The following is a 57671-nucleotide window of genomic DNA, read 5'->3' on the forward strand; positions in this document are numbered from 1 at the left end:
CCCAAGACCGGCGAGCGGGCGTGGAAAGACCTGTGCCGCGGCCCCCACGTGCCGTCCACCCGCTCGATCCCCGCGTTCAAGCTCATGCGCTCCGGCGGCGCCTACTGGCGGGGCAGCGAGAAGAACCCGCAGCTCCAGCGCATCTACGGCACCGCGTGGGAGTCGCGCGACAAGCAGGACGACTACCTCAAGCTGCTGGAGGAGGCCGAGAAGCGCGACCACCGCAAGCTCGGCGCCGAGCTCGACCTGTTCAGCTTCCCGCCCGAGCTGGGCAGCGGCCTGCCGGTCTTCCATCCCAAGGGCGGGATCATCCGCAAGGAGATGGAAGACTACATGCGCCGGCGGCAGGGCGAGGCGGGCTACGAGTTCGTCAACACCCCGCACATCACCAAGTCGACGCTGTTCGAGACCTCCGGTCACCTGCCGTGGTATGCCGAGGACATGTTCCCGCCCTTCGAGCTGGAGGGCATCGAATACCGCGTCAAGCCGATGAACTGCCCGATGCACAACCTGATCTTCCGGGCGCGCGGGCGCTCCTACCGCGAGCTGCCGCTGCGGCTGTGCGAGTTCGGCTCGGTCTACCGCTACGAGAAGTCGGGCGTGGTCCACGGCCTGACCCGGGTGCGCGGCATGACGCAGGACGACTCCCACATCTACTGCACCCGCGAGCAGATGGTCGGCGAGATCAAGAGCCTGCTCACCTTCGTGCTCAGCGTGCTGCGCGACTTCGGCCTGTCGGAGTTCTACCTGGAGCTGTCCACCCGCGACGATTCCGACAAGTTCATCGGCGACCCCGCCGACTGGGACGAAGCTACCGAGGCGCTGCGCCAGACGGCCGTGGAGTCGGGCCTCGAGCTGGTCGACGACCCGGGCGGCGCGGCCTTCTACGGCCCGAAGATCTCGGTCCAGGCCAAGGACGCGATCGGCCGCACCTGGCAGCTGTCCACCATCCAGCTCGACCTCAACCAGCCCAAGCGCTTCGAGCTCGAATACCAGGCCGCCGACGGCAGCCGCCAGACGCCCGTCATGATCCACCGGGCGCTGTTCGGCTCGATCGAGCGTTTCCTCGGCGTCCTCACCGAGCACTACGCCGGCGCGTTCCCGCCCTGGCTGGCCCCGGTCCAGGTGGCCGGCATCCCGATCGCCGACGCCCACGTGCCCTACCTCCAGGACGTCGCCAAGCGGCTGAAGGAGCGCGGCATCAGGGTCGAGGTCGACGCGTCCGACGACCGCATGCAGAAGAAGATCCGCAACGCGCAGAAGGCCAAGGTGCCCTTCATGCTGCTGGCCGGCGACGACGACATCTCGGGCGGCGCGGTGTCGTTCCGCTACCGCAGCGGCGAGCAGAAGAACGGCGTCCCCATCGACGAGGCGATCGCCGAGATCGTCAACGCCGTGGAGCGCCGGGTCCAGGTCTGACCCCGCACGCGCGGTGAGGCGACCCCCGACACCCGGGCGCCGCCTCACCGCCCTTCCCGGCCGCGCCCTGCCGGCACGTGCTCGGCCGGCCGCGCCCTGCCGGCCATGTCACGGACCGGCGCGGTCACCTGGTCGGCGCAGCCAGGAGGCCGGCTCGGCGACAGAGCGCCGGTGCGCCCACCGAGCCAGTGGCGAGGACCAAGGGCACGGAGCCGGCGTGGCCGCCGCGGTGACAGGGGCACGGAGGCGGCGGGGCTGAGCGGGGTCAGCGGGGGAAGAGGCGGAAGGAGACGGCGGGGCGGCCGCCGAAGCGTTCGGCCGTCTCCGTGGCGAAGCCCTCGATGAGGTTGCGGGCGTAGGTCTGCGGGTCTTCGGTGGTGAGGGCCTCGATGTAGGCGCGGTGCTCGACGAGCGAGCGCACGCCGCGTTCCAGGCCGGACGTGACGTCCACGGCGTGGGTGGGGGAATTGGATCCGGCCACGGCGACCCAGCGGACGCCGTCCCACGGCTCCGCCTCCGTATCAGGAAAAATCCACCGATTTCCGGCGTCTCCGGCCGCGTCGAGCACGGCCCGGCCCACCGCACGATGGTCGGGCGTGTTCCAGTATGTGCCGTTCCAGGTGTCGTCCGGATTCAGCGTGACCACGAGCTCCGGACGGTGCCTGCGGATGGCGGCGGCCAGATCCTTCCTGAGCGCGGTGCCGTATTCGATCACCCCGTCGGCGTGGCCGAGGAACTCCACGTTCGTCACGCCGACGACGGCCGCGCCGGCCCGCTGCTCACGCTCGCGCACGGCGGCGGACTTGACGGGTTCGAGCGTGTCGATACCCGCCTCTCCCTTCGTGGCGAGCACGTAGGAGACTTCGCGGCCCGCGTCGGTCCAGGTCGCCACGGCCGACGCGCAGCCGTACTCCAGGTCGTCGGGATGGGCCACGATCGCCAGGGCCCGCTGCCAGTCTTCGGGCATGGGTTCGAGCTGAGAGGTCATGGGTGACATCCTGGCAAACCTGCCGGCGGGTCGCGCGGGCTTCGGCCCCCGCCCGGGGGGCGGCGCTCGGGCTCGTACCGGGGGAGCACCCTGATTGGTCCTGGTCCTATGCTGCTAGGTATGCACGCTCAGGCAGGGGCAGGGGGGCCGGACAACTTCGAACGTCTGTGGACCCCGCATCGCATGGCCTACATCAAGGGCGAGAACAAACCGACGGGCACCGGCCCCGGCGACGGGTGCCCGTTCGACGCGATCCCCAAGATGAGCGACGAGGAAGGCCTGATCGTCGCCAGGGGAGACACCGTCTACGCGGTGCTCAACCTCTATCCGTACAACTCGGGGCACCTGATGGTGGTGCCCTACCGCCACGTGGCCGACTACGCGGAGCTGCAGCCCGCCGAGCTGGTGGAGCTGGGGCAGTTCACCCAGAAGTCGCTGGGGGCGCTGCGCAAGGCCAGCGGCGCCCAGGGCTTCAACGTCGGCATGAACCTCGGCCAGGTCGCCGGCGCCGGCATCGCCGCGCACCTGCACCAGCACGTGGTGCCCAGGTGGGGCGGCGACACGAACTTCATGCCGGTCGTCGGCCAGACCAAGGTCCTCCCGCAGTTGTTGCGCGACACGCGGCAGTTGCTCGCCGACGCCTGGGACTGACCCGGTCAGGGCCCACGGCTCACCTTCGTGCGCTCGCCAGCTCTCCCAGAGCGCCTCCGGCGGACGCGGACGCGCGTAGCACGCCGATGCCGGTGGCCAGCAGCAGCGGCACGGCCAGCGCCAGCGCCATGGACAACACGGCCGCACCGGAGTCGTTGACGAGCATGCCGAGCACGCCGCTGACGAGCGTGCCGATCAGCCCGGCGCGCAGGGCGGGGGAGTGCTCGAACGCGGCCGGCACCACGCCGGCCGAGGCCTGCTCGGGCCGCAGGATCGCGTAGACGAGGAAGGCGACGGCCGCGAGCACGATCGGCATGAGGTTGGGGCTGAGCAGGGTGCCCAGCATCGCCTGCAGCTTGCGGAAGATGACGTCGAACGCCTCCCCGGTCAGCACCTGGCCCACGAACCTGCCCAGATGGGTCTGCTGATCCGGCGGCCGCAGGTAGTTGAGCCAGGCGAACGTCATCACGATCACCCCGCCCGCCACGCAGAACACGCCCAGCTTCACCAGCGAGACGCGCTTGCCCGCCAGGACGAGGGTGGTCACCGCGATGCCGGGCACGAACGCGATCACGCCGCCGAAGTCGCTGCCCATGCCCGACCCGCCGAGCACCATCGCGAACGTGCCGAGCAGCACGATCGCGACCACGCCCGCCCTGCCCGGCCAGCGGTGCGCGATGACCGTGGCGGTCAGCAGCGTGCCCGTCGCCAGCAGCGCGAACGGGATGTTGCCGAGCCCGTAGTAGCGGGCGCCGACGTCGGCGCTGTAGCCCATGACGCTGTTGACCTGCAGGGTCGTGCCGGTCAGCAGGTCGCCGACGAGCGTCAGGGCCGTGGCGCCGGCCACGACGGCGAGCGGGCCGAGCGGCGCGCGCCGCCACGGCCCCGCGAACGTCAGAGCGGTGATGGCCGCCGTCCATGCGAGCACCCCGGCGACCATCTGCGGCACACTCGACCACGGCAGCAGGTTGACCAGGAAGCTGGCGGCGGGCACGGCGGCCAGGGCGGCGCCTGCGACGCGTACGGGCACGAGGCCCTTGCGGCGGCGCAGCAGAAGGAACGCGATCAGGTAGAACAGCACCTGCAGCACCGCCATGACGGTGAAGTAGACGCCCTTCACCGAGCGCACGGCCTGCGCGTCGGCGTCGGCGTCACGCAGCCGGTCGACCGTCGCACCCTGACCGCCGACCTGCAGCGGACCGCCCACGACCGTGGCCGGCACCGGCACGCCCAGCTTGGTCAGCACGGTGGCGGTCAGGTCAGGCGTGATCGAGAGATCCTCGCGGCGCGTTGAGGTCGCGCCGAGCAGGTGGCCCGCCGCTCCGGGCTCGCGCAGCGCGGTCACCCGCAGGTGCGGCACGGAGCCGTGGTCGGACAGCCCCGCGAGCACCACCGTGGTGTCCGCGGGCAGGACCGACAGCAGCGCGCCCGCCTTGGCGTCGGCCAGGCGCAGCGCGTCGCGGCGCTCGGAGGCGCTGAGCTGGTCGGGCACCCTGGGCAGCCGGCCGCTCGTGAGGTAGGGGAGGACGAGGTCGTCCACGTCCATGGCGATCATCCGGCACTTCTCCAGGTCGGCGGTCTTCACCTGGAGCGGTGAGGAGTGGTAGTGGCGCACCGCGCCCTGCCGGTCGGCCAGCCCCAGGGCGGCGCCGGGGCCGATGGCGATCGAGCACTGGCCGGCGGCCTTCAGCGACTCGCCAAGGACGCCCGCGTTGCGCTGCCCGGCCACGTCGATGAGGTAGCGGTAGTGGGGGATGACGGCGCCCGCGCCCTGCGGCTCGGGCGTGGGAGGCGCGCCGCAGCGGTAGCCGACGGCCGATCTGGTGCCCGCCGACACGGTCAGCCACGCGTCGTAGGGGCAGGTCACGGTGCCGACCGTGCGGATCGACATGGAGCCGATCGCGCTCGCCCTGGCCAGCTCCCACAGGTTGGGGGTGTCGGCCTGGGTGAGGTCGTTCCAGTGCAGGCCTGACACGCCGATGAGGGCCACCCGGCCGGCGCCGTCGTCGGCCCGCGCCGCCCCGGTGAACAGCCCCAGCCCCGCCAGCACCTGAGCGGCCAGCACGGCCAGCACCACTAGCGCGCGCCTCACCCGAGAACCTCCCGCGGTCGATGTTCCGTGGCACGGCGAGATCAGCTCACGTTCCGGCGCCACCGGACCCGACTACCCTCTCACGCGGCGGGTGTGCTCGGTGCGATCCCGGCCCGCCCGGCGCGGGCGGCGCGGCCCCTGTCTCATCCCGCGCCCGGCCCTCCCTCCACCGGGCGTGATGCTCCCCCTCTCCTTCCCCCGTTCGGGCGCGAACTCCCACGTCACGCATGAGGACCCGCCGCGATGCCGTGCGGCGGGTCCTCCTGTGAGGCGTACCGGAACGGGCGTCAGCCGGCCTTCACCTTGACGGCCTCGCTCTCGTGGTAGAGCCGGTCGAGAGAGGTGACCAGGTAGGTGCCCTCCTTCGCCGCGTACGACGGTTGCGAGACGACGGCGACGAGGTCGCGGGCGTCGGCGGTGTGGCAGTCCTTGCCCGACTTCGGCACCCGGTAGACGGCGTACGCGCGGGCGCCCTCGGAGGGCGTCCACGTCAGCGTGCCGTCGGAGGCCTGGGCGCCGGCGGGCGGCGCGGGAGCCTCGCCGCCGCGCTCCTTCATCAGAGGCGGCAGCGCCGGGCGGGCGTAGCGGGACTTGGCCAGGCGGTCGACCGAGCCCAGCGGGTCGCTGAGCAACTGCTTGGCGCTGAAGTAGACCGACCCGTCGACCTGCTTGAGCTTGCGGTTGACGCCGACCTGCGCGGCCAGCTCACCCGGCTTCCTCCAGGCCTTGTCGTCGTTGGCGCCGACGCGGTAGAGGCCGTGACCGATGTAGAGCTGCACGTCGGTGCCCTTGACCTCGCGGGCCCACCAGCGCGCGAGCGTGTTGTAGTCGGCCAGCCGGTGCCCGCGGGGCCAGTAGAGCTGCGGAAGCACGTAGTCGACCGTGCCGGACTTGATCCAGGCGCTCGCGTCGGCGTAGATCGAGTCGTACGCCGACATGCCCGACGTCTTGGAGCCGCTCGGGTCGTTGGAGGTGTTGCGCCAGATGCCGAACGGGCTGATGCCGAACTTCACGTGGTTCTTCGCGTCGTGGACGGCCTTGTCGACCTCGGCGACCAGGGTGTTGACGTTGTCGCGCCGCCATTCGGCGAGCTTCTTGCCCTTGCCGTGCTTCTTGAAGGCCGCGCTGTCGTCGAACGTCGCGCCCGCCACGGGGTAGGGGTAGAAGTAGTCGTCGAAGTGCACGCCGTCCAGGTCGTAGCGGTTGACCACGTCGGTGATGACCTTGGTCACGTGGTGGCGCACGGCGGGCAGGCCGGGGTTGTAGTAGAGGCGGCCGCCGTATTTCACGGTCCAGCCCGGGTGCTTGCGCGCGGGGTGGCCGGCGGGCAGCTTGGCGGTGTTGTCGCCGTAGGAGGCGCGGTAGGGGTTGAACCAGGCGTGGAACTCCATGCCGCGTTTGTGCGCCTCGTCGATGAGGAACGGCAGCGGGTCCCAGCCGGGGTCCTTGCCCGCCGTGCCCGTGAGATATTGCGACCACGGCTCGAGCGACGACTTGTAGAGCGCGTCGGAGGCGGGCCTGACCTGGACGAAGACGGCGTTGAGGTGGCGCTGGGCGGCGCTGTCCAGAATCCTCACGTATTCGGCCCGCTGTTTGGCGGGGCTCAGCCCGGTCTTGGACGGCCAGTCGATGTTCTGGGTCGTGGCGATCCACACCCCGCGCAGCTCGCGCTTGGGAAAGCGGGCGTCGGCCTTGCATGCCGCGGCGGGGGCGGCCATGGCCGTCTTCTTCTGGCTCGCCGCGGGGCTCTCTCCGGTTCCGGGGCCGAAGACGTAGGCGGCGGCCGTGGTGGCGACGGCGAGCGTGGCAGCGGCTAGGAGTGGGCGTCCAGTTCGCATAGTGCCACCCAGTGTGGCAGTTGCCCTGACATGCTCGGGACCAAAAAAAGAAATGTACTCGTGATGCTTCTGTGATTAAAGGGTAGGGCCGGACGGAAGGGACGAATCCCTCCCGGCCGGCCCGCCGGTTCCTCAGCCGGTCGCCGCCACCTTGCTCGCGAGGTTGGACGGCAGCGGCTCGTAGCGCAGGAACGTACGCTGGAAGCTGCCGGTGCCGTGTGACATGGATCTCAGGTCGATGGCGTACCGCGTTATCTCGAGCTCCGGCACCTCCGCCTTCACCAGAGTGCGGCCCGTGCCCACGGGCTCGGTGCCGAGCACCCGCCCGCGCCGCGACGACAGGTCGGACATCACCGAGCCCACATAGTCGTCGGCCACCAGCACCGAGATCTCGTCCACCGGCTCCAGCAGCAGGGTCGGCACCTTGGACGCGGCCTCCTTCAGCGCGAGCTGGCCCGCGATCTGGAAGGCCATGTCGGAGGAGTCGACGGAGTGGGCCTTGCCGTCGTACAGGGTGACCCGGACGTCCACCATCGGGTAGCCGGCGACGACGCCCCGCTCCATCTGGGCCCGCACGCCCTTCTCCACCGATGGGATGAACTGGCGCGGCACCACGCCGCCCACGATCTTGTCGACGAACTCGAAGCCGCCTCCTGACGGCAGCGGCTCGACCTCCAGGTGGCAGATGGCGTACTGGCCGTGCCCACCGGTCTGCTTGACGTTGCGGCCCATCGCCTGGCACCTGCCGCCGAACGTCTCGCGCAGCGGTACCCGCAGGTCCATCCGCTCGACCTCGACGCCGTGCCGTTTGGACAGGCGGTCGAGCAGCACGTCGGTGTGCGCCTCGCCCATGCACCACAGGACGAGCTGCCTGGTCTCGGCGTTGTTCTCCAGGCGCAGCGTCGGGTCCTCGGCCACCAGCCTGCCGAGGGCCTGTGACAGTTTGTCCTCGTCGGCCTTCGACTTGGCCCTGATGGCCACGGGGAGCAGCGGGTCGGGCATCTGCCAGGCCGTCATCAGCAGCGGCCGCTCGACGTCCGAGAGCGTGTCGCCGGTCTCGGCGCGCGACAGCTTGGCCACGGCCACGATGTCGCCGGCCAGGCCCTTGGCCGCGCCGCGCTGCTGCTTGCCCAGCGGGCAGGTCAGGGTGCCGATGCGCTCGTCGACGTCGTGGTCCTCGTGGCCGCGCTCGGCCAGGCCGTGCCCGGACACGTGCACGGTCATGTCGGGGCGCAGCGTGCCGGAGAAGACGCGTACGAGGCTGATGCGGCCCACGTACGGGTCGCTGGTGGTCTTGACGACCTCGGCCACGAGCGGGCCGTCCGGGTCGCAGGTGATGTCCTTGACCGGTTTGCCGGACAGATCGGTGATCTCCGGCATGGGATGTTCGAGGGGGGACGGGAAGCCCTGCGTGATGAGCTCGAGCACCTCCGTCGCACCTACGCCGAGCCCGCTGCAGAGCACCGGGTAGAAACTGCCGCGCGCGACCGCCTTCTCCAGGTCGTCGATGAGGACCTTGGTGTCGATGGGCTCACCTTCGAGGTAGCGCTCCATGAGCGACTCGTCCTCGCTCTCCTGGATGATCCCCTCGATCAGGACGCCGCGGTGGTCCTCGATCTGGGACGCGTACTCGGCTCCAGGGTCATTCTCCGTGCGCGTGCCGGTGGCGTAGTTGAAGAACTTCTGCGACAGCAGCCCGATGAGGCCGTTGACGTGGCCGTTGGTGATCACCGGGAGGTAGAGAGGCGCGACGCCGTCGCCGAACACGTCCTGGCAGGTGGTGAGCACCTCGTCGAAATCGGCCCGCTGGTGGTCGATCTTGGTGATCGCGACCGCGCGCGGCATGCCGACCTGGGAGCACTCCTCCCAGAGGATCCGGGTGAGGCCGTCGATCCCCTCGGAGGCCGACACCACGAACAGCGCGGCGTCGGCCGCGCGCAGCCCCGCGCGCAGATCCCCCACGAAGTCGGCGTAACCGGGCGTGTCGAGAAGGTTGATCTTGATGCCGTTGAACATGAGCGGTGCCGACGCGAGGTTGACGGAGCGCTGCTGCCGGACCTCGACCTCGTCGAAGTCGCTGACCGTGTTGCCGTCCTCCACGCGGCCCGGGCGCTGGATGGTGCCCGTGGCGGCCAGCAACTGCTCGACGAGGGTCGTCTTGCCCGCTCCCGAGTGGCCGACCAGCACGACATTGCGTATCGCGTCCGCCCGGTCGGCCGCGGGTGCCCTGCCCGCGGCTCCCGCGGCGCCGCCTGAGTGTCTTTCCGCCACATCGCCTCCCGCGTCGTCGGATGTTTCCCAACGCCGCGCCCGCGCGGAAGGTGACAGAAACCGCATGGACGCGGTGTGTTCACCAAATACCCCTGTGGCGGATATCACAAGGGGGGCAGGGCAAAGAAAGTTGTCAGGTCCGTGATGGCCTACGATCGGACGGCGATGCTCAAACTCCTGCGCCCGGCCATGACCCGGATACTCACCCCGCTGGGCAGGGCTCTCGTCGGCCGCGGGATCGGCCCCGACGCCGTCACGGCGATCGGCACCCTCGGCACCGTCGTGTCCGCCCTGCTCTTCTTTCCCCTGGGGCTGCTGACCGTGGGCGCCCTCGTCATCACCGTCTTCGTGCTGTTCGACCTCCTCGACGGCGTGGTGGCCAGGCTCGGCGGCAAGGGCGGCAGCACCTGGGGGGCGTTCCTCGACTCGACGCTCGACCGGGTCGCCGACGCCGCCATCTTCGCCGGCCTGATCTTGTATTTCGTCGCCGGAGGCGACACGCTGATGGCCGCGGTGACGTTGGTGTGCCTGGTCGCGGGCGCCGTGGTCTCCTACGCCAAGGCGAGGGCGGAAGGGCTCGGGCTCACGGCCGACGTGGGGCTGGCCGAGCGTCCTGAGCGGCTGGTCGTGGCGCTGGTCGCGGCCTTCTTCTCGGGCCTCGGCGTGCCGTACGTCCTGCCGGCGGGCATGTGGCTGCTCGCGGTGGCCAGCCTGATCACCGTGGGGCAGCGGGTGGTGGCGGTCTACCATCAGACGAGGGAGACATGAGCGAGAAGGCGTCCGTCAGCGATCGCATCGTGGCCGCGGGCTTCGCGGCCGGTTGGAAGCTCGTTCCGCTGCTGCCCCAGGGCCCGACGGCGGCGGTCTTCCGCTTCATGGCCGACCGCGTCTGGCGCAGGGGCGGCAAGTCCGTCCGCCGGCTGGAGTCCAACCTGGCCAGGGTGACCGGCCTCGAGGCGGGCAGCCGCGAGCTGAGCGAGCTCACCAGGGCCGGCATGCGCTCCTACTTCCGCTACTTCCACGAGATCTTCCGGCTGCCGTCGATGCGCACCGAGGAGATCGTGCGCCGCACCCACGTCATCGGCGCCGAGCACGTGCACGACACCGTGGCGGCCGGGCGGGGCGTGGTGCTGGCCCTGCCCCACATGGGCAACTGGGACCAGGCGGGCGCGTGGCTGGTGGGCGTGGGGCATCCGTTCACCACCGTGGCCGAGCGGCTCAGGCCGGAGTCGCTGTTCCGCCGCTACGTCGCCTTCCGCGAAGGGCTCGGCATGGAGGTGCTGCCGCTCACCGGAGGCGACGGGCACAACTTCGGCACCCTGGCCACGAGGGTGCGCAAGGGCGGGGTCGTGTGCCTGCCCGCCGAGCGCGACCTGACCAAGAGCGGCGTCGAGGTGCGCTTCTTCGGCGCGACCACCAAGGTGCCCGCGGGGCCGCCGCTGCTGGCCGTGCAGACCGGGGCCGCGCTGCTGCCCGCGACCGTCTACTTCGTGGGCGACGACTGGGGCATCCACATCCATGAGGAGGTCCCGGTCCCGGAGGACGGCACCCGGCAGGAGAAGGTCGCCGCTGTGGCGCAGCGCATGGCCGAGGTGTTCGAGAAAGGGATCACCGAGCACCCGGAGGACTGGCACATGCTGCAGCAGCTCTGGCTGGAGGATCTGCGGTCATGAAGGTCGGCATCGTCTGCCCCTACTCGTGGGACATGCCGGGCGGGGTCAAGCAGCACATCGACGACCTGGCCCAGGCCCTCATGGCGCAGGGCCACGAGGTGTCGGTGATCGCGCCGGCGGCCGACGACGAGGAGTTGCCCCCCTACGTGACGGGCGCGGGCCGGGCCGTCCCCGTGCCGTACAACGGGTCGGTGGCGAGGATGTCGTTCGGCTTCCTGTCGGCCGCGCGGGTGCGGCGATGGGTGCGCACGGGCGAGTTCGACGTGCTGCACATCCACGAGCCGCTGATCCCGAGCCTGGGCATCCTGGCCTGCTGGGCCGCCAAGGGCCCGATCGTGGCGACGTTCCACGCCTCGTGGGTGCGCTCGCGGGCGATCGCGGTGGCCGAGCCGGTGCTGCAGAGCGCGCTGGAGAAGCTCAGCGGGCGCATCGCGGTCTCCGACGCGGCCCGTAAGAGCCTGGTGGAGCAGTTCGGCGGCGACACCGTGCTGATCCCCAACGGCGTGACCGTCTCCCGCTACACCGAGGCCGAGCCGCTCGACGGCTGGGGGCCCGACGGCGCCACGCTCGGCTTCCTCGGCCGGATGGACGAAGAGCGCAAGGGCCTGCCCATCCTGCTCGACGCGTTCTCGGAGCTGGCGGCCGAGCGGGCGGACGTGAAGCTGCTCATCGCGGGCCCAGGCGACGAGAAGGACGTCTACGAGCGGGTGCCCAAGCGCTTCCACGACCGGGTGACCGTGCTCGGCATGGTGAGCGAGGCCGACAAGATCCGCGCCTACCACTCGGTCGACGTGTTCTGCGCGCCCAACACGCGCGGCGAGAGCTTCGGCATCGTGCTGGCCGAGGCCATGGCGTCCGGGGCCACGGTGCTGGCCAGCGACATCCCCGCCTTCCGCCGGGTGCTCGGCGACGGGCAGGCGGGCGCGCTGTTCTCCAACGGCGACCCCGGCGCGCTGGCACGCGAGGCGGGCGCGCTGCTCGACGCTCCGGAACGCCGGGCCAAGCTGGCCGCCGAGGCGCTGGTCGCGGTCAGGAAATACGACTGGTCCACGGTCGCGCGCGACGTCGTGCGCGTCTACGAGACGGTCACCACGAGCGGCGCGGGGCGTGTGGAGGAAGACCTGTGACATCCACCATGATCGTGTTGATCGTGGGCATCGTCGTGGTGCTCGTGGCCGTCTACATCTCCTGGCGTGCGGGCCGGCTCGACCGCCTGCACATCCGGCTGGAACTGGCTCAGGAGTCGCTGGACGCCGCGCTGATGCGGCGCAGGGCCGTGGTGCTGGAGCTGGCCGGGTCACGCCTGCTCGACCCCGCCACGTCCCTGGTGCTGGCCGCCGCCGCCCATGAGGCGAGGACCGCGGGCCCCGACGAGCGCGAGCACGCCGAGAGCGACCTGTCGCGGGCGCTGCGGGCGGTCGTGGACCAGGAGCGGTTCAGGGAGAAACTCTCGGAGGCGCCCGGGGGTCGTGCCCTGCTCGAAGAGCTCGACGCCGCCGTGGCCAAGGTGGTCTACTCCCGGCGCTTCTACAACAACGCGGTCGCGGTCACGCGTACGGCGCAGCGCCGCTGGCTCGCCAGGACCCTCCGCCTGGCCGGCCACACCGAATACCCCCGGTTCTTCGAGATTGATGACAATCCGCCAGCGGCTATGGCAACTGAATGACCTGATTTGGCGAAGCCAGTAAGCTTCATCCCGTTTTCAGGGCTGAAGCGAGGAGTGTTACTGGTGCGGCTATCCCGGACGATCACGATCTGGCTGGCCGGAGCGGCCGTGCTCCTGCCCGCCTCGGCCTGTTCCTCCGAGGAGCCGGCGCCGGGCAAGGTGCCGCAGGCAGCCGCCTCCGTCGCGCCGAGCGAGGAGCCCGTCGAGGTCAAGACCCACCCCTTCACCGGCAGGCCGTACGACAGCCTCAAGCCCGTGCTGGCCGTGAAGATCGAGAACACCGCGGCGGGCAAGCCGCAGCAGGGCCTGAAGAGCGCCGACATCGTCTACGTCGAGCAGGTCGAGGCCGGTCTGACCCGGATCATGGCGATCTTCTCGTCGAAGCTGCCGTCCAAGGTGGGGCCGGTGCGCAGCGCCCGCATCTCCGACCTGCACATCGCGCCGCAGTTCGGCAAGCCCGCCTTCTCCTACTCGGGGGCGCAGAGCAAGATGTTGCCGTTCATCGCCGAGGCGTCCCTGTTCGACGTCGGCGACACGCGCAACCCCGGCGCGTACTTCCGCCAGCCGGGCCGCTTCGCCCCCTACAACCTGTTCGCCAACACCAAGCGGCTGCTGGCCGCGGCGCCGAAGGCGAGCAAGGCCAAGGACATCGGCTTCACCTTCGGCGACGCTCCGGCCGAGGGCGGCGTGGAGCGCAAGTCGTACACGGTCAAGTGGCCCGCCGCCCGCTTCACCTTCGCCTGGTCCGAGGCGCGGAAGAAGTGGATGATCTGGCAGGACGGCAAGAAGGACGTGGCCGCGGAGGGCGGGCAGCTCGGCGCGCCGACGGTCGTCATCCAGTACACCAAGACCGAGCGCTCGCAGTTCCACGACAAGAACGACAGCTACACGCCGCTCGTGCACACCACGGGCAAGGGCAAGGCGATCGTGCTGCGCGACGGCAAGGCGTACAAGGCGAACTGGGAGCGGGAATCGGAGAAGGACGGCACGACGTTCACCACGGAGAGCGGCGAGCCGATGAACTTCGCACCCGGCCAGGTCTGGGTCGCCCTCGCCAGCCGCAAGCCCGTCATCCCCTAGTCCTTCTGTATAAGCAAGGCCATAAAACCTGACATATTGGCATGTCGGGGGAGGGGTCCGTCAGGACCTACGATGGGCTTGAGAACATACCGATTCGCCGTGAGAGCCCGTGAGGAAGACCGTGTCCAGCAGCACGCCAGAAAGCAGCCCCGTCACCGGAACGGCCCGCGTCAAGCGCGGCATGGCCGAGATGCTCAAGGGCGGTGTCATCATGGACGTCGTCACGCCCGAGCAGGCCAAGATCGCTGAGGACGCCGGGGCGGTCGCCGTCATGGCCCTCGAGCGTGTCCCCGCCGACATCCGCGCCCAGGGCGGCGTGTCGAGGATGAGCGACCCCGACATGATCGACGGCATCATCGAGGCCGTGTCGATCCCCGTCATGGCCAAGGCCCGCATCGGCCACTTCGTCGAGGCGAAGGTGCTGCAGGCGCTCGGCGTCGACTACGTCGACGAGTCGGAGGTGCTCACCCCGGCCGACTACGCCAACCACATCGACAAGTGGCAGTTCACCGTGCCGTTCGTGTGCGGGGCGACCAACCTGGGCGAGGCCCTGCGCCGCATCACCGAGGGCGCGGCGATGATCCGCTCCAAGGGCGAGGCGGGCACCGGTGACGTCTCCAACGCCGTCACCCACATGCGCACGATCCGCGCCGAGATCAAGCGGCTCACGTCGCTGCCCGAGGACGAGCTGTACGTCGCCGCCAAGGAGCTGCAGGCGCCGTACGAACTGGTCGCCGAGGTCGCGAAGCTCGGCAAGCTGCCGGTCGTGCTGTTCACCGCGGGCGGTATCGCCACCCCGGCCGACGCCGCGATGATGATGCAGCTGGGCGCCGAGGGCGTCTTCGTGGGCTCCGGCATCTTCAAGTCGGGCGATCCGGCCAAGCGCGCCGCGGCCATCGTCAAGGCCACCACCTTCTACGACGACCCCGACGTCATCGCCAAGGTCTCGCGCGGCCTGGGGGAGGCCATGGTCGGCATCAACGTCGACGACATCCCGCAGCCGCACCGGCTGGCCGAGCGCGGCTGGTAATCCCTCCGTACGGCGAAAATCGCCAGAAAAGGCGGCATCCGCGAAGGATGTCGCCTTTTTCTGTTCTGCTGTTCACCCACTGGTCATGATCCTGAGTCAGGCTACGGACGTCCCTCACCCTTGATCGTCCGGGAGCCTCACGTGTCCAAGCTGAACCGCCGGCACTTCCTCGTCACCGGTTTAGCGGCGGGCGCCGCCGCCGCGATCCCCGCGACCGGCGCGCACGCCGACCCAGACCCCGCCGCGGACCCCAGTAAGGAAACCGCCCAGAGCCTCGCCTCGCGCGGGCTGCGCACCGACCCCTTCACCCTCGGCGTCGCGTCGGGCGACCCCGACCACGAGGGCTTCGTCATCTGGACCAGGCTCGCCCAGCAGCCGATGGCCGAGGACGGCCTCGGAGGCATGCCGCAGCGGCCGTTCCCCGTGTCGTGGCAGGTGTACTCCGACGAGCGCGCCCGCCGCGTCGTGCGCAGCGGCGTGACGGTGGCCGCGCCGGAATGGGGGCACAGCGTCCACGTGGAGCTCGCGAACCTGGGCTCCGACCGCGACTACTGGTACCGCTTCCGCGTCGGCCCGTACGTCTCGCCGCTCGGCCGCGCCCGCACCGCCCCGCACCCCCTGTCGTACGGCGGCGCCCTGGCCATGGCGTTCGTCTCCTGCTCACAGTACGAGCACGGCTATTTCACGGCGTACCGCCGGCTGGCCGAGGAGCGCCCCGACGTGATCCTGCACCTGGGCGACTACCAGTACGAGTACACCAAGGACACCTACACCATCCCCGGCGGCAACGTCCGTGACCACGAGGGCCCCGAGACCGAGACCCTCGCCGGCTACCGCCAGCGCCATGCCCAGTACAAGACCGACCCCGACCTGCAGGCCGCGCACGCCGCCGCGCCGTGGCTGGTGGTGTGGGACGACCACGAGGTGGACAACAACTGGGCCGACGAGGTGCCCGAGAAGCCCGAGATTCCCCAGCCGGACTTCCTGAGCAGGCGCGAGGCCGCCTTCCGCGCCTACTACGAGAACATGCCGTTGCGCCGCACCTCCATCCCGCGCGGCATCGACATGCAGCTCTACCGCCGCATCCGGTGGGGCAGGATGGCCACCCTCCACATGCTCGACACCCGCCAGTACCGCGACGACCAGGGCTGCGGCGACGGCTACCGCGACTGCCCCGCCTCGATCGACTCGGCCCGCTCCATCACGGGCGCCGAGCAGGAGGCGTGGCTGCTGGACGGCTTCCGGCACTCGCGGGCGCAGTGGGACATCCTCGGCCAGCAGGTCTTCTTCGCCCAGCGCGACAACAACGACGGCCCGGCCAAGATCACCAGCCAGGACGCTTGGGATGGTTACGTCGCCTCCCGCAAGCGCATCACCCAGGGCTGGCTCGACGCGAAGGTGCGCAACCCGGTCGTGCTGACCGGCGACGTGCACGCCCACTGGGCCAGCGACCTCAAGCTCGACTACGACGACCCGACGGGCCCGTCCGTCGGCTCGGAACTGGTGGCCACCTCGATCTCGACCGGAGGGAACGGGGCCGACTCCGACCCGGCGACGCACCCGTTCCTCAAGATCAACCCGCATCTGAAGTTCTACAACAACCAGCGCGGCTACGTGCTGACGAAGGTCGAGCGCGATCAGATGACGGCCGACTTCAAGGTGGTGCCGCAGGTGCAGACACCCGGCGGCGAGGTGTACACACGGGCCACGTTCGTGATCGAGGACCGGGTGCCCGGGGTGCAGCAGACGTACCTGCGCCCGATCGACCCGGCCCTGCGCAGCCAGCCCATGACCGTGGAGGAGACGGTCCGCCTGGAGACCGAGCGTCCGTGAACCCCCGCGCGCCGGCCGGGACACACCGCCGTGTCCCGGCCGGCGCGCTCCGCGGCCCTCTGGCCCCGAGGCGCGGACCCTGCCAGGAAGATCCCGGCCCGTCGTGGTGTTGAATTGTCTGAACCCGCACCCGGACGGAAGGATCTGCTGTGCCCACGATCGGTGTACTCGCCCTGCAGGGCGACGTGCGCGAGCATGTGCGCATGCTCCAGGAGGCGGGGGCGCGGGCCACGGCCGTGCGCAGGCCCGCCGAGCTGGAGGCGGTCGACGGCCTGGTCATCCCCGGCGGCGAGTCGACGACGATGTGGAAGCTCGCCGAGGCCTTCGACATGTTCGAGCCCCTGCGCATGCGGATCAAGGAGGGCATGCCCGCCTACGGTTCCTGCGCCGGCATGATCATGCTGGCCGACCGGATCGAGGACGGCGTTTCCGGCCAGCAGACCGTCGGCGGCATCGACATGGTCGTCAGGCGCAACGCGTTCGGCCGCCAGGTCGACTCGTTCGAGGAGGACATCGACTTCGCCGGACAGCGGGTGCACGCGGTCTTCATCCGCGCGCCGTGGGTCGAATCCGTCGGCGCGGACGTCGACGTGCTGGGCAAGTGCGAGCCTGGGGATAGGATCGTCGCGGTCCGACAAGGGCCGCTGCTCGCGACGTCGTTCCATCCCGAGCTGACCGGAGACGCTCGCGTGCACCGTTACTTCGTAGACATGCTGAGGGAGCTCTAGCCAATGTCCGGCCACTCCAAATGGGCGACGACGAAGCACAAGAAGGCCGCGCTCGACGCCAAACGCGGCAAGCTGTTCGCGAAGCTCATCAAGAACATCGAGGTGGCGGCCCGGACAGGTGGCCCTGACCCGGATGCCAACCCCACCCTCTTCGACGCCATCTTCAAGGCGAAGAAGAACTCCGTGCCCAACGACAACATCGAGCGGGCCCGCAAGCGCGGCGGCGGCCTCGAGGCCGGCGGCTCAGACTGGCAGACCATCACCTACGAGGGCTACGCGCCCGGCGGCGTCGCGGTGCTCATCGAGTGCCTCACCGACAACCGCAACCGCGCCGCCTCCGAGGTGCGCGTGGCGCTGACCCGCAACGGCGGCTCGCTGGCCGACCCCGGGTCCGTCTCCTACATGTTCAACCGCAAAGGCGTCGTCATCGTGCCGAAGAACGGCCTCGACGAGGACACCGTGCTGATGGCCGTGCTCGACGCGGGCGCCGAGGAGGTCAACGACCTGGGCGACTCGTTCGAGGTCGTGTCCGAGGCCGGTGACCTGGTGCCGGTGCGCAAGGCCCTGCAGGACGCCGGCATCGACTACGACTCGGCGGAGTCGAGCTTCCTGCCGACGATGAGCGTGCCGCTCGACGAGGAGGGGGCCAAGAAGGTCTTCCGCCTCATCGACGCGCTGGAGGACAGCGACGACGTCCAGAACGTCTACGCCAACTTCGACGTCTCCGACGACGTGCTGGCGGCGCTGGACTAGCGTTCTCCCCGGCGAAGGCCGGGGTGCGTCCAGGCGCCTCGGGTGTGGCGGGCCTGGCCCCAAGCGAGACGGCGACGGCCGCCGGGATCCGGACGTTCTCGTTCGGCATGGTGCTCACCCGCGCAGGCCCTGAGCGCTCCACAGAGACGCTCGCGAGCCTCGGGTCCGACCACGCCCTTCCGGATGGCCGGGTCAGGCGCTGAAGCGGCCGTCGCGACCGTCGCAGGGGCGATCCTGGGCGTGTTCGGCATGGTCGCGACCGTCGTCGCCGTGGCGCCGGCGGCCGCACAGTGGCCGCACAGTGGCCGCACAACTGCCCTGTCTCGACAGGCTCGCCCTCACGGCAAACGGTTCGCGAGCGCGTACGCCCGCCGCATAAGTTGGCTGACTGTGGAAATACGCGACCTCACCCCTGATGACCTCGACGACGTCCTTGACCTTCGCAGACGCGCCTTCGGCCCGCTGTCCGCCTCCGACAGGGACAGATGGCGCCGGGCGGTGCTCCCCGCCCTCGGCGAGGGCCGTTATCTGGGAGGCTTCGACGGCACCAGGCTGGCCGCCGCGGCGCGGCTGCGTCAGTTCACGCAGTGGTGGCACGGCAGGCCGCAGCCGATGGCCGGGATCGCCGGGGTCACCGTGGCGCCGGAGGACCGCGGCCGCGGCTGCGGCAGCACGATCATGCGGGCCGTCGTCGAACGCGGCAGGGCGCTCGGCGACGCGGTCTCCGCGCTCTATCCGGCCACCACCGGCATCTACCGCTCGCTCGGCTACGAGCACGCCGGCGCCCAGCACAGCGTTCGGCTCCCCGCCGAGTTGCTGCGCCAGATCCGGCCGTCCGGCCAGGTCAAGCTGCGCAGGATGGGCCCGGGCGACGCCGGAGAGGTCGGCTCCATCCTGCACCGCGTCCACGGCGCCGTCCGCGCCAGCGGGCCCATCTCCTGGGACGAGCAGACCTGGAGCCTGTGGCTCGAGAGCGAGGACGACTTCCTCTATGTCGCCGACGACGGTTTCGTGATCTACCGGTGGCACGGCGAGGACATGCTGGTCGACAGCCTCGTCGCCGGATCAGGGGAGACGCTCAGGGCACTGTGGTCCCTGGTGGGCAGCGCGTCCTCGATCGCGCACGAGGTCGTCGCGCACGTGGCTCCCGACGACCCGGTGCTGTGGCTGCTGCGCGAGCGGACGATCGAGCAGGTCACGCAGCGGCGGTGGATGTTCAGGGTGCTCGACGTCGCCGCGGCGGCCGAGCGCAGGGGCTACCCGGCGCGCCTTGCCGGCGACGCCGTCGTCACCGTGGACGACCCTCTCGGAGGGGGCGGCACGTGGCGGCTGGAGTTCACCGGCGGCTCTGTCGCGGTCACGCCGGCCGAGCAGCCCGGGGTGAGGCTCAGTGTGAACGGCTTCTCCGCCCTGTACGCCGGGATCCCGGCGGCCACCCTCCGCCTCAGCGGGCTCATGTCCGGAGATGGCCGATACGACGAGACACTCGATGCCGCCTTCGCCGCCAGGCCGTACATGCTCGAGGACTTCTGACGGGCGTTTCGCGGTGCGCGGCCACCGTGGGCGGAGTAGAGTCTCGTGCCGAACAGATGTTCGGCGTACACGGGAGGGCATACCGGTGCGGGTGATGGGCGTCGATCCGGGGCTGACCCGGTGCGGTCTGGGCGCCGTCGAAGGGCGTCCGGGCGCGCCGCTGACGCTCGTGGCCGTCGGGGTGGTGCGCACCGGCTCCGACGAGGAGCTCGGGGCCCGGCTCGTGGGCATCGAGGCCGGCATCGAGAAGTGGCTCGACGACGTGCGCCCCGACGCGGTCGCGGTCGAGCGGGTCTTCAGCCAGCACAACGTACGCACCGTCATGGGCACGGCGCAGGCCGCGGGGATCGCGGTGTTGTGCGCGGCCCGGCGTGGGCTGCCCGTGGCGCTGCACACGCCGTCCGAGGTGAAGGCCGCCATCACCGGCAGCGGCACGGCCGACAAGAAGCAGATCGGCGCCATGGTCACGCGGCTGCTGCGGCTCGCCGAGATGCCCAGGCCCGCCGACGCCGCCGACGCGCTCGCCCTGGCCATCTGCCACGTCTGGCGCGGCGGCGCCCAGCACCGCCTCGCCGCGGCCCTCGCCAAGGCCAGGAAGGGCTCCGGGCCGTGACGGCGCAGTGGAGCACGCCGCTCGCCGCACGGCGCTCCGGAGCGTGCACGCCTCCGGCCGCTTCCGGGGCGGTTCACATGGGCGTTCGCGCCACTTGCGGGGCCGGCCTTCGGCAGGCTGGTTCCTGAGGCGGAGGGCAGGGTTGTGATCGCATCGAAGACAGGAGGCGGGTTGTGATCGCGTCGGTGGCGGGGAAGGTGACGGCGATCGCGCCCGACGGAGCCGTGATCGAGGTCGGCGGCGTCGGGATTCTCACCCACTGCACCCCCGGGACCCTCGCCACGCTGCGCGTCGGCGAGGAGGCGCGCCTGGCCACGTCGCTCGTCGTGCGCGAGGAGTCCCTCACCCTCTTCGGCTTCGCCACCGACGACGAGCGGGCGGTGTTCGAGTTGCTGCAGACGGCCAGCGGCGTCGGGCCCAAGCTGGCGCTGGCGATGCTGGCCGTGCACACGCCCAACGCGCTGCGGGTGGCCGTGGCCGGCGCCGACCTGAAGGCGCTCACCCAGGTGCCGGGCATCGGGCAGAAGGGGGCGCAGCGCATCGTGCTGGAGCTGAAGGACCGGCTCGGCACGCCGGAGACGGCGGTCGACGCCGCGCTCAACGGCGAGCGGAAGGCCGCGCCCTGGCGCGAGCAGGTGCACTCGGGGCTGGTGGGGCTCGGCTACTCCAGCAAGGACGCCGACGAGGCGATCGCCGCCGTGGAGCCTGAGGCCGACGCCGACCTCGCCGCCGGGCGCCAGCCGCGGGTGGCCACGCTGCTGAAGGCCGCGCTGCGATCGCTGAGCGTGCGATGAGTCATGACGGCGGAGCCGGCGGGCCGTCGTCGCGTCGCGTGTCCGGCGGGACCGGTGGTCTCGCGTTGCGCGGAGCGTCCGGCGCGGTCCCGACTTTCGATAGGTTGGCCCGGCCGGGTCGCGACGGGCGGTGCGTTGCCCCCTCCCGCGGGCTGGGTGTGGTGCGTAGGGTCGTCGTCGGCGGGAGGAGGTGCCACGGTGAGCTCTGATCGGGAGCTCGTCTCACCCGACGCCGAGGGCGAGGAGCTGCAGATCGAGGCGGCTCTCAGGCCCAAGCGGCTGGGCGAGTTCATCGGCCAGGGGCGGGTGCGCGAGCAACTCTCCCTTGTGCTCGAAAGCGCTCTGCGGCGGCAGCGGCCACCCGACCACGTGCTGATGAGCGGGTCTCCTGGGCTCGGCAAGACGACCCTGGCGATGATCATCGCGGCCGAGCTGAACGCGCCGCTCCGGATCACCTCGGGCCCGGCCCTCGAACGCGCGGGCGACCTCGCGGCGATCCTGTCGACGCTGGCCGAGGGCGAAGTGCTGTTCATCGACGAGATCCACCGGATGGCCAGGCCCGCCGAGGAGATGCTCTACCTCGCGATGGAGGACTTCCGGGTCGACATCGTCGTCGGCAAGGGGCCTGGGGCCACCGCCATCCCGCTCGACATCGCGCCGTTCACCCTGGTCGGCGCCACGACCAGGGCCGGGCTGCTGCCCGCGCCGCTGCGCGACAGGTTCGGGTTCACCGCCCACATGGACTTCTACGAGGTCGGCGAGCTGGAGCAGGTGCTCTACCGGTCGGCGAGGCTGCTCGGCGTCGGCCTGCCGGACGACGGCGCCCACGAGATCGCCAGGCGGTCGAGGGGCACGCCCCGCATCGCCAACCGGCTGCTGCGGCGGGTGCGCGACTTCGCCGACGTGCGCGCCGACGGGGTGATCGACCGCGCTGTCGCGGCGGCGGCGCTCAACCTTTATGAAGTTGACGCAGAAGGGCTCGACCGGCTCGACAGAGCGGTGCTTGGCGCGCTGCTGAAGAAGTTCGGCGGCGGTCCCGTGGGGCTGTCGACCCTCGCGGTCGCCGTGGGCGAGGAGCCGGAGACGGTCGAAGTGGTGGCCGAGCCGTTCCTCGTACGCCAAGGTCTGCTGGCCAGGACGCCGCGCGGCCGGGTGGCGACCGCGGCCGCGTGGACCCATCTCGGCATGACTCCACCACCGGACGCATTCGGAGCCCCGCTTTTCGACTGATCACAGAACGGTTGCAACCGTTTCAATATGGGAACTTCCCCGCGCGCCGAAACGCTGCTTCGTTGCCGCGTTTCGCGACAAGCGCCTACACTCCGTGGCTTGGCTGGCTGTGTAGGCTGACGGCCCGAGTGGCGCGGTCCGACGCGACGCACGGAATTTCCGGCGCGAGGCCGGTGTCAACTCCTTGTACGACAATGGAAGGTCGCCCCTTATGGACATGGGACAACTCGGAAGCATCCTGCCGCTGATTCTCTTGGTGGTGGTGTTCTACTTCCTGCTGATCCGCCCTCAGCGCAAGCGCCAGCAAGAGGCGATCCGGATGCAGAACTCTCTGACCCCGGGTGCGCGCGTCATGACCACGACGGGCCTGTTCGGCACCGTCGTCGCGGTGGACAATGAGGACGTCGTCCTCGAGGTCGCCCCCGGTGTCGAGACCCGCTGGGTGAAGGCCGCCATCGGCCGCGTCGTCGCGCCCGGAGACGCTCCCGCAGGTGACGGGGCCGCCGACGGCACCGCGTCCGACGAGGAGGGCAAGAACGAGTCCGAGGCCGCCGTGGATCGCAACGGAGACCAGGACTCCAGCACCAAGCAGTCCTGACTAAGCTCTGCGACAAACCTCTATCTGAAAGAACTGACGACCAGTGGCCCGACCGACCAGCCGCCACAGCCGACCGGGGCGTACGCTCCTGGTGCTTCTGGCGCTCTTCCTCGCCCTGGGCGGGACGATGTTCCTGCAGCAGGCGTACACGCCCAAGCTGGGGCTCGACCTCGCCGGCGGCACGACGGTGACTCTGTCGCCCGTGACCCAGAACAACGCGGCTCCTCCAGAGGAGATCCTTGACCGGGCGGTCAACATCATCCGCGACCGGGTCAACGGCACCGGCATCTCGGACGCGGAGGTCGCCAAGTCCGGCGACAACATCATCATCTCCATTCCGGGAGTCGGGCAGAACGAGGCCATCAAGCTGGTCGCGACCACCGCGGAGCTGCGCTTCCGCCAGGTGCTCGCCATGGAGGCCACGCAGGCCCCGGCAGACCTGGCGACCAACGCGCCGACGCCGAGCGCCTCGCCCTCGGGCGGCAAGTCCGCCGAGCCCTCGGACCCCGCGAGCAAGTCGGACGAGCCCGCGGCCTCCGACCCGGCCAAGCCGAAGGCCTCGGAGCCGGTCAGGCCGCCGGCGTCCCAGTCGGCCGGAGCGCCGCAGCCGAGCACGTCCCCCACGGGCAAGGCGCTGTCGTCGGCGCTGACCGCGCCGACGCCCAGCACGTCGGCCGAGCCCTCTGCCACGCAGAGCCCCAAGGGTCAGGACAAGCGGGGCACCAAGGACGGGAAATCCACGCCCGCGCCGAGCGACGGCCCCAGCCAACCCCCGGCGGATGACCCCAACGCCACGGGCATCAACACCGAGGGCATCGACCCCGCGGTGCTGGCCCAGTACAAGAAGCTCAACTGCGCCGACCCCGCCAACCGCGGGCAGGGCGTCCAGGACGACCCCAACAAGCAGTACGCCGGCTGCGAGAGCGACGGCAGCTTCAAGTACGTCCTCGACGTCGCCAAGGTCGTCGGCACCGACATCGACACCGCCTCCGCGGGCGTCCGCCAGGGCACCACCGAGTGGGTCGTCCAACTCGACTTCAAGAGCAAGGGCGCCGGTGAGTGGAGCAAGCTCACCACCGCCGCCTACAACTCCCAGGAACCGCGCAACAAGGTCGCCGTCGTGCTCGACGGCGTCGTCATCACCGCCCCCAACATCATCAGCCCCATCCCGGGCGGCCGGGCGGAGATCACCGGCGGCTTCGACCAGGCCAGTGCCACCACGCTGGCCGACCAGCTCAAATACGGCGCGCTGCCGCTGAAGTTCAACCGCAGCTCCGTCGACACCGTCTCCTCGACCCTGGGCCAGGACCAGCTCGAGGGCGGCCTGATCGCCGGTCTGATCGGCCTGGCCCTCGTGGTCGTCTACTGTCTGCTCTACTACCGCGGCCTGGGCATCGTGGCGGTGCTGAGCCTCGTGGTGGCCACGATCATCACGTACACGTCCGTGGTGGTGCTCGGGCACAACGCCGGGTTCCGCCTCTCCCTGCCGCACATCATCGGCCTGGTGGTCTCGATCGGCATCACCGCCGACTCCTTCATCGTGTACTTCGAACGCATCCGTGACGAGATGAAGGAAGGACGGCGCACGCTCCGCTCGGCCGTCGAGGTGGCCTGGGTCCGTGCCAGGCGCACGATCCTGATCGCCGACGCCGTCATGTTCATCGCCGCCATCGTGCTGTACTTCCTGGCGGTGGGCGGTGTCGCCGGATTCGCGTTCGCAATGGGCCTGACCACGCTGATCGACGTCGTGGTGGTGTTCCTGTTCACCAAGCCGTTCATCGCTTTGCTGGCGAGGGTGAAGTTCTTCGCCAAGGGACACCCGCTGTCCGGCCTCGACGCCGAGCGTATGAGCGAGGTCGGCTCGACCGGCCGCACGACCACTCCGCAGGAGGCCTGAGATGGGACTGGGGCGTCGCCTCTACCGCGGCGAGATCGACGTCGACTTCGTCGGCAAATGGCGGCTGTGGTACAGCCTGTCCGGCCTGCTGCTCGCCGTCTCGCTGGCCGGCCTGCTGATCAACGGGCTCAACCTGGGCGTGGAGTTCAAGGGCGGCACGATCTTCTCGTTCAAGTCCTCGCAGGCCACGGTCGAGCAGGTGCGTGAGTCCGTGCTCGACCAGGGCGTGCACCAGGTGATCGTCCAGCAGGCGGGCACGAATGGCTGGCGGGCCACCACCGAGAGCCTGCCGGAGGACACCCGGACCCAGCTGCAGAGCGAGATCGCCAAGGACTTCGGGGTCCCGCTCGACCAGGTGAGCATCCAGGCCATCGGCCCGTCCTGGGGCGGTGAGGTCTCCCAGAAGGCCTGGATCGGCCTGGGCGTGTTCATGCTGGCGATCATCCTCTACCTGTCGATGGCGTTCGAGCCGAAGATGGCGCTGGCCGCGATCGTCGCGCTCATCCACGACCTCGTCATCACGGCGGGCATCTACGCCTGGTCGGGCTTCGAGGTCACGCCGGCGACGCTGCTGGGCTTCCTGACCATCCTCGGTTACTCGCTCTACGACGCGGTCGTGGTGTTCGACATGATCAAGGAGGTCACGGCCAAGCTGGGCCACACGTCCAAGCAGACCTACTCGATGGCCGCCAACAACGCGCTCAACCACACGCTGATCCGATCGCTGAACACCTCGCTGGTCGCGATCCTGCCGGTGGCGGCGATCCTGTTCATCGGCACCACGGTGCTCGGCGCCGGCACGTTGAAGGACCTGTCGCTGTCGTTGTTCGTCGGCATGGTCGTCGGCACCTACTCCTCGTTGTGCGTGGCCACGCCGCTGCTGGTGACGCTGAAGGAACGCGAGCCGAAATACCAGGCCATCGCCAAGCGGCTGGCCTCCACGGGCGGCGCCAAGGGAGCGAAGAGCTCCAAGAAGGCCGCGGCGGCCAAGGGATAGCCCACTCGCCTTCCGTGACGCCCTCGCCCGGCATCGGGCGGGGGCGTGGTCGTGTCCCCGGGCCTCGTGAGCGACCCGGCGCGGCCTTGAGAACGCCCCTGGCGAGGGTGTACGGCCGTGGCGCGCAGAGGTGAACGCCGCGGCCGTCGTCATGCCGCCAGGAACGCTCTGAGGCGCGCAGGGGCGCGTACGGGGAGGCTTGCGGGCGGAGGAGGGGTCCGGCCAGGGTCCGCTATGCACCATCATGGAGCGCGGCAGACGGCCGGTGAGGAATGCGAGGAAACACCATGAGCGAGCTGGACACGTTGATCCTGGAGCGGATCAGGGACGTTCCCGACTACCCGAAGCAGGGCGTCCTGTTCAAGGACATCACCCCGCTCCTGGCCGATCCCGTGGCGATGGCCGCCGTGGTGGACGAGCTGGCCGGGTTGCACCAGGTCGACAAGATCGTGGGGATCGAGGCACGCGGGTTCATCCTCGCCGCTCCGGTGGCGTACCGCGCGGGCGCCGGGTTCGTGCCGGTGCGCAAGAAGGGGAAACTGCCCGCCGAAACCCTCGAGGAGTCCTACGATCTGGAATACGGCTCCGCGAGCATCGAGGTCCACCGTGACGCCCTCGCGTCCGGCGAGCGGGTTCTCATCGTCGACGACGTGCTGGCCACGGGTGGCACCGCCGCGGCGGCCGTGGAGCTGGTCAAGCGGACGGGAGCCGAGGTCGCCGGTGTGGCGGTGCTGATGGAGCTGGCGTTTCTGCACGGACGTGAGCGGCTGACGGGAGTGCCGTTGCATTCGCTCGTGATCGTGTGAACCGCCCCGCGACTGCTCAAGTTGGCTGCCTGGATACACTTGGGGGATCTGGACTCGAACGTGAGGAGTCATTGCGTGAGGAGTCTGTGTGCCCCGTGATGTGGTCGCGCCCGACGTAACCGAATCCGGCAACGCCGAAGCGCCCGGCGTGCCGGCGGTGCGCCGAAGGCGGTTTGGGGGTGGGGCCATGAACCCGGTGCTGGAGCCGTTGTTCCGTACGGTCCGCGCCACCCACCCCAAGGCCGACCTGCGTCTGATCGAGCGTGCCTACGACGTCGCGGCCTACCACCACCGTGACCAGAAGCGGAAGTCGGGCGACCCCTACATCACCCACCCGCTGGCGGTGGCGACGATCCTGGCCGAGCTCGGCACCGACGACGAGACTCTGTGCGCGGCGCTGCTGCACGACACGGTGGAAGACACCGCCTACAGCCTCGACGAGCTGCGCGGCGACTTCGGCGAGACGATCGCCTCCCTGGTCGACGGCGTCACCAAGCTGGACAAGGTCAAGTTCGGCGACGCGGCGCAGGCCGAGACCGTGCGCAAGATGGTCGTCGCCATGTCGCGCGACATCCGCGTGCTGATCATCAAGCTGGCCGACCGGCTGCACAACATGCGCACCATGCGCTACCTGCCCGAGCACAAGCGCCACCAGAAGTCGCGCGAGACGCTGGAGATCTTCGCCCCGCTGGCCCACCGCCTGGGCATGAACACCATCAAGTGGGAGCTCGAAGACCTGGCCTTCGCCATGCTCTACCCCAAGCGCTACGACGAGATCGCGCGCATGGTGTCGGAGCGGGCGCCGCGCCGCGACCTCTTCCTGCAGGAGGTCATCGAGAAGGTCTCCGGCGACCTGCGCGAGGCCAAGATCCGCGCCGTGGTCAAGGGCCGGCCGAAGCACTATTACTCCGTCTACCAGAAGATGATCGCCCGCGACGTGGCGTTCGACGACATCTATGACCTGGTGGGCATCCGCGTGCTGGTCGACAGCGTGCGCGACTGCTATGCCGCCCTCGGCACGATCCACGCCCGGTGGAACCCGGTGCCCGGGCGGTTCAAAGACTACATCGCGATGCCCAAGTTCAACATGTACCAATCGCTGCACACGACGGTGATCGGTCCCGAGGGCAAGCCGGTGGAGCTGCAGATCCGCACCCACGCGATGCACCACAGGGCCGAATACGGCGTGGCCGCCCACTGGAAATACAAGGAGGAGGTCGGCAGCCCCGGCCCTCCCGGCAAGGTCAAGCCGGGCAGCGACATGGCCTGGTTGCGCCAGCTCCTCGACTGGCAGAAGGAGACCTCCGACCCGGGCGAGTTCCTCGAGTCGCTGCGGTTCGACCTGTCGGTGTCGGAGGTCTACGTCTTCACCCCGAAAGGGCAGGTCATCGCGCTGCCCGAGGGGGCCACGCCAGTCGACTTCGCCTACGCCGTGCACACCGAGGTAGGTCATCGCTGCATCGGCGCGCGGGTCAACGGGCGGCTGGTGCCGCTGGAGTCGCGGCTCGGCAACGGCGACACGGTGGAGATCTTCACCTCCAAGTCGCCCGACGCCGGCCCTTCGCGCGACTGGCTGAAGTTCGTCAAGTCCGGCCGGGCCCGCAACAAGATCAGGCAGTGGTTCTCCAAGGAGCGCCGCGAGACCGCGATCGAGGCCGGCAAGGAGGCCATCGGGCGGGCCATGCGCAAGCAGGGCCTGCCGCTGCAGCGGCTGATGTCCGGCGAGGCGCTGCTGGCGCTGGCCCGCGACCTGCGCTATCCCGACGTGTCCGCCCTCTACGCGGCCGTGGGCGAGGGGCACGTCGCGGCCCAGAACGTCGTGCAGAAGCTCGTGGCCTCGATCGGCGGCGTCGACAGCGCCGAGGAGGACATCGCCGAGACCTCGCTGCCGACGCGGCTGCGCGGCCGTCCCCGGGGCGGTGGCGGCGCGGGCGTGGTCGTCGCGGGCGACGCCGACGTGTGGGTACGCCTGTCGAAGTGCTGCACCCCGGTGCCCGGCGACGAGATCGTCGGCTTCGTCACCCGCGGCCACGGGGTGTCGGTGCACCGCGGCGACTGCACCAACGTGCAGCAGCTCAAGGCACAGCCCGACCGGCTGGTGGAGGTCAGCTGGTCGCCGAGCGACGACAGCGTCTTCCTGGTGGCCATCCAGGTCGAGGCGCTCGACCGGCCGCGACTGCTGTCCGACGTCACGCGTACGCTCTCCGACCAGCACGTCAACATCCTCAGCGCCTCGGTGACGACCTCGCGCGACCGGGTGGCGGTCAGCAAGTTCACGTTCGAGATGGGCGACCCCAAGCACCTGGGGCACGTGCTGAAGGCCGTACGCGGCATCCAGGGCGTCTTCGACGTCTACCGGGTGAGCGGCGCGGGCGGCTGAGCCGGGGCGGTCGGACGGGGCGGTCGGACGGGGCGGTCGGACGGGGCGGTCGGACGGGCGCTCAGCCCGCCAGGCCGGGCAGGTTGACCACGATCGCCTCCTGGGTGCTGCGGGCGATCACCACCACCGCCTCCTGTGACGGGTCCGGATTCTCCTCCCGGTGGGGCACGTACGGCGGAACGTAGATGTAGTCGCCCGGGCCCGCCTCGATGCGCACCTCCTTGGCGTCCTCCAGGAAGACGAACGCCGGCGTGCCGCTGACCACGTAGATGGCCGTCTCGGACGCCCCGTGGTGGTGGTCGGACGAGCGGGTGGCGGGCGCGACGTGCGTCTGGCCCATCCACAACCGCGTGGAGCCGGCCGTGGCGCCGCTGATGGCGGCCAGCCGGCGCATGCCGGAGCTCTGCGCCGTATCGCCCGAGAGCCCGCCGGCGGGCATGTGACGCAGCGGCTGGTGGAACGGGTCGCCCTCGGTCCGGTAGCCCTCCCAGAGCCGCCCTCCGGCCCCCTCCAGCACGCTCGAGGCGACGGCGGCCAGGCGTACGGGGTCGTCGTGCGCGGCGAGCAGCTCGCCGGCCAGCTCGGGGTCGTGCGCGCGCAGCTCGCGCAGCAGCCACTTGCCGCTTCCCTGCCACCTGCGCCCCACGCCCAGCGCGGTCCTGGCGGCCTCCTGGACCACCTCCCAGCGGATGAACGCCTGTTCGCCGGCGTCGGTGACGCCCGCCAGGTCGTCGAGCAGATCGGACAGCACGTAGCGGGCCCGCTCGGCCTGGTCGGGCGTCAGCCCGCCGGGCCCTGCGGCCAGGCGCTCGCCGAGCACGCTCTGCAGGTCGCTGGCCCGCCCGCCCGTCCTGTCGGCCAGCACCGCGCCCTCCGCGCACATGCGCGCCAGGCTCGGCCTGCGCCTGCCGAAGTCCTTGTCGAAGTAGGCGCGCAGGCTGGTCTCGCTGTGCACGAACAACTCCACCGGCCACCCGCGCCAGCGCAGCGACTCGCGGTAGGGGGCGGCCAGGCCGTCGAGCACCACCACGACGTCGAGATCGGAGGTGCTGGTGCGGCGCTCGGTGAGCACGCTGCCGCCGACGAAGGCGTACAGAGCCCCCGGGAACATCTCCTCGACCAGGGCGCGCGCGTCGGTGACGGGATCCATGCCGTCAGCCTAGATCCCAGGTGCCGGCGCGCGCCGCCCGATTCGGCGTCCTGCTCCGCAGGGGGCGTGGCTCAGCTGAACTCGGCCAGCGTGCGCTCGGCCTCCTCCAGCCACGACCGGCGGGCGGTCAGCGCCTCCTCGGCCTCCTTGACGTCCTTGGCGCGCCCGGCGGCCTGCGCCTTGGACAGCCGCTTCTCCAGCTGGTCGATGGAGGTGCGCAGCTGGTCGACCGTGCTCTGGGCGCGGGCCCTCGCCTCGGGGTTGGAACGCTTCCACTCGGCGTCCTCGGCCTTGCGCACCGCGTCGTCGACCTTGCGCAGCCCGCCTTCGAGCCGGTCGCGCTGGTCGCGCGGCACGGGGCCGGCGGCCTCCCAGCGCTCCAGGATGTGCCGCAGCGCCGCCCTGGCCGTGCGTGCGTCGGTGACGGGGAGGATCTTCTCCGCCTCGGCGAGCAGTTGCTCCTTGACCGCGGCGTTGGCCGCGAGCGAGGCGTCGCGCTCGGCGAACACGGCGGAACGGGCCTGGAAGAACTGGTCCTGGGCGCTCTTGAAGCGGGCCCAGAGCTCGTCCTCCGCCTCGCGCGAGGCCCGGCCGGCGCTCTTCCACTGTTGCATCAGGTCGCGGTAGATCGCCGCGGTGCCGCCCCAGTCGGTCGAGTCGGACAGCGCCTCGGCCTCGGCGACGATGCGCTCCTTGGCCGCGCGCACCTCCTCGCGCTGCTCGTCGAGCCCCGCGAAGTACTGCTTGCGGCGCTTGGCGAACGCCGTGCGGGCGGCCGACAGCCGCTTCCACAGCGCGGCCTCGGTGACCCGGTCGATGCGGTCGGCGGCCTTCCACTCCTCGATGAGCTGGCGCAGCCGCTCGCCGCCGGACTTCCAGTGGGTGGTCTCGTCGGCGATGCGTTCGGCCTCGGCGACGATGCGTTCCTTGACCGCCCTGGCCTCGGCCCGCGCCTGCTCGCGAGCGGCCTTGACCTCCTCGCGGCGCTGGGCGACCAGCTCCGTCAGGCCGTCGAGCCTGGCCGTCAGCGCGGCGAGGTCGCCGATCGCGTGGGCGTCGGCGACGGCCTCGCGCAGCTTGACGATGCTCGCCTCGGCCTGTGCCGGAGCCAGGTCGGTGCTCCTGACGCGCTGTTCGAGCAGCTGGACCTGACCGGCCAGCTCGTCGTACTTGCGATGGAAGTAGGCCAGTGCCTCTTCGGGTTCACCGGCCTGCCAGGACCCGACGGCTCGCTCTCCCTCAGCCGTACGCACGTAGACGGTGCCGTCGTCGTCTACCCGGCCCCACGGGTCGGTGCTCACCGTGTCCTCCCGCACTATCCATCAGACCCTTCGGGACTACTTCGTCCCTAGTTTGTATTACGTCAGCTCTTGCCGGCGAATGTCACGTCTTTGATTTCGACGCTTTGCTTCGGCGCTCCGGTCCCGTCTCCCGCGTCTGCGACGACGCCTGCTTTGTTCACCTTGTCCAGGATGTCCAGCCCCTTGGTGATCGTACCCACCGGCGTGTATTGCGGGGGGAGGTTGATGTCTCCGAAAACCAGGAAGAACTGGCTGCCCGTGGTGCCGGGCGCCTGGGTCTTGGCCATCGCCATCACACCCCGCTTGTACGTGGCACCCTCCAGGTTCTCCTCGGCCATGACGTAGCCGGGGCCGCCCGAGCCGTCCTGGCTCTTGCCGTCGGCCTTGGCGAACGGGTCGCCGCACTGCAGCATCGGGAACTGGTCGCTGCCCAGCCGGTGGCACTTGCTGCCGTCGTAGTAGTTCTTCTTGGCCAGGTGCTCGAGCGAGTTGGTCGTGCACGGCGCCTTGGCGTTGTCGAGCTCGATCACGATGTCGCCGCGGTTGGTCTCGAACGTCATCGTCTTCGTCGCCGGTTTGGTCTTCACCTTCTTCGGCGGCATGCCGACGTCCTTGACCTGACCGCCGGTCTTGTCGGCGGCGTAGTCGCACGTGCCCGCCGCCGCGTCGTAGGGCTTGGGCCCCGTGGACTCCGCCGCCGAGGCGGTGTCCTGGGGCGTCGCCGTGGGGGACGCGGCCGCGTCCGTCGGCGTGTCACCGCCGCCCATGAACGCGATCGCGGCCACGATGCCGCCGACCACGATCACCACGCCCATGGTGGAGCCGATGATCGCCGTGCGCCTGGCCTTCTGCTCGCGCTCGAGACGGCGCTGCATCTGCCGCTCGTAGTGCTCACGCGCCAGCTGCTTCTGCCGGTCCTTCCCCGTGGCCACCGCTTTGCCTCCCATAGTGAATCAACTGAGGTGGGCGAATCGTATCGGCCAATGGGTAATGATTCGCAGCCCGGCGACCCGCACCGGTACCCTTCGGTTACATTCCCATTGGCTTTTCGACGAGATCACCTGAGGCAGATGCTCATCGCCGGCTTCCCCGCAGGGGCCTTCCAGACCAATTGTTACGTCGTCGCGCCTGCCGCCGGCGAGGAGTGCGTGATCGTCGATCCCGGCCAGGACGCGACCGAGGGCGTCGACGAGCTGCTGCGCGAGCACCGGCTCAAGCCGGTCGCGGTCCTGCTCACCCACGGCCACCTCGACCACGTCTGGTCGGTGGCTCCGGTCTGCGGCGCGCGTGACGTCCCCGCGTGGATCCACCCCGACGACCGCCACCTGCTCAGCGACCCCGCCGCCGGCTGGTCCGACACGAGCGCCCAGCTGTTCGGCGGCCTGACGCTGAGCGAGCCCGACGACGTGCGCGAGCTGTCCGACGGCGCCGTGCTCCGGCTCGCCGGCCTCGAGCTCGTGGTCGACCACACCCCGGGCCATACCAGGGGGTCGGTGAGCTTCCGGTCGCCCGGCGACGAGGTCATGTTCTCGGGCGACCTGCTGTTCGCCGGCTCCATCGGCCGATCTGACCTTCCCGGCGGCGACTACGCCACGATTCTGCGCAGCCTTGCCACCAAGTGTCTGCCGCTGCCGGACGATACGGTCGTCCTGCCGGGCCACGGACCACAGACAACGATGGGCCGCGAGCGCGCCGTCAACCCATACCTGAAAGAGGCGGCGCCGCACGCCGGTCCCACACGAGGGATCTAATGAGCTTCCAAGCACCGAAAGGCACCTTCGACTGGCTGCCTCCCCGCTCCGAGCGGGTTCTCGCCGTACGCGAGGCTCTCGCCGCGCCGCTGCGCGGAGCGGGCTACGGCTACATCGAGACGCCTGTCTTCGAGGACACCCAGCTGTTCGCCAGGGGCGTAGGCGAGTCGACCGACATCGTCTCCAAGGAGATGTACACCTTCCCCGACAAGGCGGGCCGTTCCCTGACGCTGCGCCCCGAGGGCACGGCCTCCGTCGTGCGCGCGGTGCTGCAGCACAACCTGCACGCCGGCCAGCTCCCCGTGAAGTTGTGGTATTCCGGCAGTCAGTTCCGCTACGAGCGGGCCCAGAAGGGCCGCTACCGCCACTTCTGGCAGGTGGGCGCCGAGGCCCTCGGGTCGGAGGACCCGGCGCTCGACGCCGAGCTCATCCTGCTCGGCGCCCGCGGGTTCGCCTCGCTCGGCCTCAAGAACGTCACGCTGCTGCTCAACTCGCTCGGCGACAAGGCCTGCAGGCCCGCCTACCGGGCGGCGCTGCAGGAGTTCCTGCGCGGCCTCGACCTCGACGCCGACACCAGGGCCCGCATCGAGATCAACCCGCTGCGGGTGCTCGACGACAAGCGCCCCGAGGTCCAGGCCCAGCTCACCGGCGCGCCCTTGGTGGTCGACCACCTGTGCGCGGCCTGCAAGGCCTACCACGAGGAGGTCCGTTCGCTGCTGGCCGCGTCCGGGGTCGCGTTCGACGACGACCCGCGGCTGGTGCGGGGGCTCGACTACTACACGCGCACCACGTTCGAGTTCGTCCACGGCGGGCTCGGCTCCCAGTCGGCCGTCGGGGGCGGCGGGCGTTACGACGGGCTGAGCGAGATGCTCGACGGCCCGCCGCTGCCCGGCGTCGGGTGGGCGCTCGGGGTCGACCGCACGTTCCTGGCCATGGAGGCCGAGGGGCTGCTGGACGACCACGCGCAGTCGCGCGTCCAGGTGTACGGTGTCCCGCTGGGCGAAGAGGCCCGCCGCCGGATGTTCCTGATCGTCAGCGAGTTGCGCGCGGCGGGCGTCAGCGCCGACATGGCCTTCGGCGGCAAGGGGCTCAAGGGCGCGATGAAGGGCGCCGACCGCTCGGGTGCCGCGTTCGCGCTGATCCTGGGCGAGCGTGACCTCGCGGCCGAGGTCGTGCAGGTGAAAAACCTGACCGACGCCGAGCAGACCGAGGTGCCGCTGGCCCAGGTCGTCGACGTTCTGAAGGGGAAGGTGCGGTGACCGGCCGGGTCGTCGCCGTCGCTTCGTGGTCTCTCCTGCCCGTGCGAAGGGAAGGCGCGGTGATCCGCCGGCAGGCTGATGCCGGGTCGCCGCCGTCCGTTCGCCTCTTCCATCCGTGTGAAGGGAAGGCGCGGTGATCCTCCGGCCGGCACGTGCCGGGTCGCCGCCGTCCCTTCGCCCCTCCTATCCGTACGAAGGGAAAGTGCAGTGATCCGCACGCATACCGCCGGGTCGCTCCGTGAGGAGCACGCCGGGCAGCAGGTGACGCTCGCAGGATGGGTGGCCCGCCGCCGTGACCACGGCGGCGTCGTCTTCATCGACCTGCGTGACGCCTCCGGCTCGGCGCAGGTGGTCTTCCGCGAGGAGGACCACGCCCACGACCTGCGCGCCGAATACTGCGTGCAGGTCGTCGGCCAGGTCAGGGTGCGCCCCGAGGGCAACGAGAACCCCGACCTGCCCACCGGCGCGATCGAGGTGGTGGCCGACCGGGTCGAGGTGCTCAGCGAGTCGGCGCCGCTGCCGTTCCCCATCGAGGGCAGCGTGGGGGTGTCGGAGGAGGCGCGGCTCAAATACCGCTATCTCGACATCCGCCGCCAGCAGGTCGCCACGGCGATGCGCACCCGGTCCAAGGCCACCTACCTCGCCAACGAGGTGATGCACGAGCTCGGCTTCGTCTACGTCGAGACGCCGACGCTGACCCGTTCCACGCCTGAGGGCGCGCGTGACTTCCTGGTCCCGGTGCGCCTGCAGCCCGGCAACTGGTACGCGCTGCCGCAGTCGCCCCAGCTGTTCAAGCAGCTGCTGCAGGTGGCCGGGCTGGAGCGCTACTACCAGCTGGCCAAGTGCTACCGCGACGAGGATCTGCGGGCCGACCGGCAGCCGGAGTTCACCCAGATCGACGTCGAGATGTCCTTCGTCGACCAGGAGGACGTGATCCAGGTCGGCGAGACGCTGATCGGCCGGCTCTGGAAGGAGATCGCCGGCTACGAACTTCCGACGCCGCTGCCGCGCATGACGTACGCGGAGGCGATGGACCGCTACGGCTCCGACAAGCCGGACCTGCGCTTCGGCCAGGAGCTCGTCGAGATGACCGCCTACTTCTCCGGCACCTCTTTCCGCGTCTTCCAGGCCGACTACGTCGGCGCCGTCGTCATGCCCGGCGGAGCCTCGCAGACCCGTAAGGAGCTCGACGGCTGGCAGGAGTGGGCCCGCTCGCGAGGCGCCAAGGGCCTGGCCTACGTGCTCGTCCAGGAGGACGGCACGCTCGGCGGCCCGGTCGCGAAGAACCTGTCGGAGGCGGAGATCTCCGGGCTGGCCGGCAAGGTCGGGGCCAAGCCCGGTGACGCGGTGTTCTTCGCCGCGGGCGCCAGGAACGCCGCGCGCGACCTGCTGGGCGCGGCCCGGCTGGAGATCGGGCGTCGCTGCGACCTCATCGACGAGTCGCAGTGGTCGTTCCTGTGGGTCGTCGACGCGCCCATGTTCGAGCCTGTGTCCGATGAGTCCGGCGGCGAGGGCGGCTGGACGGCCGTGCACCACCCGTTCACCGGGCCGAAGCCGGAGTGGGCCGACAACTTCCAGGACCACCCGGGTGAGGCACTGGCCTACGCGTACGACATGGTCTGCAACGGCATGGAGATCGGCGGCGGCTCGATCCGTATCCACCGGGCCGAGATGCAGCAGCGCGTGTTCGACGTGCTCGGCATCTCCAAGGAGGAGGCGGAGAGCAAGTTCGGCTTCCTGCTGGAGGCGTTCAAGTACGGCCCGCCGCCGCACGGCGGCATCGCCTACGGCTGGGACCGCATCTGCATGCTGCTGTCCGGTGGCGAGTCGATCCGTGACGTGATCGCGTTCCCGAAGACGGCCTCCGGCTTCGACCCGCTCACGGGCGCGCCCACGCCGATCACGGCCGGCCAGCGCAAGGAGGCGGGCGTCGACGCGCCGCCCAAGCCGTAACAGGCCGCAGAACGGGTGACGGCAGGCGCCGCGCGGCGCCTGCCGTCACCCGTTTCGAGCCGTCAGGAGAAGGCGATCTTCTTGATGATCACCGGCTTCTTGGGGGCGGTGGTGCCGCCGTCGCCGGTGATGTCGGCGTTGTTGAGGAGCAGGTCCTGCCCGCTCGTGGCCAGCCCGAGCAGCATGTCCATGCCCTCGCTGACCGTTCCGATGACCGAGTAGCCCGCGCCGACCTGAAGGTTCTCGTCCGACAGCGAGATGGCGAACTGGCTGTTGTTGCGGCCCGCCGCCTCACTGGGCTGGGTCATGAACACCACGCCCTTGCCCAGCGGGATCTCGGCGTTCTCGTCGGCGTAGACGTAGCCCGCGGTGCCCTGGCCGTCGGTCGGGTTCTTGCCGTCGGCCTTGGCCTGCGGGTCGCCGCACTGCAGCATGTGCACGCCGGCGACGTCGGGTGTGACCAGCCGGTGACATTTCATGTCGTCGTAGAACTTCTTCTTGGCGAGGAAGCGCATCGAGTTGACCGCGCACGGCGCCGCGTCGGTCATGAGGTCGACGGTGAAGCTGCCGCGGTTGGTGGCGACGGTCATCTTCTTCAGCTTCATGTCGGGCTTCTTGCCCGGCAGCCCGACGAACTTGTGCGGGAGCGACTTGTCCCGCTTGTACGTGCAGGTCACCGGACCTGTCTTGGTCGGGCTCGGCGTCGTCGGCGGGGTGACGGACGCGCTGGCGGAGGGGGTGCTCTGCGCCGTGGCCTCGCCGGGGTCCTTGTCGACCATCGTGGTCGCGGCGTAGATCCCGCCCGCCACCACGACCACTGCCACGCCGGCGCCGAGGAAGGTGTTCCGCCTCCCCTTGGAGGTCTGGTCGGCGGCGCGCTTGATCTGCCGTTCCTTGTGCTCCCGCGCCAGCTCTCTCTGGCGGTCTTCTTCGTTCTGGCGGTCGTCGCCGCTCACCGCTATGTCCTCTCGCTTTTGCCCACGCATGACCAAACAACTCCGCGCATGCTACCGGCCTCCGATATGTGCCGGACGTAAGTGGCGAAAGCCGCTGGATGCGACGGGTGTGATCGCTGCACACCGCCGTCGCCTCGCCCGCGTTCCCCATGACCTGCGTGGCAGGGGCGCGGACCGCCGCCGCGCGGGCTTCGCGGCCCGGCGGACCCTGTAACCTCGCGTTGTGGACAGCCTGTTCGATTCGGCGGCTGAGGAGGCCACGCCGCAGCCGCTCGCGGTGCGCATGCGCCCGCGCACCCTCGACGAGGTGATCGGCCAGCGGCACCTGCTCGGCTCCGGCACCCCCCTGCGGCGCCTGGTCGAGAGCGAGGCGCCCATGTCGCTGTTCTTGTGGGGGCCGCCGGGCACCGGCAAGACGACCCTCGCCTACGTGGTCTCCAACGTCACCAAGCGCCGCTTCGTCGAGATCTCCGCCGTGTCGGCGGGCGTCAAGGACGTGCGGGCGGCCATCGACAACGCCCGGCGCGAGCTGGGCATGACCGGCCGGCAGACGGTGCTGTTCGTCGACGAGGTGCACCGCTTCAACAAGGCCCAGCAGGACGCGCTGCTGCCCGCCGTGGAGAACCGCTGGGTCACGTTCATCGGCGCCACCACGGAAAACCCGTTCTTCTCGGTCATCTCACCGCTGCTGTCCCGCTCGCTGCTCCTCACGCTGGAGTCCCTGACCGACGACGACGTCCGCGCGGTGCTGGAGCGGGCGGTGTCCGACCCGCGCGGCCTGGGCGGGCGCGCGACGCTGGCGCCGGAGGCCCTGGAGCATCTCGTACGCCTCGCGGGCGGCGACGCGCGCCGGTCGCTGACCTATCTGGAGGCGGCGGCGCTGCTGGGCGACGACATCACCGTCGAGGTGGTGGAGAAGGCCGTCGACAAGGCCGCCGTACGCTACGACCGGCAGGGCGACCAGCACTACGACGTGATCAGCGCCTTCATCAAGTCGATGCGCGGTTCCGACGCCGACGCCGCGCTCCACTACCTCGCCCGCATGGTCGAGGCCGGCGAGGACCCCCGGTTCATCGCCCGGCGCATCGTCATCTTCGCCTCCGAGGACGTCGGCATGGCCGACCCCACCTGCCTGCAGACCGCCGTGGCCGCCGCGCAGGCGGTGCAGCTCATCGGGCTGCCCGAGGGGCAGATCAACCTCGCCCAGGCGGTGATCCACTGCGCGACGGCGCCCAAGTCCAACGCGGTCGTCAAGGCCATCGGGGCGGCCATAGGAGACGTGCGCAAGGGCCTGATCGGCCAGGTGCCCGGCCACCTGCGCGACGCCCACTACGCCGGCGCCGCCAAGCTGGGCCACGGCGACGGCTACAAATACCCCCACGACTTCGACCACGGGCTGGTGCGCCAGGACTACGCCCCCGAGCAGGTGCGCGACAGGCGCTACTACGAGCCGACCCGGCACGGAGCCGAGGGGCCCGTGGCCGAGCGCTGGGCCAGGATCCGTGCCTTCCTGCGCGGCGCCTGAGGTCCGCGAGCGTGCCCCGGCGGATGTACGGTTACAGCAGTGACGGCGGGACACGCCGCGAGCGCGTCGGCGTTCCCGCTGATACCGGAGCGGCGGCTCGTGGCCGGGATCGTGGCGGCACGCGGTCTCACGCGGGCGGTCACGGAAGTGCCGGGGGCCGACGTGGCGGCCTGATCAAGGTCGCTTTCCCCACTAATGTGGTCGCTCGAACGCGATAGGGTCTTGCCGTTCCGGCCCAGCGTACGAGGGAGATGCGCGGATGCTTACCGCTGGAGAGGTCGCCGGGCTGATCGCGGCCACGGGCTGGATAGTCCTGGTCTGCGTGCTGGCCATGGTGCTCGTCAAGGTCGCCAGGCTGCTCACCGAGACCACCAAGGCGGTCTCCGATCTCAACAACCGGCTGACGCCGCTGCTCGACGACATGAGCGTCACGGTCAACGAGACCAACAGGCAGCTGGTCGCCGTCGAGGCCATCGCCAGAGACGTCAAGCAGGTCAGCGGCCACGCGGCCAAGCTCAGCGCGGTGACGCAGACCATCTTCACCGGGCCGCTGATCAAGGTCTCGTCGCTCGGCTACGGCGTGCGGCGCGCCATCGAGGCCCGCACGCCGGCCAGGCCGAGGCGGGCGCCCCGGGGGACGGCGCCGAGGCGGCCGAGATGATCAGGCGGCTGTTCTACCTCTCGCTCGGCGCCTTCCTCGCCTTCTGGGTGATGCGCAGGCTGCAGGCGCTCCACCCCGACCACGTCGCCCGCCGCACCGCCCACGGCGCGGCGGGCATGCTCCGGCAGGTGAGAGACTTTACTTCCGACGCGCTCGGCGAGGCGGCCGGCCGCGAAACAGAGTTGCGGGCGCGCTTCGGGCTCGACGACGCTGATGACCACAAGTGATTTCACAACCAACGCAAAGGATGGCCACCATGGAGTCGGCAGAGATCGCCCGCCGCTTCCTGCGCTTCTTCGAGGAGCGTGGGCACAAGATAGTGCCCTCGGCCAGCCTGATCGCTGAGGACCCCACGCTACTCCTGGTTCCTGCCGGTATGGTGCCGTTCAAGCCGTACTTCCTGGGGCAGCGCAAGCCTCCGGCGTCCCGGCTGGCCACCGCGCAGAAGTGTGTGCGCACCCCCGACATCGAAGAGGTCGGCAAGACCACGCGGCACGCCACCTTCTTCCAGATGCTGGGCAACTTCTCCTTCGGCGACTACTTCAAGGCCGAAGTTATCCCGTTCGCGTGGGAGCTGCTCACCAGGTCCGAGTCCGACGGCGGCTTCGGCTTCCCCGAAGACCGGCTCTGGGCGACCGTCTACCTCGACGACGACGAGGCGTACGACATCTGGCGTAACAGCGTCGGCCTGCCCGAGGAGCGCATCCAGCGCCGCGGCCTGGAGGACAACTACTGGCACATGGGCGTGGCCGGGCCCGGCGGCCCGTGCTCGGAGATCTACTACGACCGCGGCCCCGAATACGGCAAGGAGGGCGGCCCCGTCGCCGACGAGGACCGCTACCTCGAGGTGTGGAACCTCGTGTTCATGCAGTATCAGCTCAGCCAGGTCCGTTCCAAGGTCGACTTCGACGTGGCCGGCGAGCTGCCCTCGAAGAACATCGACACCGGCATGGGCCTCGAGCGCATGGCGACGATCCTGCAGGGCGTCGACAACCTCTACGAGATCGACACCACCTACAAGATCCTCGACCGCGCGGCCGAGCTCACCAAGACCCGCTACGGGCGCGACCACCGTTCCGACGTCAGCCTGCGGGTGATCGCCGACCACGTGCGCACCGGCACCATGCTGGTCGCCGACGGCGTCCTGCCCGGCAACGAGGGCCGCGGCTACGTCCTGCGCCGCATCCTGCGCCGCACGGTGCGCAACCTGCGCCTGCTCGGCTCCGGCGACGACCGCTACATGCACGAGCTGACCGACGTCGCGATCAACGTCATGGGCGAGCAATACCCCGAGCTCAAGGCGGACGCGCCGCAGATCCACGGCATCATCGACGCCGAGGAGGCGTCCTTCCTCGGCACGCTGCGCACCGGCACGGCCATCTTCGACGTGGCGGTCGAGGAGACCAAGCGCAGGTCGGCCACGACACTCCCCGGCGAGCAGGCGTTCAAGCTCCACGACACCTACGGCTTCCCCATCGACCTGACGCTGGAGATGGCGGCCGAGCACGGGCTCAAGGTCGACGAGGAGGGCTTCCGCCGCCTCATGAAGGAGCAGCGGCAGGCGGCCAAGGCCGACGCGGCGGCGAAGAAGACCGGCAACGCCGACATCTCCGTCTTCGGGCAACTGCTCGAGGCGTCGGGCAAGGTCGACTTCCTCGGCTACGACCAGACCGAGGCCGACACCAGCGTGGTCGGCATCCTCGCCGACGGGGCGTCCGTGCCGGTGGCGGGCGCGGGTTCGAGCGTCGAGATCGTGCTCGCGCGCACCCCGTTCTACGCCGAGGGCGGCGGCCAGCTCGCCGACCAGGGCGTGATCCGCACCAGCGGGGCGGAGGTCGAGGTCGTCGACGTGCAGTCGCCGCTCACGGGGCTCGTCGTGCACCGCGGCAAGGTCCGCAAGGGCGAGATCAGGGTCGGCGACGAGGCACAGGCGGAGATCGACGTCGAGCGCCGCCGCGCGATCTCACGCAGCCACAGCGCCACCCACCTCGTTCACCGCGGCTTCAAGAACGCGCTCGGCGAGACGGCGGCGCAGGCCGGCTCGGAAAACTCACCCGGCCGCTTCCGCTTCGACTTCACCGCCTCGGGCGCGGTGCCGCAGAGCGTGCTGCGCGATGTCGAGGACGAAGTCAACGCCGTGCTCATCAACGACCTCCAGGTCAACGCCTTCTACACCTCCCAGGCGGAGGCCAGGGCGATGGGCGCGCTGGCGATGTTCGGCGAGAAATACGGCGACGAGGTCCGCGTGGTCGAGATCGGCGACTACTCCCGTGAGCTGTGCGGTGGCACCCACGTGCACAGCTCCGGCCAGCTCGGCCTGGTCAAGGTGCTGGGCGAGCAGTCCGTCGGCGCCGGAGTGCGCCGCGTCGAGGCCCTCGTCGGCATCGACGCCTTCCGCTTCCTTGCGCGCGAGAGCGTGCTGGTCGCGCAGCTCACCGAGCAGCTCAAGGCGCGCCGCGAAGAGCTTCCCGAGCGCATCGACGGCATCGTCACCCGGTTGCGCACGGCCGAGAAGGAGCTCGACAAGCTCCGCTCCGCCCAGGTGCTCCAGGTGGCGGGCGACCTGGCCGCTCAGGCTCGTGACCTGCAAGGAGTCTCCGTGGTGACACACCGCGCGCCTGATGGCACCGGCGCGGATGATCTGCGTAAGCTCGCGCTTGATGTGCGTGGCAGGTTCCCGGCCGACAGACCGGCGGTCATCGTGATCGCCGGCGCCCCCACCGACAGGCCCGTGGTGGTTGCCGCGGTCAACGAGGCGGGGCGCGAGCAAGGGCTCAAAGCCGGGCAACTGGTCGGCGTCGCCGCCAAGGCTCTTGGGGGTGGCGGTGGCGGCAAGGACGATGTCGCGCAAGGCGGCGGCACGCGACCGGAGGCGATCGGCGACGCGCTGCGCCTGGTCGAGCAGGCTGTCGCTGACCAGGTCAGTCGATAGCCCGGCCGGCATGAGATTCGGTGCGCGGATCGGCGTGGACGTCGGCTCCGTACGCGTGGGCGTGGCCCGCAGCGACCCTTCGGGCATGCTGGCCACGCCGGTCGAGACCGTCAGACGCGGCAAGGGCACCCTCGACCGCATCGCCGCGATCGTCGCCGAGCATGAGGCGATCGAGGTCGTGGTCGGGTTGCCCACCTCGCTGTCGGGGCGTGAGGGGCAGGCGGCCGCGCTGGCGCGCGAGTTCGCCTCCGCCCTGGCTGCCCGGGTGGCGCCGACACCGGTGCGGTTGTTCGACGAGCGGCTGACCACGGTGACCGCCCAGCAAGGGCTCAGAGCCAGCGGCGTGCGGGCGAAGAAGCAGCGCGGCGTCGTCGACCAGGCGGCCGCGGTCGTGCTGCTCCAGGATGCCCTCGACTCCGAACGCGCCACGGAAAGACCACCAGGCAGGCCCGTCGAACCGCCACCGGCGGCCGGCGGACCTGCCTCATGAGCGGCCGATCGACGGGCCCCTGCCGTGACCGGCGCGGATGCGTGGCCGCCCCGTGCGCGGGGTCCGCTGCGGCGGAGCGAAGGTGCGCTCCCGTCACGGGCGCGCGTGGCGAGGTGGCCTCGTGAACGGCACGCCAGAAGACGACGACGTGATCCCGTTCCGCGACACGGACGACGACGCCGAGCCGATGATCGGCCGGGGGAGCGACGCCCGGCCGCACCAGGCTCCCGAACCGGGGACGCGAGCGGCTTCCGCGGCAAACCCAGAGCCGGGCTCCGGGCCGGGGTCTGGGGCGGGCTCGGAGCCGGGTTCCGTGCTGGGCTCGGGGGCGGGCTCCCGGGCGGAGGCCGGGCCGCCGTCCCAGCGGCGCCGCGCTCTGCGCCGGGCAGGGTTGCTCTCGACCGGGCTGCTCGTCTCGCTGGTCGCCGTGGGTGCCGGAGTCATCGCGGTGCTCAAGCCGTACATCAGTCCTGACGACTTCGAAGGGCCGGGCAGCGGTTCGGTGACCGTGCGCATCGCGCCCGGGTCGAGCGCGGAGGCCATCGGCTCGACGCTGGCCGACGCCGGGGTGGTGGCCAGCGCGCGGTCGTTCGTGAAGGTGTCGGAGGACCGCGCGGTGACCGGGCGGCTGCGTCCCGGCCACTACCGCATGCGCAAGGGCATGGCGGCGGGGGCGGCGCTCGATCTGCTGCTCGCGCCCTCGTCCAGGATCGTGAAGCGGGTCACCGTGCCCGAGGGCCTGCGCGCGGCCGAGGTGCTGGCCCGGGTGGCCCAGCAGACCGGGCTGCCGCTCAAGGAGTTGCGGGGCGTCGACAGTGCCCTTGTCGGGTTGCCTGACTACGCGCCGGGGATCGAGGGTTTCCTGTTCCCCGCGACGTACGAGGTCGAGCCGGGCGACACGGCGGTCGACGTGCTGGCGGCGATGGTGGAGCGCTTCCGCGCCGCCGCCCGGCAGGTGGGCCTGGCGGCCGAGGCCGCGAAAGTGCATCTGACGCCGCTGGAGGCCGTCACGGTGGCGAGCCTGATCCAGGCCGAGGGCGGCACCGACGCCGACTACCCCAAGATAGCCAGAGTGATCTACAACCGCCTCGCGAAGGACACGCCGCTGGAGATCGACAGCACCGTTCTGTACGCCCAGAATCGCCGGACGCTGAGGATCACGGAGAGCGACACCAAAGTCGATTCTCCCTACAACACCTATCGCCACAAAGGCTTGCCGCCCGGTCCCATCGCCAACCCCGGAGAGAAGGCGCTGATGGCGGCGCTGCACCCGGCGGAGGGTGATTGGCACTGGTTTGTCACCACTGATCCAGCACATAGAATCACCAAATTCACCGACAAAGAGAGCGAGTTCGTGAGATACCGGGAAGAGTTGAACAAGAACCTCGGGACGAGCTGATGTTCGGTGGACCCCCCGCTATCACCGCGCAAAAGCCCCAAAACGGGGCATGCGTCCTCTTCCCGTCCCTTAGCATGGCTACCCAGTGTGATCTCCGCTGGCCGTGGCAGCACGTCCGGCGGATCCCCCAGTTCCGCTCGGTGACCCCAGCCGGTTGGGCAGTTCCGCTTGACGCCTGGCCGGGCGTGCCGGGAGATTGGCCAGCGAACCCATGAGCGATCTCGATCTCAACTCCTTGCTCGGCGCCGAGGACGACGAAGGTCCCGCGCGGCGCCGCAGCCGTGGCGGCAGGCGCGGCAACAGCCGCAGGCGGCGCAGGCGCCGTAACCGCGGCCGGTTCATCGCACCACTGCTCGCCTTCGTGGTGCTGGCCGGCATCATCGGCGGTGGCGGCTACTACGGCTACATGTGGCTCAACGACGCGCTCGTGCCCGACGACTACACCGGCCAGGGCGCCGGCGAGGTCGTCATCGAGATCAAGAGCGGCCAGAGCGCCTCCGACGTGGCGGTGGAGCTGGAAAGCAAGGGCGTCGTGGCCAGCGTCAGGGCCTTCACCAACGCGATCGCCAACGCCGGCGCGAGCGCCTCGCTGCAACCGGGCTCGTACAAACTGCGCAAGCGCATGTCGGCCGAGAACGCCGTGGCGCTGCTCGACCCGAAGAAACGGCTGCTCGCCAAGGTGACGATCAAGGAGGGTCTGCGGCTGTCCGACACCTTGGCCACGCTCGCCAAGGAGACCGGACTGCCGCTCAAGGAGTTCAAGGCCGCGGCCAAGGACGTCGACGCCCTGGACCTGCCGTCCTACGCCAAGGGCAAGCTGGAGGGCTACGCCTTCCCCGCCACGTTCGAGGTGCAGCCGAAGACCACGCCCCGGCAGATCCTCGCGGCCATGGTCGACCGCTACAAGAAGACGGCCAAGTCGGTCGACCTCGAAAGCGGGGCCAGGGACCTCGGGCACACCCCGCACGAGATCATCACCATCGCCAGCATCATCCAGGCCGAGGCCGGGCGCGCGGAGGACATGCCGAAGATCGCCCGCGTCATCTACAACCGGCTGGACCGCAAGCCACCGATGAAGCTGGGGATGGACAGCACGGTGATGTACGCCCTCGGCAAGTTCCGCACCTACGCCACCCACGCCGAGCTGCAGACCAAGTCCCGCTACAACACCTACAAGTACGACGGGCTTCCGCCCGGCCCGATCTCCAACCCGGGTGACCACGCCATCGAGGCGGCACTCAACCCGGCCAAGGGCCCGTGGCTGTTCTTCGTGGCCACCGACCTCAAGAGCAGCGTGACCAAGTTCGCCACCACGGAGGCCGAGCGTCAGGCCTTGCTCGCGGAGTGCCGCAGCAACGGCGGCTGCGGCGGCTGACCTCTGCGTCCGGCACCGTCCGCCCGCACCGAGGGTGGACGGCCGTGTACGAAGACCGGACCCCGGGCCGGGGCGGACGGCCGCAGACCAAGGTCGTCAAGGTGAGCTTCGGCTCTGGCCCGTGTCGTACGGCGCCGCCACGCGCGGGCGATAGGGTCGTCGTGTTCGTGGGTGAAGGAGTGTGGATGCGGGCTGCGGTGCTGGGATCTCCCATCGGCCATTCGCTCTCGCCCTACCTGCACCGGGCCGCCTACCAGGCGATGCGGCTCGACGGGTGGAGCTACGAGGCGTTCGAGTGCGACGAGGCGCGGCTGCCGGGGCTGCTGGCCGAGCTGGTGCCGGTGCGGGGCCGGGAGTCCGGTGGCGGTGACGCCTGGGCGGGCTTGTCGCTGACCATGCCGCTCAAGCGGGCCGTGCTGCCGCTGCTCGACACGGTGTCCGAGGTGGCCGTCGAGGTCGGCGGCGCCAACACCGTGGTGTTCCGAGACGGTCTCCGGCACGGCGACAACACCGACGTCCATGGCATCAAGCAGGCGCTGGCCGAGGCCGGGGTGGCCGCGCCGGGCTCGGCGGCCGTGCTCGGTGGAGGAGCCACGGCGGCCTCCACGCTGGCGGCGTTGCGCGATCTCGGGCTGTTCCAGGCGACCCTGCTCGTGCGTGATCCCGCGCGGGCGGGGGAGACGGCGCAGGTCGCGGAGCGGCTGGGTGTGTCGCTGGAGGTGGAGACGTTCGACAAGATCGAGGCGGCGACGTGGGTGGATCTGGTGGTGTCCACGCTGCCCGGCGGCGCCGCCGACGCCTTCGCCGACCGGCTGGCGCGGGTGCCTGCGCTCTTCGACGTGGTCTACTCGCCCTGGCCGACCCGCGCGGCGGCAGCCGTCAAGGAGGCGGGCGGCACCGTGGTCAGTGGCTTCGCGATGCTGTTGCACCAGGCGGTGCGGCAGGTGGAGCTGATGACCGGCCGATCGGATGTGCCGGTCGAGGCCATGCGCGCAGCCGGGGAGGCCGAGCTGCTGCGGCGGTCGTAGCCACCGGCCCGCGCCGCGTCACGAGCGACGGCCCGGCCCGCGCCGCGTCACGAGCGACGGCCCGGCCCGTGACCGGGGGACGGAGACCGCGTCCGTACGACCTCGAGCCCACAGCGCCGTGCCCGCACGATTGAGCGGGCGGTGGTCGCCTTCGAGCCGCCTGGCCGTCCCCTGGACACATCTTTACCGGCAGGCGACGGCCAGTCGGGATGATTCGGGGAGGCTCGGTGGTTGTGGTAATGTAGCTCTCTGATCGGTCCGGCATGCCTTGCTGGACGCGCAAGCGGAGGTCTCCCTCCCACCTGAGTCGCCAGAAGGCGGCCGGGTCCAGGATCACGCCGGACTACTCCGGGGAGCTCGAGGCCACGAAGCCACAGAGCTCAGTGGCCCCGCATGCGCGACGTGCGGGGCTTTTCGCGTTCGCAGCGCGAGAAGCTCTTGGCACGACGAGCACGTAGGGATCGCAAACCTAGGAGGCCCCATCAGCACTGAGCCCCGCATCAACGAGCGTATCCGAGTTCCCGAGGTTCGCCTCGTGGGCCCGAACGGCGAGCAGGTCGGCATCGTCTCCATTCACGATGCGCTCAAGCTCGCCCAGGAAGCCGACCTCGACCTCGTCGAGGTCGCGGCAACGGCTCGACCGCCCGTGTGCAAGCTCATGGACTACGGCAAGTTCAAGTACGAGTCCGCGATGAAGGCGCGCGAGGCGCGCAAGAATCAGGCGCACACGATCATCAAGGAGATCAAGCTCCGGCCGAAGATCGACCCGCACGACTACGAGACCAAGAAGGGTCACGTGGTGCGGTTCCTCAAGGCGGGAGACAAGGTCAAAGTCACGATCATGTTCCGTGGCCGCGAGCAGTCCCGGCCGGAGCTCGGCTTCCGGCTGCTGCAGCGGCTGGCGGACGACGTCCAGGAGCTCGGCTTCGTGGAGTCCCACGCCAAGCAGGACGGCCGTAACATGATCATGGTGATCGGTCCGCACAAGAAGAAAGCCGAGGCCAAGGCCGAAAAGGCCGCAGCCAAGGCACAGCGTGGCGGCGAGGAGCCTTCCACACAGGAAGCGTGACCCGCAGTTGGGGTTAGCCTTACAAGCGCGGCCCCAGCCAAGCCACCGGCAGACGAAGACGCCGCTACCGGGTCGGCCAGCACCGGCCCGGCCAGTGGCACGACCGAAACGAGGAGAGACGGCGACATGCCGAAGATGAAGACGCACAGCGGTGCGAAGAAGCGGTTCCGGCTCACCGGCACCGGCAAGATCAAGCGTCGCCGTGCCAATCGCGCGCACTACAACGAGTGGAAGTCGTCCACGTTGACGCGCCGTCTCAAGAACGAGGTCGTCCTTTCCGACGCCGACCACAAGAAGATCAAGAAGCTGCTCGCCAAGTAGCGCGAACCCCCGGGGAGAAGAATCATGGCACGCGTGAAGCGGGCGCTCAACGCCAAGAAGAAGCGCAAGGTCGTCCTCGAGAGGGCGAGCGGTTACCGTGGCCAGCGGTCGCGTCTCTACCGCAAGGCCAAGGAGCAGATGCTCCACTCGATGACGTACGCCTACCGGGACCGCAAGGACCGTAAGGGTGCGTTCCGCCGTCTGTGGATCCAGCGGATCAACGCCGCCGCCCGCCAGAACGGCCTGACCTACAACCGTCTCATCCAGGGTCTGCGCCTGGCCAACATCGAGGTCGACCGCAAGATCCTCGCCGACCTCGCGGTCAACGACAGCCAGACCTTCGCCACGCTCGTGGAGGCCGCCAAGAAGGCGCTCCCGGCCGACGTGAACGCTCCGGCCGCGGGCTGAGGCAGTTGCTTTGAACGAGGGCCCACCGATGACGGTGGGCCCTTTGCTGTGGACGCACACGAAGCGCGTCCAGCGCGCGGGCCGCGGGACGCGGCCCATCGGACGTGGGCAAGGGCGTGGGGGAGAGCATGGCGGGGTCCGAGCTGACCAACGTGCGGTCGCCGAGGGTCAAGGCGGCCCGGCGGCTCACCAAGCGGGCCTTCAGGGAGCAGGACCGTAGATTCCTGGCCGAAGGGCCGCAGGCGGTGCGCGAGGCGCTCAAGCTCGACGGCGTGACCCTCGAGCTGTTCAGCACGGCCGAGGCCGAGCTGCGCCACCCCGAGCTGATCACCGAGGCCGCCCTCAAGGGCGTCCCCGTGCACCGGGCCAGTGGCGAGGTCATGTCGGAGCTCTCCCAGACCGTGACCCCGCAAGGGCTGGTGGCGGTCTGCGGGCTCGTGCACGTCCCCCTGGAGCAGGCCCTGGAGGGCACGCCGCGCCTGGTGGCGATGCTCGCGCACGTGCGCGATCCGGGCAACGCCGGCACCGTCATGCGCGCCGCCGACGCCGCCGGGGCCGACACGGTGATCTTCACCGACGCCTCCGTCGACCCGTACAACGGCAAGTGCGTACGCGCCAGCGCGGGCAGTCTTTTCCATCTTCCCGTCGTCATCGGTGCTCCGGTGGGTGCCGCTGTGCGTCACCTCAAGGAGCGAGGGCTGCGCGTGCTGGCGGCCGACGGCACGGGCAAGCGCACGCTCGACGACGTCGATCTGTCCGGCCCCACCGCGTGGATCTTCGGCAACGAGGCCTGGGGTCTGCCGGAGGAGATCCTCGCCGAGGCGGACGATGTGGTCAGAGTGCCCATCTACGGACAGGCTGAAAGTCTCAACCTGGCCACCGCGGCGGCGGTGTGCCTTTACTCTTCCGCCAGGGCTCAGCGAGTGTCCTAGGCGGCGGGAAACCCGCTATTGTCGGCGATGTAGGCGGAGGAGGCGAGGTCGTGCACGGCGCAGACACCGACGGGCGCGTTGTGGCCGCCGCGTGCACGATAGCCATCGACGATCTCCCTGACGGCCTCATCGTGGCCGACCGATATGGCTGCGTGGTGGCCGTCAACCGAGCCGCCGCGCGGCTCACCGGCATCGCCATGGAGCGCGCGGTCGGCCGGCACATGACCGACGTGTTCCCCTTCCGCGACCATGACGGGCGTGACTGGTGGAAGGCCCTCGACCCCGAGGGCGGGCTGCGTACGCGGAGCAGGGTGCCGGAGCGGCCGCTGCACCTGCCGGGCGGCCAGGAGCTCTACGTCACGGCCCGGTTCATCCGCGAGCCGGAGCGCGGCGGCGAGGTCGAGCGCGTCACGATCACCCTCAGAGACGGCGGCGCGCGGGCCCGGCTGGAACGCAGCCGCGCCGACCTGGTCTCCACGGTGGCCCACGAGCTGCGCTCGCCGCTGACGAGCGTCAAGGGTTTCACCGCGACCCTGCTGGCCAAGTGGACGCGCTTCACCGACGAGCAGAAGCGCGTGATGCTCGAGACCGTCAACAACGACGCCGACCGTGTCACACGGCTCATCACCGAGCTGCTCGACGTCTCCCGCATCGAGTCGGGGCGGCTGGAGGTGCGCCGCCAGGTCGTCGACCTTCCCGCCAGGGCGCGCAGGCTCATCGCCGGGCGGGTGGCGGCCGGGGAGGCCGAGCACCGGTTCCGCCTGGTGGTCGGCGACCACCTGCCGGAGATGTGGCTCGACCAGGACAAGATCGACCAGATCCTGGGTAACCTGGTGGAAAACGCGCTGCGCCACGGGCGCGGCACTGTGACAATAGAGATCGAGTCCGTTGGATGGGGAGTTGCCGTGTCGGTGCGCGACGAGGGCGAGGGCATCGAGCCCGAGCTGGCTCCGCGCGTCTTCAGGCAGTTCTGGCGCGGCGGAAACAGCCGCAGGCGCGGCGGCACCGGGCTCGGCCTGTTCATCGTGAAAGGCCTGGTCGAAGCGCACGGCGGCACGATCGCCGTGCAGCGGGCCCCCGAGGGCGGGGCGGAGTTCCGATTTACCGTGCCCACCGGCACGCCTGACTTCGCGACCCCATAGCGAGCGATTCGGGCCCGGTGGGCGGGTCCCACTAGACTCATTTCCGCTCAAGCCCTGGATACGGAGCTCACTCTTGTCTGACTACGACCCCGTCGAGGTGACACCGTTGCATGCCGACGAGGTGTCCCGCATGGAGGCCGACGCCGTCGCGGCGATCAAGGCGGCCGACGACCTCGACGCACTCAAGCAGGCCAGGCTGGCGCACGCGGGTGACCGCTCGCCCATCGCCCTGGCCAACCGGGAGATCGGCGCGCTGCCGCCGGCCGCCCGCGCGGAGGCCGGCAAACGCGTCGGCGCCGCCCGTAAGGCGATCAACGAGGCGCTGGCCGCGCGCCAGGCCGAGCTCGAGGCCGAGCGCGACGCGCGCGTGCTCGTCGAGGAGAGCGTCGACGTCACCCTGCCGTGGGACCGCCGGCCACGCGGCGCCCGCCACCCGCTCACCACGCTGCAGGAGCGCATCGCCGACGCGTTCGTCGCCATGGGCTACGAAGTGGCCGAAGGGCCCGAGCTCGAAGGCGAGTGGTTCAACTTCGACGCCCTCAACATCGCCAAGGACCATCCGGCGCGCTCCGACCACGACACGTTCTTCGTGGGCTCCACGGAGTCCGGCATGGTGCTGCGCACGCAGACCTCGCCGGTGCAGATCCGCGCGCTGCTCCAGCGCGAGCTGCCGGTCTACGTGATCTCGCCGGGCAAGACGTTCCGCACCGACGAGCTCGACGCCACCCACACCCCCGTCTTCCACCAGACGGAGGGGCTGGCCGTCGACGAGGGCCTGACGATGGCCCACCTCAAGGGCACGCTCGACCGGTTCGCGGAGGTGATGTTCGGCAAGGGCATCTCGACCCGGTTCCGCCCCAATTACTTCCCGTTCACCGAGCCGTCCGCCGAGATGGACCTCAAATGCTTCGTCTGCCGCGGCGCCTCGGCGACCCCTGGCAACCCGCCCTGCCGCACCTGCAAGTCGGAGGGCTGGATCGAGTGGGGCGGCTGCGGCATGGTCAACCCGCGCGTGCTCATCGCGTGCGGGGTCGATCCGTCGCGATACTCCGGGTTCGCGTTCGGCATGGGCATCGAGCGCACGCTGATGTTCCGCCACAACGCCGAGGACATGCGTGACATGGTCGAGGGAGACGTGCGCTTCACGCTCCCGTTCGGAATGGAGATCTGATGAAGGTCCCGCTTTCCTGGCTGCGGGAGTATGTCGATCTCCCGGCGGTCACCGCCCACGAGGTGGCCGACAAGCTCACGGCCGCCGGGCTGAAGCTCGAGTCGATCACCTCGCACGGCCACGACGTCAAGAACGTCGTGGTCGGCGAGGTGCTCGCCATCGAGGAGCTGACCGGTTTCAAGAAGCCGATCAGGCACTGCAAGGTCGAGACGGGCGAGGCGACGCCGCGCGAGATCGTCTGCGGCGCCACCAACTTCGCCGCCGGTGACCGGGTGCCCGTCGTGCTGCCCGGAGGGGTGCTGCCGGGCGGGTTCGAGGTCGGGGCGCGCAAGACGTACGGGCGCATGTCCGAGGGCATGATCTGCTCGGAGCGCGAGCTCGGGCTCGGCGACGACCACAACGGCATCATGGTGCTGCCGGCCGACACCCCGATCGGCGGCGACGTGGTCGAGCTGCTCGGCCTGCGCGACGAGGTGATCGAGCTGGAGATCACCCCTGACATCGGCTACGCGCTGTCGATCAGGGGCGTGGCGCGCGAGGTGGCGACCGCGTTCGGCGTGGCCTTCCGCGACCCCGCGGACGTCGAGCCGCCCGCCGCGACCGGGCCGTCGTGGCCGGCCTCCATCGCCGACCCGACGGCGTGCGACCGGTTCGTGCTGCGCGAGGTGCGCGGCTTCGACCCGGCCGCGCAGACCCCGCTCCCGATGCGCGTACGCCTGTCGCGCGCCGGCATGCGTCCCGTGTCGCTGGCCGTCGACATCACCAACTACCTGATGCTGGAGCTCGGTCAGCCGCTGCACGCGTTCGACCGGGGCAAGCTCAGCGGCGAGATCGTGGTGCGCCGGGCCCGGCCCGGTGAGCGGCTGGAGACGCTCGACCACGTGGTGCGCGAGCTCGACCCCGACGACATCCTGATCACCGACGAGTCGGGGCCGATCTCGATGGCGGGCACGATGGGCGGCCTGGAGACCGAGATCTCCGACGTCTCGGCCGACATCGTCATCGAGGCCGCTCACTTCTCCGCGACCGGCATCTCCCGCGAGTCCCGCAGGCACGGACTCGTGTCGGAGGCGTCCAAGCGGTTCGAGCGCGGCGTCGACCGGGAGCTGCCGCTCGTCGCCTCGTGGCGGGCCGTGCAGCTGCTGGCCGAGCTGGGCGGGGCCACCGTCCAGCCCGGCGTCACGCACGCCGAGGTCGAGGTGTCGCCGGCGCGCATCGCGATCCCGTCGGGCCACCCCGGGGCCGTGGCCGGCACCACCTACTCCAAGGAGACCGTGGTCGCGCGGCTGCAGCAGGTCGGCTGCGTCGTCGTCGACGGTGACGACGCAGCCGTGCGCCAGGGCGGTGTCGACCCGACCGGGGTCGTGACCGGTGGCGAGCTGGCGGCCAAGCTGGCCGTGACCGGCGACGACATGATCACGGTGACGCCGCCGTCGTGGCGGCCCGACCTCACCGACCCCAACGACCTGGCCGAAGAGGTCATCCGGCTGGAGGGCTACGAGAGCCTGCCGTCGGCGCTGCCCGCCGCCCCGGCGGGCGCCGGGCTCACCGAGGGGCAGCGGCTGCGCCGTCGGGTGGGCAGGGCGCTGGCCGAAGGCGGCTACGTCGAGGTGCTCAGCTACCCGTTCGTCAGCGCCGCCGACCTCGACCACCTGCAGTTGCCCGCCGACGACGCGCGCCGCAACGCCATGCGGCTGGCCAACCCGCTGTCGGAGGATGAGCCGCTGATGCGCACGACGCTGCTGCCAGGGCTGCTCAAGACTCTGGTGCGCAACGTCGGGCGCGGGTTCGCCGACGTGGCTCTGTTCGAGAGCGGGCCGGTCTACCGGCCGCGAGAGGGAGCTCCCGAGGCGGCGCCGGTGCTCGGGGTGGAGCGCCGGCCGACGGCCGAGGAGCTCGCCTCGATCGAGGCCGCGCTGCCCGACCAGCCCTTGCGCGTCGCGGTCGTGCTGACCGGCGAGTTCGAGCGGTCCGGCTGGTGGGGTGCCGGCCGGCAGGCCTCCTGGGCCGACGCGGTGCAGGCCGCCCGGCTGGTGGCGGCCGAGGCGCGGGCGGAGCTGTCCATCAGCGCCGACCAGCACGAGCCGTGGCACCCCGGCAGGTGCGCGGCCCTCTATCTCGGCGACACGCTGGTGGGCCACGCGGGCGAGCTGCACCCGCGGGTCATCGAGGCCTACGGCCTGCCGGCCCGCACGTCGGCGATGGAGCTGGAGCTGTCGCGGCTCGAGGCGGCCATGCCGGGCCCCGTCGAGACGCCTCCCGTCTCCGCCTATCCGGTGGCCACCCAGGACGTCGCGCTGATCGTGCCCGACTTCACGCCGGTGGCCGACGTCGAGGCGGCCCTGCGCGACGGCGCCGGTGAGCTGCTGGAGTCGATCCGGCTGTTCGACGTCTACGAAGGCGAGCAGGTGGGCGAGGGCAACAAGTCGCTCGCCTACTCGATGCGGTTCCGTGCGGCCGATCGGACCCTGACGGTCGAGGAGACCACGGCGGCGCGGGACGCGGCGGTGGCGATGGCGGCCGACCGCGTGGGTGCCCAGCTCCGCGGATGATCGTTACCAGAGGGCCGGTGCGGCGGCGTGCCGTGCCGGCCCTTACCGGGTTCTGCTCGTGTACAGCGTGGTGAGGTCGATGTCGATGTCGAAGGGAACGGAGACCTTCAGCCGGTCGTGATGGACGCCGGCGAGTGCGTAGGTCATGGTGCCGAGATCGAGCTCGTGGACGAATACAGCTGGTTTGCCATGAATTTCTTCGATGCGCCAGTAGTGAGGAATCCCCGCCTGCGCGTAGAGGACGGGCTTCCGCTCCCTGTCACGTAGCTCGGAGTCCGGTGAGACCACCTCGGCGGCGAGCACAACGTCTTCGGCCTTGAAACAGGTGACCTCGCGACCGATGACCGCCTTGGGGCCCACAACGATCAGGTCGGGTTCTGGACGTTGCCGCGCACTCAGCTTGACGCTCATCTCCTGGAGCACTTCGTGTCCTGGAGGCACAAGCTCTTCCATGGCGTTGTGCAACCGGAACAGAACTGAGTGATGGAAGTGTCGCTGAGGGCTCACGAAGACCAAGCTTCCATCAATCAACTCTGTGTGCGCAGGCAAATCCGGAAGGTGATCGAGATCTTCTGCTACGAAGCCTTGCGGTGGCGGAAAGACCCAGTCGGGCACTGAAGAAGACGTCATCTGCTTGATCACCGGTTCGGCTGTGACAGTCATGGCCTAACGCTACCAATGTATTGTGCTCACGCCTTGTGAACGGCCATACACGCTCGCGGGTGAGAGTGGGGGATGCGACCATCAGGCTATGAGTGTGCTGCTGGTGTTCGGCGAGCGGGATGACGCCGAAGAGGTCGCCGAGACGCTGGGGGAGTGGTTTCCCTCGTTGGGGGTGCCGCGGGTGGTGCGGGAGACGCTGGCCGGGGAGGACGACGCCGAGGACGCCCAGTGGCTGGTCGTCGTCGAAGGCATGGACGACTGTGCGCTGGCCAAGGTGGATGAGCTGGTCGCGCGGTATGAGGGGTGGCGGGAGGCGGGTTGAGCCTCAGATGTGGTCAATGGCGTCGAGGTCGATGTCGAGGTCGAAGGGGACCGTGAGCTTGAGCCTGTCGTGATGGATCCCTGTGAGGGTGTAGGACTTGGTGGCGGGGTCCAGCTCGTACACGTAGACGACTGCTTTGCCTGACTGATTTTCTATGCGCCAGAAGTGGGGGATGCCGGCGCTCGCATAGAGCTGGGGCTTGCGCTGGCGGTCACGCGTTCTGGACTCCGGTGAGACCATTTCCGCCACCAGCAGGACATCCCGCGCGTGATAGAAAGTCTGTTCGGCGTGCTCCTCGGCGCCGGCGGAGATGACACAGAGGTCCGGCTCGGGGCGCTGGTCCCTGTCGAGGATGATGCTCATCTCCCGGCGCACCCTGAGATCTGCCGGTGCCGCGCGGCGCACTTCGCTCTCGAGGAGCGAGGTGACACGCATGTGGAAGGAGGCTTGAGGGCTCACGAAGACCAAGCTTCCGTCAATCAACTCTGTGTGCGCAGGCAAATCCGGAATGTGATCGAGGTCTTCTGCGGCGAAACCCTCGGGAGGGGGGAAAACCCAGTCGGGCAGCGAGGGAGTCGTCATCTCTAGGCTCACCGCTTCGGCAGTCATGATTCAACGCTACCAATCTAATGTGCTCACGCCAGGTGAATGGGTGCACACACCGCGTACGGCTGCGCATCCGAAGGCTGGGCGCTGCTCGACGGTGAGGTCCGGCACGCTGCGCGGGTGGGGGAGCGGCTGGTCAGGGGGTGGGTTCCGCGGTGGCCGCCTCCCTGCGGTCCTTCTCCGCCAGGGCGTGCTCGTCCGTACGGGCGTCGTACCCGCGGAACTTCGGCAGGGCGGCGGCGAGCCCCAGGACGGCGGCGACGCACAGCAGGCCGCCGGCCCCGAGGGAGAAGCGGGTGCCGCCGAGGTTGGCCATCAGGCCGGCCCTGGCGTTGCCCAGCATCGGGCCGCTGGCGTAGGAGAGCAGCTCGATGCCCGCCAGGCGGCCGCGCAGTTCCCGGGGGATGGTCTGGTTCCACATGGTCATCCGGAAGATGCCGCTGATCATGTCGGCGGCGCCCGCCAGGGCGATGCAGACGACGATGAGCCAGACGTTCGTGGCCAGGCCGGCCAGGGCCACCGCGGCGCCCCACAGCGCGGCGGCGATGATCACGCCGAGGCCGTGGCGTCGCACGTTGGCCGCCCACCCGCCGGTGAGCGAGGCGATCAGCGCGCCCGCCGCGCCCGCGGAGTAGAGCAGCCCCAGCGCCTGGGGTGCGCCCAGCTCGTCGGCGAGGAACGGGAACAGCGCCGTCGCCATCGCGAACACCATCGCGGCGATGTCCACCAGGTACGTGCCCATCAGGTCGCTGCGCCCCACCGCGTAGCGCAACCCGTCGGCCAGCGACGTCAGCGACGCGGGCGCGGCGTCCTCGGCCGGCGGCAACGACCGGATCCGCCACAGCAGCGGCAGCGACAGCACGAAGGTCAGCGTGTCGAGCCCGTACGCGACCGCCGGGCCGTAGGTGGTCACGAGCAGGCCGCCGAGCGCCGGGGCGACGATGGCGCCGAAGTTCCAGCGCAGGCTGGTCAGCACCGCGGCCGCGCCCTGCTGCTCGTGCCTGACCACCTGCTGGAACACGGCCTCCATGCTGGGCCGTTGCAGGCAGGCGAGGCCGGTGGAGACGGCGCCGACCACGTACAGGACCCACACCTGGGGCGTGGGCAGCAGCGCGTTGACCATGAGCGCGCCGGAGGTGACCAGCAGGCCGACCTCGCTCCACAGGATGATCGTGCGGCGGTCGTGAGCGTCGGCCATCGCCCCGCCCCACAGACCGCACACCACCATCGGCACGAACTCCGCCAGGCTCACCAGCCCGACGGCGAGGTAGGAGCCGGTCAGTTCCTTCATCTGGAACGGGATCGCCACCATGGTGATGAACGTCCCGAACATCGTGATGACGCCGGAGACGAAGAGCAGGCGGTAGTCGCGGGAGTGGCGCAGCGGACTCACGTCGAGGGTGAGCTGACGAAGAAGACGTTTCACTCCAGCGAGCACGAGAGTGAATTGTCCGGCGAACGTTCTGGCCGGGCAAACCGTTTTCCGAGGCACTCACGCCGGCCAGGGCGCACGCTCTCCGGGGCATGCGGGAGGCCCCCGGCGGAGCCGAGGGCCTCGGAGGCGTCGGATCAGGCGGCGGGTGCCTGGTCGAGGAAGCCGAGCACCTTGCGGATCCGGCCGTCCTCCGCCAGCTCCACCACGTCGTAGCCGACCGCCACCGGCTCGCCGTCCGCCGGGCCCAGGTGCCAGGTGAACCTGGCGAGGTGGCGGTGGGCGTCGTACAGCTCGCCGGGCGTGAACACCATGCCGGGGAACATGCCCTGCGCGCCTTCGATCACGGCGGCGATCCCGGCGTGCCCGGCCACGTCGGCGAGCGGGTCGGTGTACGTGGCGT

52 protein-coding genes (2 of these 52 running past the window's edge) are annotated in these 57671 nt (G+C 70.2%); 40 read left to right on the forward strand and 12 right to left on the reverse strand.

Annotation, left to right across the window (positions count from 1 at the left end; translation table 11 throughout):
* A protein-coding gene (gene thrS, locus ABGB01_RS25475) for a threonine--tRNA ligase (RefSeq protein ID WP_347776059.1) crosses the window boundary here: on the forward strand, positions 1 to 1419 show its 3' portion. The gene continues 546 nt to the left of window position 1, outside the view; the window shows 1419 of its 1965 coding nt (coding positions 547-1965); the start codon falls outside the window, past its left edge; it ends in the stop codon at positions 1417 to 1419.
* 265 nt (positions 1420 to 1684) lie between these two features.
* Here thrS and ABGB01_RS25480 read toward each other — a convergent pair whose 3' ends face one another.
* On the reverse strand, positions 1685 to 2407 hold the full coding sequence (locus ABGB01_RS25480; RefSeq protein WP_347776060.1) for a PIG-L deacetylase family protein: 723 nt from the start codon (positions 2405 to 2407) through the stop codon (positions 1685 to 1687).
* A gap of 120 nt (positions 2408 to 2527) precedes the next feature.
* Here ABGB01_RS25480 and ABGB01_RS25485 point away from each other — a divergent pair, with 120 nt between their 5' ends.
* Positions 2528 to 3058, forward strand: coding sequence for an HIT domain-containing protein (locus ABGB01_RS25485; protein WP_347776061.1), 531 nt, complete (start codon positions 2528 to 2530; stop codon positions 3056 to 3058).
* 19 nt (positions 3059 to 3077) lie between these two features.
* On the opposite strand, the gene ABGB01_RS25490 is transcribed toward ABGB01_RS25485, so the two are convergent.
* The 3 genes from ABGB01_RS25490 to ABGB01_RS25500 all read right to left on the reverse strand — a co-directional run bounded on the left by ABGB01_RS25490 (position 3078) and on the right by ABGB01_RS25500 (position 9259).
* Positions 3078 to 5150, reverse strand: a complete 2073-nt coding sequence (locus tag ABGB01_RS25490) for a hypothetical protein (protein WP_347776062.1) — start codon at positions 5148 to 5150, stop codon at positions 3078 to 3080.
* Between the two features lie 287 nt (positions 5151 to 5437).
* A complete protein-coding gene (locus ABGB01_RS25495; protein ID WP_347776063.1) occupies positions 5438 to 6988 on the reverse strand; it encodes a family 10 glycosylhydrolase in 1551 nt (516 codons plus the stop codon).
* A 132-nt stretch (positions 6989 to 7120) separates the two neighbouring features.
* A complete protein-coding gene (locus ABGB01_RS25500) occupies positions 7121 to 9259 on the reverse strand; it encodes an elongation factor G-like protein EF-G2 (RefSeq protein WP_347776064.1) in 2139 nt (712 codons plus the stop codon).
* A gap of 144 nt (positions 9260 to 9403) precedes the next feature.
* Between ABGB01_RS25500 and pgsA the strand changes: the two genes are divergently transcribed.
* The 18 genes from pgsA (at position 9404) to ABGB01_RS25590 (ending at position 28870) form a co-directional block, all read left to right on the forward strand.
* Positions 9404 to 10027, forward strand: coding sequence for a phosphatidylinositol phosphate synthase (gene pgsA / locus ABGB01_RS25505; protein ID WP_347621208.1), 624 nt, complete (start codon positions 9404 to 9406; stop codon positions 10025 to 10027).
* The gene (locus ABGB01_RS25510; protein ID WP_347776065.1) at positions 10024 to 10932 is read left to right on the forward strand and encodes a phosphatidylinositol mannoside acyltransferase; all 909 of its coding nucleotides are present in this window, start codon (positions 10024 to 10026) and stop codon (positions 10930 to 10932) included. The genes pgsA and ABGB01_RS25510 overlap by 4 nt, the downstream gene beginning before the upstream one ends.
* The gene (locus ABGB01_RS25515) at positions 10929 to 12059 is read left to right on the forward strand and encodes a glycosyltransferase family 4 protein (protein WP_347776066.1); all 1131 of its coding nucleotides are present in this window, start codon (positions 10929 to 10931) and stop codon (positions 12057 to 12059) included. The genes ABGB01_RS25510 and ABGB01_RS25515 overlap by 4 nt, the downstream gene beginning before the upstream one ends.
* A complete protein-coding gene (locus tag ABGB01_RS25520) occupies positions 12056 to 12598 on the forward strand; it encodes a hypothetical protein (protein WP_347776067.1) in 543 nt (180 codons plus the stop codon). The genes ABGB01_RS25515 and ABGB01_RS25520 overlap by 4 nt, the downstream gene beginning before the upstream one ends.
* A 63-nt stretch (positions 12599 to 12661) precedes the next feature.
* Entirely contained in the window at positions 12662 to 13678 is a 1017-nt protein-coding gene (locus ABGB01_RS25525; protein ID WP_347776068.1) for a DUF3048 domain-containing protein, read from the forward strand.
* A gap of 121 nt (positions 13679 to 13799) precedes the next feature.
* The gene (pdxS, locus tag ABGB01_RS25530) at positions 13800 to 14708 is read left to right on the forward strand and encodes a pyridoxal 5'-phosphate synthase lyase subunit PdxS (protein ID WP_132336510.1); all 909 of its coding nucleotides are present in this window, start codon (positions 13800 to 13802) and stop codon (positions 14706 to 14708) included.
* Between the two features lie 141 nt (positions 14709 to 14849).
* Complete coding sequence (locus tag ABGB01_RS25535; protein ID WP_347776069.1) at positions 14850 to 16541, forward strand: alkaline phosphatase D family protein; 1692 nt, start codon at positions 14850 to 14852, stop codon at positions 16539 to 16541.
* A 149-nt stretch (positions 16542 to 16690) separates the two neighbouring features.
* A complete protein-coding gene (pdxT, locus tag ABGB01_RS25540) occupies positions 16691 to 17269 on the forward strand; it encodes a pyridoxal 5'-phosphate synthase glutaminase subunit PdxT (protein ID WP_347776070.1) in 579 nt (192 codons plus the stop codon).
* Between the two features lie 3 nt (positions 17270 to 17272).
* Entirely contained in the window at positions 17273 to 18022 is a 750-nt protein-coding gene (locus ABGB01_RS25545) for a YebC/PmpR family DNA-binding transcriptional regulator (RefSeq protein ID WP_347776071.1), read from the forward strand.
* 390 nt (positions 18023 to 18412) lie between these two features.
* On the forward strand, positions 18413 to 19555 hold the full coding sequence (locus ABGB01_RS25550; protein WP_347776072.1) for a GNAT family N-acetyltransferase: 1143 nt from the start codon (positions 18413 to 18415) through the stop codon (positions 19553 to 19555).
* An 85-nt stretch (positions 19556 to 19640) separates the two neighbouring features.
* The gene (gene ruvC, locus ABGB01_RS25555; RefSeq protein WP_347776073.1) at positions 19641 to 20168 is read left to right on the forward strand and encodes a crossover junction endodeoxyribonuclease RuvC; all 528 of its coding nucleotides are present in this window, start codon (positions 19641 to 19643) and stop codon (positions 20166 to 20168) included.
* A 173-nt stretch (positions 20169 to 20341) separates the two neighbouring features.
* Complete coding sequence (gene ruvA, locus ABGB01_RS25560) at positions 20342 to 20962, forward strand: Holliday junction branch migration protein RuvA (RefSeq protein ID WP_347776074.1); 621 nt, start codon at positions 20342 to 20344, stop codon at positions 20960 to 20962.
* A 198-nt stretch (positions 20963 to 21160) separates the two neighbouring features.
* Positions 21161 to 22192: a Holliday junction branch migration DNA helicase RuvB gene (gene ruvB, locus ABGB01_RS25565; protein WP_347776075.1), complete on the forward strand. Its 1032-nt coding sequence runs from the start codon at positions 21161 to 21163 to the stop codon at positions 22190 to 22192.
* Positions 22193 to 22409: 217 nt separating this feature from the next.
* Complete coding sequence (yajC, locus tag ABGB01_RS25570) at positions 22410 to 22790, forward strand: preprotein translocase subunit YajC (RefSeq protein ID WP_347776076.1); 381 nt, start codon at positions 22410 to 22412, stop codon at positions 22788 to 22790.
* 91 nt (positions 22791 to 22881) lie between these two features.
* On the forward strand, positions 22882 to 24687 hold the full coding sequence (secD, locus tag ABGB01_RS25575) for a protein translocase subunit SecD (RefSeq protein WP_347776077.1): 1806 nt from the start codon (positions 22882 to 22884) through the stop codon (positions 24685 to 24687).
* Position 24688: 1 nt separating this feature from the next.
* Positions 24689 to 25684, forward strand: a complete 996-nt coding sequence (gene secF, locus ABGB01_RS25580) for a protein translocase subunit SecF (protein WP_347776078.1) — start codon at positions 24689 to 24691, stop codon at positions 25682 to 25684.
* A 287-nt stretch (positions 25685 to 25971) separates the two neighbouring features.
* Positions 25972 to 26490, forward strand: a complete 519-nt coding sequence (locus ABGB01_RS25585) for an adenine phosphoribosyltransferase (RefSeq protein WP_347776079.1) — start codon at positions 25972 to 25974, stop codon at positions 26488 to 26490.
* A gap of 187 nt (positions 26491 to 26677) precedes the next feature.
* Positions 26678 to 28870, forward strand: coding sequence for a bifunctional (p)ppGpp synthetase/guanosine-3',5'-bis(diphosphate) 3'-pyrophosphohydrolase (locus ABGB01_RS25590; protein WP_347621225.1), 2193 nt, complete (start codon positions 26678 to 26680; stop codon positions 28868 to 28870).
* A 61-nt stretch (positions 28871 to 28931) separates the two neighbouring features.
* On the opposite strand, the gene ABGB01_RS25595 is transcribed toward ABGB01_RS25590, so the two are convergent.
* From ABGB01_RS25595 to ABGB01_RS25605, 3 genes are all read right to left on the reverse strand, one after another.
* Positions 28932 to 30020 carry a cupin domain-containing protein gene (locus tag ABGB01_RS25595; protein WP_347776080.1) on the reverse strand — a complete coding sequence of 363 codons (1089 nt, stop codon included), beginning with the start codon at positions 30018 to 30020 and terminating at the stop codon, positions 28932 to 28934.
* A 71-nt stretch (positions 30021 to 30091) separates the two neighbouring features.
* The gene (locus ABGB01_RS25600) at positions 30092 to 31321 is read right to left on the reverse strand and encodes a DUF349 domain-containing protein (RefSeq protein WP_347776081.1); all 1230 of its coding nucleotides are present in this window, start codon (positions 31319 to 31321) and stop codon (positions 30092 to 30094) included.
* A gap of 62 nt (positions 31322 to 31383) precedes the next feature.
* A complete protein-coding gene (locus ABGB01_RS25605) occupies positions 31384 to 32253 on the reverse strand; it encodes a peptidylprolyl isomerase (RefSeq protein ID WP_347776082.1) in 870 nt (289 codons plus the stop codon).
* A 138-nt stretch (positions 32254 to 32391) separates the two neighbouring features.
* Here ABGB01_RS25605 and ABGB01_RS25610 point away from each other — a divergent pair, with 138 nt between their 5' ends.
* From ABGB01_RS25610 to aspS, 3 genes are all read left to right on the forward strand, one after another.
* Positions 32392 to 33072, forward strand: a complete 681-nt coding sequence (locus ABGB01_RS25610; RefSeq protein ID WP_347621229.1) for an MBL fold metallo-hydrolase — start codon at positions 32392 to 32394, stop codon at positions 33070 to 33072.
* On the forward strand, positions 33072 to 34331 hold the full coding sequence (gene hisS / locus ABGB01_RS25615) for a histidine--tRNA ligase (RefSeq protein WP_347776083.1): 1260 nt from the start codon (positions 33072 to 33074) through the stop codon (positions 34329 to 34331). The genes ABGB01_RS25610 and hisS overlap by 1 nt, the downstream gene beginning before the upstream one ends.
* 207 nt (positions 34332 to 34538) lie before the next feature.
* Positions 34539 to 36284 carry an aspartate--tRNA ligase gene (aspS, locus tag ABGB01_RS25620; protein WP_347648911.1) on the forward strand — a complete coding sequence of 582 codons (1746 nt, stop codon included), beginning with the start codon at positions 34539 to 34541 and terminating at the stop codon, positions 36282 to 36284.
* 62 nt (positions 36285 to 36346) lie between these two features.
* On the opposite strand, the gene ABGB01_RS25625 is transcribed toward aspS, so the two are convergent.
* A complete protein-coding gene (locus ABGB01_RS25625) occupies positions 36347 to 37240 on the reverse strand; it encodes a peptidylprolyl isomerase (RefSeq protein ID WP_347776084.1) in 894 nt (297 codons plus the stop codon).
* A gap of 223 nt (positions 37241 to 37463) precedes the next feature.
* Between ABGB01_RS25625 and ABGB01_RS25630 the strand changes: the two genes are divergently transcribed.
* The 16 genes from ABGB01_RS25630 (at position 37464) to ABGB01_RS25705 (ending at position 54245) form a co-directional block, all read left to right on the forward strand.
* Positions 37464 to 38765 carry a replication-associated recombination protein A gene (locus ABGB01_RS25630; RefSeq protein WP_347776085.1) on the forward strand — a complete coding sequence of 434 codons (1302 nt, stop codon included), beginning with the start codon at positions 37464 to 37466 and terminating at the stop codon, positions 38763 to 38765.
* 39 nt (positions 38766 to 38804) lie between these two features.
* The gene (locus ABGB01_RS25635) at positions 38805 to 38939 is read left to right on the forward strand and encodes a hypothetical protein (RefSeq protein ID WP_347776086.1); all 135 of its coding nucleotides are present in this window, start codon (positions 38805 to 38807) and stop codon (positions 38937 to 38939) included.
* 85 nt (positions 38940 to 39024) lie between these two features.
* The gene (locus ABGB01_RS25640) at positions 39025 to 39426 is read left to right on the forward strand and encodes a DUF948 domain-containing protein (protein WP_347776087.1); all 402 of its coding nucleotides are present in this window, start codon (positions 39025 to 39027) and stop codon (positions 39424 to 39426) included.
* Complete coding sequence (locus ABGB01_RS25645; protein WP_347776088.1) at positions 39423 to 39653, forward strand: hypothetical protein; 231 nt, start codon at positions 39423 to 39425, stop codon at positions 39651 to 39653. Before ABGB01_RS25640 ends, ABGB01_RS25645 begins: the two co-directional genes overlap by 4 nt.
* Positions 39654 to 39682: 29 nt before the next feature.
* Positions 39683 to 42358 carry an alanine--tRNA ligase gene (gene alaS, locus ABGB01_RS25650; protein WP_347776089.1) on the forward strand — a complete coding sequence of 892 codons (2676 nt, stop codon included), beginning with the start codon at positions 39683 to 39685 and terminating at the stop codon, positions 42356 to 42358.
* 10 nt (positions 42359 to 42368) lie between these two features.
* On the forward strand, positions 42369 to 42848 hold the full coding sequence (gene ruvX, locus ABGB01_RS25655) for a Holliday junction resolvase RuvX (RefSeq protein WP_132339202.1): 480 nt from the start codon (positions 42369 to 42371) through the stop codon (positions 42846 to 42848).
* A gap of 121 nt (positions 42849 to 42969) precedes the next feature.
* Entirely contained in the window at positions 42970 to 44247 is a 1278-nt protein-coding gene (mltG, locus tag ABGB01_RS25660; protein WP_347776090.1) for an endolytic transglycosylase MltG, read from the forward strand.
* 211 nt (positions 44248 to 44458) lie between these two features.
* Positions 44459 to 45622, forward strand: coding sequence for an endolytic transglycosylase MltG (gene mltG / locus ABGB01_RS25665; RefSeq protein ID WP_347776091.1), 1164 nt, complete (start codon positions 44459 to 44461; stop codon positions 45620 to 45622).
* Positions 45623 to 45807: 185 nt separating this feature from the next.
* Entirely contained in the window at positions 45808 to 46650 is an 843-nt protein-coding gene (locus ABGB01_RS25670; protein WP_347776092.1) for a shikimate dehydrogenase, read from the forward strand.
* Between the two features lie 481 nt (positions 46651 to 47131).
* On the forward strand, positions 47132 to 47719 hold the full coding sequence (gene infC, locus ABGB01_RS25675) for a translation initiation factor IF-3 (protein ID WP_220447161.1): 588 nt from the start codon (positions 47132 to 47134) through the stop codon (positions 47717 to 47719).
* A gap of 126 nt (positions 47720 to 47845) precedes the next feature.
* Positions 47846 to 48040, forward strand: coding sequence for a 50S ribosomal protein L35 (gene rpmI, locus ABGB01_RS25680; RefSeq protein ID WP_132503691.1), 195 nt, complete (start codon positions 47846 to 47848; stop codon positions 48038 to 48040).
* Positions 48041 to 48064: 24 nt separating this feature from the next.
* On the forward strand, positions 48065 to 48448 hold the full coding sequence (rplT, locus tag ABGB01_RS25685) for a 50S ribosomal protein L20 (RefSeq protein ID WP_132330207.1): 384 nt from the start codon (positions 48065 to 48067) through the stop codon (positions 48446 to 48448).
* 128 nt (positions 48449 to 48576) lie between these two features.
* The gene (locus ABGB01_RS25690) at positions 48577 to 49380 is read left to right on the forward strand and encodes an RNA methyltransferase (protein WP_347776093.1); all 804 of its coding nucleotides are present in this window, start codon (positions 48577 to 48579) and stop codon (positions 49378 to 49380) included.
* 50 nt (positions 49381 to 49430) lie between these two features.
* Complete coding sequence (locus tag ABGB01_RS25695; RefSeq protein ID WP_347776094.1) at positions 49431 to 50522, forward strand: ATP-binding protein; 1092 nt, start codon at positions 49431 to 49433, stop codon at positions 50520 to 50522.
* 130 nt (positions 50523 to 50652) lie between these two features.
* Positions 50653 to 51693 (forward strand): phenylalanine--tRNA ligase subunit alpha, encoded by a 1041-nt coding sequence (pheS, locus tag ABGB01_RS25700; protein ID WP_347776152.1) that lies wholly within the window; start codon positions 50653 to 50655, stop codon positions 51691 to 51693.
* Positions 51693 to 54245: a phenylalanine--tRNA ligase subunit beta gene (locus ABGB01_RS25705; protein ID WP_347776095.1), complete on the forward strand. Its 2553-nt coding sequence runs from the start codon at positions 51693 to 51695 to the stop codon at positions 54243 to 54245. Before pheS ends, ABGB01_RS25705 begins: the two co-directional genes overlap by 1 nt.
* 42 nt (positions 54246 to 54287) lie before the next feature.
* Here the strand turns inward: ABGB01_RS25705 and ABGB01_RS25710 are convergent, their stop codons facing one another.
* Positions 54288 to 54908, reverse strand: coding sequence for a Uma2 family endonuclease (locus ABGB01_RS25710; protein WP_347776096.1), 621 nt, complete (start codon positions 54906 to 54908; stop codon positions 54288 to 54290).
* A gap of 88 nt (positions 54909 to 54996) precedes the next feature.
* On the opposite strand from ABGB01_RS25710, the gene ABGB01_RS25715 reads away from it, so the two are divergent.
* Positions 54997 to 55230, forward strand: a complete 234-nt coding sequence (locus ABGB01_RS25715) for a hypothetical protein (protein ID WP_347776097.1) — start codon at positions 54997 to 54999, stop codon at positions 55228 to 55230.
* A 3-nt stretch (positions 55231 to 55233) separates the two neighbouring features.
* Here the strand turns inward: ABGB01_RS25715 and ABGB01_RS25720 are convergent, their stop codons facing one another.
* The 3 genes from ABGB01_RS25720 to ABGB01_RS25730 all read right to left on the reverse strand — a co-directional run.
* Positions 55234 to 55839 (reverse strand): Uma2 family endonuclease, encoded by a 606-nt coding sequence (locus ABGB01_RS25720; protein WP_347776098.1) that lies wholly within the window; start codon positions 55837 to 55839, stop codon positions 55234 to 55236.
* A gap of 133 nt (positions 55840 to 55972) precedes the next feature.
* Positions 55973 to 57262: an MFS transporter gene (locus tag ABGB01_RS25725; RefSeq protein ID WP_347776099.1), complete on the reverse strand. Its 1290-nt coding sequence runs from the start codon at positions 57260 to 57262 to the stop codon at positions 55973 to 55975.
* Positions 57263 to 57405: 143 nt separating this feature from the next.
* Positions 57406 to 57671: the 3' portion of a nuclear transport factor 2 family protein gene (locus ABGB01_RS25730; RefSeq protein ID WP_347776100.1), read on the reverse strand. The gene runs 88 nt beyond the window's last position; the window shows 266 of its 354 coding nt (coding positions 89-354); its start codon lies off the right edge, out of view — the gene reads right to left on this strand; the stop codon is at positions 57406 to 57408.

Origin of the sequence: Nonomuraea sp. B5E05, from assembly GCF_039880665.1 — a bacterium.
Classification (GTDB): domain Bacteria; phylum Actinomycetota; class Actinomycetes; order Streptosporangiales; family Streptosporangiaceae; genus Nonomuraea.

What these genes read in the sequence shown, in the direction of transcription:
- ABGB01_RS25715 (WP_347776097.1), top strand. Translation starts at nt 54,997, where the DNA reads ATGAGTGTGCTGCTGGTGTTCGGCGAGCGGGATGACGCCGAAGAGGTC.
- ABGB01_RS25590 (WP_347621225.1), top strand. Translation starts at nt 26,678, where the DNA reads ATGAACCCGGTGCTGGAGCCGTTGTTCCGTACGGTCCGCGCCACCCAC.
- ABGB01_RS25585 (WP_347776079.1), top strand. Translation starts at nt 25,972, where the DNA reads ATGAGCGAGCTGGACACGTTGATCCTGGAGCGGATCAGGGACGTTCCC.
- ruvX (WP_132339202.1), top strand. Translation starts at nt 42,369, where the DNA reads ATGAGATTCGGTGCGCGGATCGGCGTGGACGTCGGCTCCGTACGCGTG.
- ABGB01_RS25495 (WP_347776063.1), bottom strand. Translation starts at nt 6,988, where the DNA reads ATGCGAACTGGACGCCCACTCCTAGCCGCTGCCACGCTCGCCGTCGCC.
- ABGB01_RS25610 (WP_347621229.1), top strand. Translation starts at nt 32,392, where the DNA reads ATGCTCATCGCCGGCTTCCCCGCAGGGGCCTTCCAGACCAATTGTTAC.
- ABGB01_RS25645 (WP_347776088.1), top strand. Translation starts at nt 39,423, where the DNA reads ATGATCAGGCGGCTGTTCTACCTCTCGCTCGGCGCCTTCCTCGCCTTC.
- ABGB01_RS25515 (WP_347776066.1), top strand. Translation starts at nt 10,929, where the DNA reads ATGAAGGTCGGCATCGTCTGCCCCTACTCGTGGGACATGCCGGGCGGG.
- ABGB01_RS25510 (WP_347776065.1), top strand. Translation starts at nt 10,024, where the DNA reads ATGAGCGAGAAGGCGTCCGTCAGCGATCGCATCGTGGCCGCGGGCTTC.
- rplT (WP_132330207.1), top strand. Translation starts at nt 48,065, where the DNA reads ATGGCACGCGTGAAGCGGGCGCTCAACGCCAAGAAGAAGCGCAAGGTC.
- secF (WP_347776078.1), top strand. Translation starts at nt 24,689, where the DNA reads ATGGGACTGGGGCGTCGCCTCTACCGCGGCGAGATCGACGTCGACTTC.
- ABGB01_RS25720 (WP_347776098.1), bottom strand. Translation starts at nt 55,839, where the DNA reads ATGACTGCCGAAGCGGTGAGCCTAGAGATGACGACTCCCTCGCTGCCC.
- ABGB01_RS25485 (WP_347776061.1), top strand. Translation starts at nt 2,528, where the DNA reads ATGCACGCTCAGGCAGGGGCAGGGGGGCCGGACAACTTCGAACGTCTG.
- ABGB01_RS25705 (WP_347776095.1), top strand. Translation starts at nt 51,693, where the DNA reads ATGAAGGTCCCGCTTTCCTGGCTGCGGGAGTATGTCGATCTCCCGGCG.
- ABGB01_RS25595 (WP_347776080.1), bottom strand. Translation starts at nt 30,020, where the DNA reads ATGGATCCCGTCACCGACGCGCGCGCCCTGGTCGAGGAGATGTTCCCG.
- hisS (WP_347776083.1), top strand. Translation starts at nt 33,072, where the DNA reads ATGAGCTTCCAAGCACCGAAAGGCACCTTCGACTGGCTGCCTCCCCGC.
- ABGB01_RS25640 (WP_347776087.1), top strand. Translation starts at nt 39,025, where the DNA reads ATGCTTACCGCTGGAGAGGTCGCCGGGCTGATCGCGGCCACGGGCTGG.
- ABGB01_RS25670 (WP_347776092.1), top strand. Translation starts at nt 45,808, where the DNA reads ATGCGGGCTGCGGTGCTGGGATCTCCCATCGGCCATTCGCTCTCGCCC.
- rpmI (WP_132503691.1), top strand. Translation starts at nt 47,846, where the DNA reads ATGCCGAAGATGAAGACGCACAGCGGTGCGAAGAAGCGGTTCCGGCTC.
- mltG (WP_347776091.1), top strand. Translation starts at nt 44,459, where the DNA reads ATGAGCGATCTCGATCTCAACTCCTTGCTCGGCGCCGAGGACGACGAA.
- ABGB01_RS25690 (WP_347776093.1), top strand. Translation starts at nt 48,577, where the DNA reads ATGGCGGGGTCCGAGCTGACCAACGTGCGGTCGCCGAGGGTCAAGGCG.
- pheS (WP_347776152.1), top strand. Translation starts at nt 50,653, where the DNA reads ATGGAGGCCGACGCCGTCGCGGCGATCAAGGCGGCCGACGACCTCGAC.
- yajC (WP_347776076.1), top strand. Translation starts at nt 22,410, where the DNA reads ATGGGACAACTCGGAAGCATCCTGCCGCTGATTCTCTTGGTGGTGGTG.
- ABGB01_RS25710 (WP_347776096.1), bottom strand. Translation starts at nt 54,908, where the DNA reads ATGACTGTCACAGCCGAACCGGTGATCAAGCAGATGACGTCTTCTTCA.
- pgsA (WP_347621208.1), top strand. Translation starts at nt 9,404, where the DNA reads ATGGCCTACGATCGGACGGCGATGCTCAAACTCCTGCGCCCGGCCATG.
- ABGB01_RS25545 (WP_347776071.1), top strand. Translation starts at nt 17,273, where the DNA reads ATGTCCGGCCACTCCAAATGGGCGACGACGAAGCACAAGAAGGCCGCG.
- ABGB01_RS25480 (WP_347776060.1), bottom strand. Translation starts at nt 2,407, where the DNA reads ATGACCTCTCAGCTCGAACCCATGCCCGAAGACTGGCAGCGGGCCCTG.
- alaS (WP_347776089.1), top strand. Translation starts at nt 39,683, where the DNA reads ATGGAGTCGGCAGAGATCGCCCGCCGCTTCCTGCGCTTCTTCGAGGAG.